48 protein-coding genes and 1 pseudogene (1 of these 49 running past the window's edge) are annotated in these 57,671 nt (G+C 68.4%); 31 read left to right on the forward strand and 18 right to left on the reverse strand.

Features of this window, described 5'->3' with window-relative positions; genetic code table 11:
- The 4 genes and pseudogenes from LZ199_RS33700 to LZ199_RS33715 all read left to right on the forward strand — a co-directional run.
- On the forward strand, positions 1-621 hold a 621-nt coding region (locus LZ199_RS33700; RefSeq protein ID WP_253997866.1), incomplete at its 5' end, for an ATP-binding protein.
- A 154-nt stretch (positions 622-775) separates the two neighbouring features.
- A pseudogene (locus LZ199_RS33705) lies at positions 776-1,036 on the forward strand (IS66 family transposase); the annotation flags it as partial.
- A gap of 70 nt (positions 1,037-1,106) precedes the next feature.
- On the forward strand, positions 1,107-1,754 hold the full coding sequence (locus tag LZ199_RS33710; protein WP_253997867.1) for a hypothetical protein: 648 nt from the start codon (positions 1,107-1,109) through the stop codon (positions 1,752-1,754).
- A gap of 79 nt (positions 1,755-1,833) precedes the next feature.
- Positions 1,834-4,845, forward strand: a complete 3,012-nt coding sequence (locus LZ199_RS33715; protein WP_253997868.1) for a hypothetical protein — start codon at positions 1,834-1,836, stop codon at positions 4,843-4,845.
- 758 nt (positions 4,846-5,603) lie between these two features.
- On the opposite strand, the gene LZ199_RS46280 is transcribed toward LZ199_RS33715, so the two are convergent.
- The 4 genes from LZ199_RS46280 to LZ199_RS33730 form a co-directional block, all read right to left on the reverse strand.
- Positions 5,604-5,738 (reverse strand): hypothetical protein, encoded by a 135-nt coding sequence (locus LZ199_RS46280; RefSeq protein ID WP_256569632.1) that lies wholly within the window; start codon positions 5,736-5,738, stop codon positions 5,604-5,606.
- An 86-nt stretch (positions 5,739-5,824) separates the two neighbouring features.
- Positions 5,825-7,336: an IS66 family transposase gene (tnpC, locus tag LZ199_RS33720; RefSeq protein WP_253997869.1), complete on the reverse strand. Its 1,512-nt coding sequence runs from the start codon at positions 7,334-7,336 to the stop codon at positions 5,825-5,827.
- A gap of 16 nt (positions 7,337-7,352) precedes the next feature.
- Positions 7,353-7,733: an IS66 family insertion sequence element accessory protein TnpB gene (gene tnpB, locus LZ199_RS33725; RefSeq protein ID WP_158627167.1), complete on the reverse strand. Its 381-nt coding sequence runs from the start codon at positions 7,731-7,733 to the stop codon at positions 7,353-7,355.
- Entirely contained in the window at positions 7,727-8,137 is a 411-nt protein-coding gene (locus tag LZ199_RS33730) for a hypothetical protein (protein WP_253997870.1), read from the reverse strand. The genes tnpB and LZ199_RS33730 overlap by 7 nt, the downstream gene beginning before the upstream one ends.
- 295 nt (positions 8,138-8,432) lie before the next feature.
- On the opposite strand from LZ199_RS33730, the gene LZ199_RS33735 reads away from it, so the two are divergent.
- The 9 genes from LZ199_RS33735 to LZ199_RS33775 all read left to right on the forward strand — a co-directional run bounded on the left by LZ199_RS33735 (position 8,433) and on the right by LZ199_RS33775 (position 18,900).
- Positions 8,433-9,200: an immunity 52 family protein gene (locus tag LZ199_RS33735; RefSeq protein ID WP_253997871.1), complete on the forward strand. Its 768-nt coding sequence runs from the start codon at positions 8,433-8,435 to the stop codon at positions 9,198-9,200.
- Positions 9,201-9,520: 320 nt separating this feature from the next.
- Complete coding sequence (gene hrpA / locus LZ199_RS33740; RefSeq protein WP_253997872.1) at positions 9,521-13,231, forward strand: ATP-dependent RNA helicase HrpA; 3,711 nt, start codon at positions 9,521-9,523, stop codon at positions 13,229-13,231.
- 251 nt (positions 13,232-13,482) lie between these two features.
- Positions 13,483-13,842 (forward strand): DUF1428 domain-containing protein, encoded by a 360-nt coding sequence (locus tag LZ199_RS33745; protein ID WP_253997873.1) that lies wholly within the window; start codon positions 13,483-13,485, stop codon positions 13,840-13,842.
- Positions 13,843-14,018: 176 nt separating this feature from the next.
- Positions 14,019-14,438 carry a cytochrome c oxidase assembly factor Coa1 family protein gene (locus LZ199_RS33750; RefSeq protein WP_253997874.1) on the forward strand — a complete coding sequence of 140 codons (420 nt, stop codon included), beginning with the start codon at positions 14,019-14,021 and terminating at the stop codon, positions 14,436-14,438.
- 39 nt (positions 14,439-14,477) lie between these two features.
- Positions 14,478-15,353, forward strand: coding sequence for a class I SAM-dependent methyltransferase (locus LZ199_RS33755; RefSeq protein ID WP_253997875.1), 876 nt, complete (start codon positions 14,478-14,480; stop codon positions 15,351-15,353).
- 154 nt (positions 15,354-15,507) lie between these two features.
- On the forward strand, positions 15,508-16,026 hold the full coding sequence (nrfH, locus tag LZ199_RS33760) for a cytochrome c nitrite reductase small subunit (RefSeq protein WP_253997876.1): 519 nt from the start codon (positions 15,508-15,510) through the stop codon (positions 16,024-16,026).
- A complete protein-coding gene (locus LZ199_RS33765; protein ID WP_253997877.1) occupies positions 16,023-17,489 on the forward strand; it encodes an ammonia-forming cytochrome c nitrite reductase subunit c552 in 1,467 nt (488 codons plus the stop codon). The genes nrfH and LZ199_RS33765 overlap by 4 nt, the downstream gene beginning before the upstream one ends.
- A gap of 86 nt (positions 17,490-17,575) precedes the next feature.
- Entirely contained in the window at positions 17,576-18,370 is a 795-nt protein-coding gene (locus LZ199_RS33770; protein WP_253997878.1) for a tetratricopeptide repeat protein, read from the forward strand.
- Positions 18,371-18,552: 182 nt separating this feature from the next.
- Positions 18,553-18,900 carry a hypothetical protein gene (locus LZ199_RS33775; protein ID WP_253997879.1) on the forward strand — a complete coding sequence of 116 codons (348 nt, stop codon included), beginning with the start codon at positions 18,553-18,555 and terminating at the stop codon, positions 18,898-18,900.
- 76 nt (positions 18,901-18,976) lie between these two features.
- On the opposite strand, the gene LZ199_RS33780 is transcribed toward LZ199_RS33775, so the two are convergent.
- The 4 genes from LZ199_RS33780 to LZ199_RS33795 all read right to left on the reverse strand — a co-directional run bounded on the left by LZ199_RS33780 (position 18,977) and on the right by LZ199_RS33795 (position 23,033).
- Positions 18,977-19,618 carry a M23 family metallopeptidase gene (locus tag LZ199_RS33780; RefSeq protein WP_253997880.1) on the reverse strand — a complete coding sequence of 214 codons (642 nt, stop codon included), beginning with the start codon at positions 19,616-19,618 and terminating at the stop codon, positions 18,977-18,979.
- Positions 19,619-19,626: 8 nt separating this feature from the next.
- A complete protein-coding gene (locus LZ199_RS33785; RefSeq protein ID WP_253997881.1) occupies positions 19,627-20,493 on the reverse strand; it encodes a TolB family protein in 867 nt (288 codons plus the stop codon).
- 153 nt (positions 20,494-20,646) lie between these two features.
- Complete coding sequence (locus LZ199_RS33790) at positions 20,647-21,876, reverse strand: glycosyltransferase family 4 protein (RefSeq protein WP_253997882.1); 1,230 nt, start codon at positions 21,874-21,876, stop codon at positions 20,647-20,649.
- A gap of 221 nt (positions 21,877-22,097) precedes the next feature.
- Entirely contained in the window at positions 22,098-23,033 is a 936-nt protein-coding gene (locus LZ199_RS33795; RefSeq protein WP_253997883.1) for a hypothetical protein, read from the reverse strand.
- A 258-nt stretch (positions 23,034-23,291) separates the two neighbouring features.
- On the opposite strand from LZ199_RS33795, the gene LZ199_RS33800 reads away from it, so the two are divergent.
- The 8 genes from LZ199_RS33800 (at position 23,292) to LZ199_RS33840 (ending at position 34,517) form a co-directional block, all read left to right on the forward strand.
- The gene (locus tag LZ199_RS33800; RefSeq protein WP_253997884.1) at positions 23,292-24,683 is read left to right on the forward strand and encodes a hypothetical protein; all 1,392 of its coding nucleotides are present in this window, start codon (positions 23,292-23,294) and stop codon (positions 24,681-24,683) included.
- A gap of 351 nt (positions 24,684-25,034) precedes the next feature.
- Complete coding sequence (locus tag LZ199_RS33805; protein WP_253997885.1) at positions 25,035-25,544, forward strand: hypothetical protein; 510 nt, start codon at positions 25,035-25,037, stop codon at positions 25,542-25,544.
- A gap of 1,585 nt (positions 25,545-27,129) precedes the next feature.
- On the forward strand, positions 27,130-27,636 hold the full coding sequence (locus LZ199_RS33815) for a hypothetical protein (protein WP_253998001.1): 507 nt from the start codon (positions 27,130-27,132) through the stop codon (positions 27,634-27,636).
- 308 nt (positions 27,637-27,944) lie between these two features.
- Entirely contained in the window at positions 27,945-29,591 is a 1,647-nt protein-coding gene (locus LZ199_RS33820; RefSeq protein ID WP_253997886.1) for a hypothetical protein, read from the forward strand.
- A 274-nt stretch (positions 29,592-29,865) separates the two neighbouring features.
- Entirely contained in the window at positions 29,866-30,402 is a 537-nt protein-coding gene (locus LZ199_RS33825) for a DUF4833 domain-containing protein (RefSeq protein ID WP_253997887.1), read from the forward strand.
- Positions 30,403-30,521: 119 nt separating this feature from the next.
- Entirely contained in the window at positions 30,522-31,766 is a 1,245-nt protein-coding gene (locus LZ199_RS33830; RefSeq protein WP_253997888.1) for an endonuclease, read from the forward strand.
- 316 nt (positions 31,767-32,082) lie between these two features.
- The gene (locus LZ199_RS33835) at positions 32,083-32,715 is read left to right on the forward strand and encodes a hypothetical protein (protein ID WP_253997889.1); all 633 of its coding nucleotides are present in this window, start codon (positions 32,083-32,085) and stop codon (positions 32,713-32,715) included.
- Between the two features lie 209 nt (positions 32,716-32,924).
- The gene (locus LZ199_RS33840) at positions 32,925-34,517 is read left to right on the forward strand and encodes a serine/threonine-protein kinase (protein ID WP_253997890.1); all 1,593 of its coding nucleotides are present in this window, start codon (positions 32,925-32,927) and stop codon (positions 34,515-34,517) included.
- A gap of 63 nt (positions 34,518-34,580) precedes the next feature.
- Here the strand turns inward: LZ199_RS33840 and LZ199_RS33845 are convergent, their stop codons facing one another.
- From LZ199_RS33845 to LZ199_RS33855, 3 genes are all read right to left on the reverse strand, one after another.
- Positions 34,581-35,105 carry a hypothetical protein gene (locus LZ199_RS33845; RefSeq protein ID WP_253997891.1) on the reverse strand — a complete coding sequence of 175 codons (525 nt, stop codon included), beginning with the start codon at positions 35,103-35,105 and terminating at the stop codon, positions 34,581-34,583.
- A gap of 13 nt (positions 35,106-35,118) precedes the next feature.
- A complete protein-coding gene (locus LZ199_RS33850) occupies positions 35,119-36,687 on the reverse strand; it encodes a DUF6923 family protein (RefSeq protein WP_253997892.1) in 1,569 nt (522 codons plus the stop codon).
- A 420-nt stretch (positions 36,688-37,107) separates the two neighbouring features.
- Positions 37,108-39,075: an APC family permease gene (locus LZ199_RS33855; RefSeq protein WP_253997893.1), complete on the reverse strand. Its 1,968-nt coding sequence runs from the start codon at positions 39,073-39,075 to the stop codon at positions 37,108-37,110.
- Between the two features lie 302 nt (positions 39,076-39,377).
- Here LZ199_RS33855 and LZ199_RS33860 point away from each other — a divergent pair, with 302 nt between their 5' ends.
- From LZ199_RS33860 to LZ199_RS33870, 3 genes are all read left to right on the forward strand, one after another.
- Complete coding sequence (locus LZ199_RS33860; protein ID WP_253997894.1) at positions 39,378-40,172, forward strand: hypothetical protein; 795 nt, start codon at positions 39,378-39,380, stop codon at positions 40,170-40,172.
- A gap of 279 nt (positions 40,173-40,451) precedes the next feature.
- On the forward strand, positions 40,452-42,635 hold the full coding sequence (locus tag LZ199_RS33865; protein WP_253997895.1) for a methyl-accepting chemotaxis protein: 2,184 nt from the start codon (positions 40,452-40,454) through the stop codon (positions 42,633-42,635).
- 28 nt (positions 42,636-42,663) lie between these two features.
- On the forward strand, positions 42,664-43,050 hold the full coding sequence (locus tag LZ199_RS33870; RefSeq protein ID WP_253997896.1) for a hypothetical protein: 387 nt from the start codon (positions 42,664-42,666) through the stop codon (positions 43,048-43,050).
- Here the strand turns inward: LZ199_RS33870 and LZ199_RS33875 are convergent.
- Positions 43,044-43,859: an SDR family NAD(P)-dependent oxidoreductase gene (locus LZ199_RS33875; protein WP_253997897.1), complete on the reverse strand. Its 816-nt coding sequence runs from the start codon at positions 43,857-43,859 to the stop codon at positions 43,044-43,046. The two genes, LZ199_RS33870 and LZ199_RS33875, sit on opposite strands and share 7 nt — an antisense overlap.
- Before the next feature lie 434 nt (positions 43,860-44,293).
- Here LZ199_RS33875 and LZ199_RS33880 point away from each other — a divergent pair, with 434 nt between their 5' ends.
- The 5 genes from LZ199_RS33880 to LZ199_RS33900 all read left to right on the forward strand — a co-directional run bounded on the left by LZ199_RS33880 (position 44,294) and on the right by LZ199_RS33900 (position 48,728).
- Positions 44,294-45,199, forward strand: coding sequence for a hypothetical protein (locus LZ199_RS33880; protein ID WP_253997898.1), 906 nt, complete (start codon positions 44,294-44,296; stop codon positions 45,197-45,199).
- Positions 45,200-45,275: 76 nt separating this feature from the next.
- Positions 45,276-46,067 carry an enoyl-CoA hydratase/isomerase family protein gene (locus tag LZ199_RS33885; RefSeq protein ID WP_253997899.1) on the forward strand — a complete coding sequence of 264 codons (792 nt, stop codon included), beginning with the start codon at positions 45,276-45,278 and terminating at the stop codon, positions 46,065-46,067.
- Positions 46,068-46,162: 95 nt separating this feature from the next.
- Complete coding sequence (locus LZ199_RS33890; protein WP_253997900.1) at positions 46,163-46,747, forward strand: immunity protein Imm33 domain-containing protein; 585 nt, start codon at positions 46,163-46,165, stop codon at positions 46,745-46,747.
- A 76-nt stretch (positions 46,748-46,823) separates the two neighbouring features.
- Positions 46,824-47,555, forward strand: coding sequence for a DUF7873 family protein (locus LZ199_RS33895; protein ID WP_253997901.1), 732 nt, complete (start codon positions 46,824-46,826; stop codon positions 47,553-47,555).
- Positions 47,556-48,074: 519 nt separating this feature from the next.
- On the forward strand, positions 48,075-48,728 hold the full coding sequence (locus tag LZ199_RS33900) for a tetratricopeptide repeat protein (protein ID WP_253997902.1): 654 nt from the start codon (positions 48,075-48,077) through the stop codon (positions 48,726-48,728).
- Positions 48,729-48,731: 3 nt separating this feature from the next.
- On the opposite strand, the gene LZ199_RS33905 is transcribed toward LZ199_RS33900, so the two are convergent.
- Positions 48,732-48,869, reverse strand: a complete 138-nt coding sequence (locus tag LZ199_RS33905) for a hypothetical protein (protein ID WP_253997903.1) — start codon at positions 48,867-48,869, stop codon at positions 48,732-48,734.
- Positions 48,870-49,013: 144 nt separating this feature from the next.
- On the opposite strand from LZ199_RS33905, the gene LZ199_RS33910 reads away from it, so the two are divergent.
- On the forward strand, positions 49,014-52,424 hold the full coding sequence (locus LZ199_RS33910; protein WP_253997904.1) for an Ig-like domain-containing protein: 3,411 nt from the start codon (positions 49,014-49,016) through the stop codon (positions 52,422-52,424).
- Between the two features lie 92 nt (positions 52,425-52,516).
- On the opposite strand, the gene LZ199_RS33915 is transcribed toward LZ199_RS33910, so the two are convergent.
- Both LZ199_RS33915 and LZ199_RS33920 read right to left on the reverse strand, forming a co-directional pair.
- Positions 52,517-53,113, reverse strand: coding sequence for a hypothetical protein (locus LZ199_RS33915; protein ID WP_253997905.1), 597 nt, complete (start codon positions 53,111-53,113; stop codon positions 52,517-52,519).
- Positions 53,114-53,221: 108 nt separating this feature from the next.
- The gene (locus LZ199_RS33920) at positions 53,222-54,298 is read right to left on the reverse strand and encodes an MBL fold metallo-hydrolase (protein WP_253997906.1); all 1,077 of its coding nucleotides are present in this window, start codon (positions 54,296-54,298) and stop codon (positions 53,222-53,224) included.
- Between the two features lie 78 nt (positions 54,299-54,376).
- On the opposite strand from LZ199_RS33920, the gene LZ199_RS33925 reads away from it, so the two are divergent.
- Positions 54,377-54,847 (forward strand): carbonic anhydrase, encoded by a 471-nt coding sequence (locus LZ199_RS33925; protein WP_253997907.1) that lies wholly within the window; start codon positions 54,377-54,379, stop codon positions 54,845-54,847.
- A gap of 12 nt (positions 54,848-54,859) precedes the next feature.
- On the opposite strand, the gene LZ199_RS33930 is transcribed toward LZ199_RS33925, so the two are convergent.
- The 3 genes from LZ199_RS33930 to LZ199_RS33940 form a co-directional block, all read right to left on the reverse strand.
- Entirely contained in the window at positions 54,860-56,335 is a 1,476-nt protein-coding gene (locus LZ199_RS33930; RefSeq protein WP_253997908.1) for an amino acid permease, read from the reverse strand.
- Between the two features lie 91 nt (positions 56,336-56,426).
- A complete protein-coding gene (locus LZ199_RS33935; RefSeq protein ID WP_253997909.1) occupies positions 56,427-57,086 on the reverse strand; it encodes a hypothetical protein in 660 nt (219 codons plus the stop codon).
- A 120-nt stretch (positions 57,087-57,206) separates the two neighbouring features.
- Positions 57,207-57,671, reverse strand: the final stretch of a protein-coding gene (locus LZ199_RS33940) for a right-handed parallel beta-helix repeat-containing protein (protein WP_253997910.1). 639 nt of this gene lie beyond the right edge of the window; 465 of the gene's 1,104 nt are visible here — the last part of the coding sequence; its start codon lies off the right edge, out of view; it ends in the stop codon at positions 57,207-57,209.

Raw genomic sequence — 57,671 nt, forward strand, 5'->3', positions numbered from 1 at the left:
GACCGGGCCCGGCGCGGCGTCGAGCGGCGCCTGTCTCGCAGCCGCCTGGGGACAATGCGGACGATGGCGGACTTCGACTGGGGCTGGCCCAAGCGCATCGACAGGACAGCCGTGGAGGGCGCCCTGGACCTGGACTTCATGGAGCGCCCCGCCAACGTCGTCCTCGTCGCCCCGCAGGGACTGGGCAAGACGATGATTGCCCAGAACATCGCCTACAACGCTGTCCAGGCGGGCCACTGCGTCCTCTTCACCACCGCCTCTCAAATGCTGCTGGATTTGGGAGCCCAGGAGTCGGCTCGCGCCCTGGACCGGCGACTGAAGCACTACTGCACCCAGGCCGCGCTGCTCGTCATCGACGAGATTGGCTACCTCTCCTACGACGCCAGGAACGCGGACCTCCTCTTCCAGGTGGTCTCTCGCAGGTATGAGAAGAAGCCGATTGTCTTGACCACCAATCTGCCCTTCTCGGAATGGACAAACATCTTCCCCAACGCGGCTTGCGCCATTGCGCTGATTGACCGCGTCATCCACCACGCGAGCATCATCAGCATCGAGGGCGACAGCTACCGCCGCCGCGTCGCCGAGGAGTCGCGCGCCGAGCGCAAGGCAAAGAAGGGCTGACCCTCTCCTCCCGCTCTCTCGGCCACCGGCCCCGCTCGCCGCTCTGTCTTCCAGGGCGGCAGTGGGGCCGTCCTGCGTCGATGACCCGATTTCCGCACCCAGTGATGACCACCTACGTGACCAGATTCCCGCGCTCCTCGATGACCGCCAACAGCCGGGCCTGGAGCCGACGAACAACTTCGGCGAGAGATGCCTGCGTCACGCCGTCATGTACCGCAAGACGTCCTTCGGCACGCAAGGCCCCGAGGGCAGTCGCTTCGTGGAGCGCATCCTCACGGCCGTCACGACCCTCAAGCTGCAACAGCGAGGCGCGCTGACCTTCCTGACCGAGACGCTGCACGCTCACCGACGCGGCCTTCCGACGCCCTCTCTGCTGCCTTCGCTGGAAGCGCTTCCGCTCGCGAACGCCGCCTGAGCCGGTGAACGGTTACTTGACCTTTAGCGAGCGTTGAGCCTCTTATCGGTGCAAGGAATGCTTCACCGACGTGAAGCCAGTTCGCTCGGGGGAGCGTATGACGACACAGGCAACAGTCTCGGGCTCGATCGTGATCGGCGACCCGAAAGGCTCCAACATCGCCATCCCGGTCTCGGCGACCTTGCCGTCGCCGAACGGCAACGCCTTGGTGTTCAGCTACGATCTTCCACCGAACACCGCCCCGGAGAACACGCTCGATGTGGGCGATTTCATCAAGTGGGTCGGTTCGGCGCTGGGGCTTCCGGGCATCGATCTGCCGGGCAGCCTCGAAAAGCTCAACATCGGTGTCTCCCACCTGTTGATCGACACCGACGGGGCTTTTCAGATCGGCGCGCTGTTCGGTTCGGGTAGCGGTTCGACCTGGAAGGCCAACTGGGCGCCGATCGACGGTCTTCCGCTGTCGTTCAGCAACCTCGAAATCGAAGTCAATTATCAATCCAAGCCCTTGCCCCTAACCACCACGGCAGCGGCCAAGTCCGGCGACACCACCCTGGTCTTCGCGTCCACCTTGGGCCTGGTGGACGGGATGACGGTGACCGGGACCGGGGTCGCGACGGGCGCGACGGTGATCAAGTTCGATGCGACGACCGTGACCTTGAGCGCCGCCCTGACCGCCGCCGTGGCGAGCGGCGCGACCATCACCTTCACGCTGCCCTGAGGCTCTCGGTGCCGTGGTCCCGGCGGGTCTTCAGTTGAAGGCCGTCGGCCCATGTCCATCGCGCTGAAGGCGCTTGATCATGGCGACCATTGCGCGCCTTTCCGCCGTCCTTGATGTCGGGGCGCAGATTTCGCTCTCGGCGGCCCTGGGCGGCGGGGCGACCCGTTTCGGCGGCGCGCTGGCCGCCGGCCAGACGCTCGACCTCACGGCGGTCTTCAACGCCATACTGGGTCTGACCGGTTGGTCGCTGCCGTCCGGCTTTCCGGCCCTGACCCTGGACACCGCGACGGTGAGCGTGACCCTGGCGCAGGGCGCGACGCCGGGGGCGATCAGCGTCACGGCCGGATCGGATCAGGTCTACAGCAACCTGCTGGGCCTGCAGGGGGTGACCATCACCCACTGGGGCCTCTCGCTGAACGCCGGCGGAGCCTCCAAGGACATTGGTTTCACGCTCGGCGCGTCTCTAGGCGGCCACGCCTTATCGGGCTTCGTCGCCTTCGACGGCGGCGACTTCACCGCCATTGGCGTGACCTCCACCGCGAGCTGGGCCGTCGGCGACCTCCTGGGCTGGATCGCGCCGGGCGTCGACTGGGGCGACCTGCTGCCGATCTCGTTTTCCCCCCAGTCGAGCACCGCGCCGATGCGGCTCTATCACGGCGGCAAGGCCGGGACGGATGGCTACCTGCCCGGCTTCAATCTCGACCAGACCCGGATCGACATCCTGGGCTTCGTGGCCGACGTCTCGGCCCAGGTCGACAAGGGCCTGACCGTGACGGGAGCCCTGCCGTCGCCGATCAAGATCGAGATCCTCGAGATCACCGGCAAGACAGACGCCGTCGGCCCTTCGGTGAGCGCCCAGACCGGCGGCGGCTTCACGCTCGAGGCCGGCTTCGTCTTCGCTGGCAGCAGGTTCGTGGATGGCGAGGTCACGGTGCAGAAAGGCACCGCCGGCGCCTACGAGTTCGCCGCGACGATCACCTATGACGGCGGCGGGCTGCCGTTCCCCGTGCCGCCGCTGGCCTTCACCTACACCCAGAGCGACGGCTTCCAGGTGGCGGGGTGGAACCTGCCGAACTTTCCGGGGCCCGAGGCCCTGGTGCAGGAAATCCAGAAGGCGATCCAGCAACATGGCCAGGCGGCCTGTGGCAGCCTGGTGGACCTGGTGTTCCAGGAAACGGTCACCACCAAATTCGATGTCAGCGTGGGGATGGCCCGTCAGAACGGCCAGTTCGGCGTCAGCTTGACCTGCAGCTACACTCTCACGGTCCTCGGACAGTCTCTGACGGTCGATGCGCCGAGCTTTGTCGTGCCCCTGACCCCGGCGCCGACCAGCTTCAGCGACCTGCTCGACTGGCTCATCGACCGCCTCGGCGACGCCGTGGTGAACCTGGCCGAGGCTCTGGCGAACGATCCGGTCAAGACCGTGGAATTCCTGGGCATGGTGGTCGCGCCGAAGGTCCTGAAGAAGCTCGCCACCACCCTAATCTGCAGGGGCTATCCCACCAACGGCGGCGGTGGGGGCGGGGGCGGAGGGGGCGGCTCCGGCGGCTCGGGCCTGCCGCCAGGGCCCGGCTGGCCCGCCGGGGGCGGTGGCGGCGGTGGCGGCGCGACGCCGTCGACCCCGACGATCACAAGCCTGAGCTATGTGGCCGGGGAGTTTGGCGAGCCCGGCGCGCTTTCGGTGGCCTGGACCCCCGCCACCAACGCCAGCGGCTACGTGGCCGGGTTCTGCCTGCTGCCCGACACCGCCAATCCCGTGGTCTCGGTCACGACCCAGGAAACCTCCGTGTCGATCGCCTTGCCATCGCCCCTGTCGCCAGCGCCGGCGCAATATGTGGTTCTGGTGTTCGCCAATGACGGTCCGACCCAGGGCGTGCTGTCGACGCCTTGGCCGATCAGCGCGCTGGACGCGCCCACCGGCCTGACCGCGGTCCGGGACGCGGGACAGGTCGACGTCTCCTGGAACCTAGTTGAAGGCGCCGACAGCTACGAGGCCCGGCTGACCGGGGCGAGTTATACGGGCCCGGTGGTTCTCGTCAGCTCGCCCCGGACAGGCCTGCCGCTGCCGCCGTCGGATCCACGGGCAGCCTATACGGCCAGTGTCGTGGCGCGCATGGCCGACGGTAGCGCCATTGCCAGCGCGCTGTCGACGATCGCGGTACCCGCGCTCCCGCCGCCACCTCCTCCGCCGCCTCCGCCCCCGGTTGGACCGGTCGCCTGGCTCGACTGGTCCGACGGCAGCGCCGACTCCCAGGGCATCGAGAACGTCCTCGCCAAAATCACTGGCGCGCTCAATGCCCAGGCCAGCTGGGCCACGATGTCCAAGCCGGTAGCCTGTGACGCCCGCCATACGCCGGCGCGAGGCTGGTTGTTCTACGATCCGGCGTGGGACGAGACCGCCATTCCCAAGACGATCTCCGGCTGGACCTATGCGGTCTGGCCGTCGACCCAGTCGCCGGACATCATCGCCGCCGTCATGAGTGGCGCGCCTCTACCGGCCGGCGGAACGCTCTCATCCGCGCAGGCGGTGCTGAGCCAACCGCTCATGGCCAACCGTGAAGACGACGGAAACGAAGCGCCGAACCAGGCACTCTTCTATCCGATTGTGAGCGATGGGCCGGAACAGGACCGTCCGCTCTTCTCGCCGACCGCTTGGCGATGCTCGACCTTTTCGTCGGGCGAAGGTGGCAACGACGGCATCCTGAATGTCTTCGAGCAAATCCAGGCGGGATTGGGCAAAAGCCCATCCTCCGCGCCCTTGGCGGTTAAGATCGTCGCCGACGACCGGCGGCACGGCGATGCATGCGGCTTCGTCTACTTCAACGACACGGCCAGCGCTGGCGACCTGACCTACGTCCGAAACCCCAAATCCTGGGCGTGCGCGACCTGGATCACGTCCGACGCTCTCGACGGGACGGCCAATCGGGTGCTGGAGGCTCTGAACGGCGCGCCCTTGCCGGACGGCACGGTGCTCAGCTGGGCTCAGGCCTGCACGGCCAAGGTGGTCTTCACCAATCGCCAGGACGGCTGGGGCGGCGGGGCCACGTTCTGCATCATCTACCCGTTGGGAAGGGAAGAGAAATCTCCCTGAAGAGGGGCGGGGCTATGCCCAGCAGCGGCCCCATCCAAGGTCAGAGAAGAGTCACCTGATCGCCTCGAAAAACACGTCGAAGACCGCAGGTGATCTTCCGGAGCGTGGTCCCCCCTACAACCGCACCGTCATGGCTCGTCCGCCATATGAGACCGTCCTCACCATCGGCAGCGTGAGCGCACTTGCCCTGGCGGCTCCCATCACCACGATCTTCAGCGCTCGCTGTTTGACCGTCCTTACAACTCTCAAAACGCACCCGCGCGAAGCCGTGCGCCAATACTCCGCACTCCAGGTACCGGGTGAAGTCCCGCTCCACATACCGGGGGAGGCCACGCCCCACTTCGCTCGCCTCCACCAGCAACGTGGCGAGATTGTCCCTCACCGCCTCATACAGCTGGAGATGAAGGGCTTGTGCGAAGACCCGGAGTGCGGCTCATGGGCTCCCCGTCAGCGTCCCTCACCTCCCGCTCTGCTCCCGTCCGCTACGCCCAATAGGGCTCTTGTCCTTCCTATGCTCCTACGCCCAATAGGGCTCTTGTCCTTCCTATGCTCCTTACTGCTCGGGCGGCCCCAGTCAGCGGCCCTCCACGACACCTCCGCTCCTGCCCTCACCCTCAACATGGCCTCTATCCTGCCTATACGCTCCGGTTTGGTCCTTTTTTGGTCGGCGGTTTCAGCCGGTCATCGCGTAAGAGCTCGCCGTGCCCCCTACCGGCGGGTAGCGCTGACCATGCCGACGCGCGCTGGACGGCCAACGGTCAGTCGTGGCTCTTCGGCAACGTGACGGTGCTGGGGTTGTCGATGGCGGCGAGGGCGGCGCGCAGCAGGTAGTCCCCCGGGTCTTCGCCGCGCAACTTCGCCGTCTCAATCAGCGAGTAGAAGAGGGCGGCCACCTGGGTGCCTCTCTCGGACGTAAGAGTTCGCCGTGCCCCGTCTGGGCACTGAGCTGACCTCACCGGGGGGGCGGCGGACGCGGTCGTCAGCCTTGGCTCTTCGGGAGGGTGACGGTGCCCGGGTTCTCAATGGCGGCCAGTGCAGCGCGCCGCAAGTAGTGCCCCGGGTCCTCACCGCGCAGGCGTGCCGTCTCGACGAGGGAGTAGAAGAGGGCCGCCACCTCGGTGCCCCGCTGGGACTTGCTGCCGTAGTGGTTCTTCCTGCCCAGCACCATGTCGCGCAACTGGCGTTCGACGTGGTTGTTGTCGAGCGGCACCTGCGGGTGGGTGAGGAAGAGGGTCAGTCCGCTCCACAGCCCCAGCATGTACTCGAGGGCCTTGCGAAACGCGCTGCCGGGCAGCGCTCGCTGCGCCAGGGCCCACTCCCGGATGCGCTCCACCACGGGGGCGGACTTCTGCTGGCGCACGGCGCACCGGTGCGCAAGCGCGGCCTGGCGCGTTTCCCCGCCCAGCGCGTACCAGCCCGGCAGGTCCGCCTCAATGGCATACAACTCGCCGATGAGAGTCAGCCCCTGCTTGCAGGCAGGGGCCACCTTCTGCGCCTCGAAGAATTTGCGGCGCACATGCGCCCAGCAGAAAGCCAGGGTTGCCGGCGCGGGCCCATCCGCGCCCGACTTCGTCGCCGTCTGGTACGCCGCATACCCATCCACCAGGACGACTCCCGCGTAGTCGCCCAGCACCGTGCGAGCCGTTGCCCCGGAGCGGCTGGGGAGGATGCGGTGGTAGACGGTGTCGGGCGAGGCGACCGTCCACGCGTACCACTTCGTGCCGGGCCCCTTCTCCAGCAGGTACCAGTGCGTCTCGTCCGCGTGCACCAGGGGCGAGGAGAAAACATGCGCGGGCAGCGCCTCGTAGCTGGGCTGGAGGTGGCCAGCCAGTGCGTCGAGCTGGTCCCACAGCGTCTGCGCCTCCACCACCAATCCCTCGCGCCCGTAGAGCCTTTCCTGTCGGGCCAGTGGCAGGTGGAAGCCGTACTTCATGAGGGCCACGTGGACGGCGAAGTCCACCGAGTAGCGGCCGCCTGGAATGAGGCGCGGCGGGGCGGGCGCCGTCACCGGAGCACAGCCGTGGCCGCAGCGGTACTTCTGCCGCTTCACGCGGCGCAGCAGGAAGCTTCTCTCGACGACGGTGATTTCCTCGCCGTCCTCCGTCTGGCCTTCCCACGCATGCAGGCCGCTACCGCACAGGCCGCACACCCGGTCCGCCTCGTCCAATGGCAGCACCACCTCCTGTACCTTCAATTCGGGCTGGGCCCGCGGGCCATGGCCGCGCCGCGGCTTGGCTCGCGGGGGCTTCGGAGGCTTGTCGCCGAGCCTCTCGCTGGAGGCGCCGAAGAGACGCTGCTGCAGGAGGGCCAATTGCTCCTTCAGCCCCATCAGCTCCAGCTGCAGCTTTTCCTGGGCGTCCTCGCCCTTGAGCCGGGCGTTCTCCGCGACGAGAGCTTCGAGACGCTGGTGCAGCCGGGCATTCTCCGCCTCCAGCAGGGTGGCCACCTGCTTCGCCGTCTCCAAGTCGCTCAGTTGCTCGACGCGCACCATGACTACCTGCTGGGTGCTACAAAGCAGGCGCTACTGCAAGCGTTTTCTCGTCCACCACCGGTGGCGACAGCCGCCACCGTCCGGCCAGCTCGCAGCCCTCCAGAAACAGAGACAACTCACTCACGGTCAGCTCCACCGCCTGCGCGCCCTCTTCGCACCAGGGCCTGGCGAAGCGTCCCCGGAAGAGTCTCTTGGTGAGAAGCACCAGGCCCGTGCCGTCGAAGTGGAGCACCTTGGCCCGCTTCCGGCACCGGCCGACGAAGAGGAAGACGTCGCCTTTGAGAAGCTGCCTTTCCAGTTGCTGCTCGACGAGGGCCCCCAGGCCATCGAAGCCCTTGCGCATGTCTACTGGGGCCGCGTACGCGAAGACGCGCACCGCCCGCGTCAGCGTCAGCACTCCAGTCTCCCCAGCAACTGCGCCGCGGCCTCCAGACTGAGTCCCTCGACTCGCCAGCCCCCTGGCGACACCAGCACCACCGGCTGCATCCCCGTCCGGACTGCGTCGGTGACCGCCTTGCGTGCGGTGACGCGCACCGGTACCAGCGCCGCACTCTGACGGTTGCCCTTCTCGCGCGGGTGCCCCGCGGGCCTGCCCTTGCGCCACGCGTAGAGCGTCGGCTCGGACACGCCCAGCTTCTGCGACGCCTCGGCCATCCCCCCGCCCGTCTTCACCGTGTGCTCGACGTAGCGCACCGCGAAGGCGCGCAGCGCCTCGGGGAACGGCAACGAGCCACTCCGCCGTCCAGCCTTCAACCGCTGCGCCTCCTGGCGGAACTGCTCCAACTCCTTTTCCAACTCCACGGACCACCTCCTGGCGTGTGGCGGCAGGAGGTCTCACGAGAGGCTGGAGCCCGTCACGACGGGGCACGGCGAACTCTTACGACAGGACGTCTCACGACTCGGTCGCGCTGGTCACGACGGGGGACGGCGAGCTCTTACAAGGCGGCAAACCACGAAGGTACGTGGCCTGGGCATCCTGATTGAATGGCATGTGGCTGAAGCCAAGGCAGCTTCCGCATTCCGAAGGCTCTTGGACGGCGCGGGTATCGAGGGGATAAATGTCCTTCACACTCCGGCGCTCTGAGGGAAGAACAACATGGTCACAACACCCGAGGACGCTCCGAATGCCGAGACCTACTATGCCGGCGCCTACTGGGGGCCTCGTAAGGAGTCCCCCGAAGATTGTGCCTTGCGCACGGCAAACTTTCTCAGCCTCCTGGCTGAGTGCGACCCGCTTCTTGCTCACTGGTACAAGCCCACCAAGTCACGCAAGGACGCGCAAAAGTACCCGCTGATGCCGCCAGACGTGCCGACTCTTGCCGAGCAGTTCCGGCGTGGCGTCAACCGTGAACGAGGTGGCCCGGTCATCGAGCAACTGGGCTTCAGCTTCTGGTTCGGCAACGGGGGAGCTGGTGCGGATGGTGCGGATCTGCGACTCACGTGTGGCTCCTACTCGGAGGCGGTTCCCAACTCGTGCGTAATGACGCTCCCAAAGCATGGAGCGAACGCGGAACGGATAATCGCGGCTCCCGTGCTGCCCCGTGTGGTGAGCTGCATGGCATCGGCTTGGGACGCGGACTGGGCGCTCGCCACTTCGTGGGATCATCGCGAGAAGCTCTCGGATGAGGCCAGGACAGGGACGTTCGTCGGCTGGGTCACATACTTGTCCCTGCGACGTGGGACGGTGCCACCGCTGCCGGCTCCCGTGCGCATTCAGCAGGTCGAAGGCAAAGGTACGTTGGTGGTCCTCACCCCCGAGCGCTTCACGGTGACCAACCCCGAGCACTTGGCGCTGGCGAAGCGAGTGCGTGAGTTGCTTTCAAGGGCAGGTCTCCTGCCGCCGGTGCTGGACGGCCCTGCCTGACAGCGAAAGAGCCGCCATGTGCCCCCAGTGTGCCCCTCCAGCGTGGATTGAGGGGGCACACCAGGGAACAGCGTGGGACGGGGCGGGATGATGAACCCGAAGGAAATCAAGGAGATAGGGGGTAACAGCGCGTCCTGCCTGGGTTTCCTATCGCCTTGGCCCACGGATTCGACTCCCGTCGGGGACACTGCACTCGGGCCGGGAGACGCTGGAAGCTCAGCGGCCTTCCGGCCCCCGTGCTTTCAGGCTGCCGCGGGCGCTCACGTGCCACACGATTCGTCAGGGGCGGAGCGCGCGCTTCAGTGCTACTCCATGCGGCCATGTCCGGCGACTCACCCGTCCCCGCCCCCGGCGGCGTGCCCACCCTGCACTTCCCCCCCGAGCTCCCCATCTCGAGCCGGGTGGAGGACATCACCGCGGCCATCTCCGCCCACCAGGTCGTCATCGTCGCGGGGGCCACCGGCTCGGGGAAGACGACACAGCTGCCGAAAGTCCTGCTCGCCATGGGGCGCGGCCGTCCGCGCCAGATTGGCGTCACCCAGCCCCGGCGTATCGCCGCGACGAGCGTGGCGGCGCGCGTGGCTCGCGAGCTCGGCACGGAGCTGGGCACGGACGTCGGCTACCAGATTCGCTTCGAGGACCGCTCGTCCCGGCAGACAGCCGTGAAGTTCATGACCGACGGCGTCCTGCTCGCGCAGATCCACAGCGACCCGCTCCTGCGCCGCTACGACACCATCGTTCTCGACGAGGCCCACGAGCGCAGCCTCACCATCGACTTCCTGCTGGGGTGGCTCAAGCGCCTCCTCCCCAGGCGCCCCGACCTCAAGGTCGTGGTGAGCTCGGCCACCATCGAGACCGAGCGCTTCTCGCAGTTCTTCGGAGGAGCTCCGGTCATCCAGGTGGAGGGCCGCACCTTTCCGGTGGACGTGCTCTACGAGCCGCCCCCCGAGGACGACGAGCTCACCGACTCCGTCGCCGATGCGGTGGCGAACGTGCTCTCGCTCGACCCGAATGGGGACGTCCTCGTGTTCCTCCCTGGGGAGCGCGAAATTCGTGAGACAGAGAACGCCCTGAACGCGCGCGATCTCCGCGGCACGGTGGTGCAGCCCCTGTATTCGCGCCTGTCGGCCGCCGAGCAGTCGCGCGTCTTCGCCACCATCCCCCAGCGCCGCGTCATCCTCGCCACCAACGTCGCGGAGACATCGGTCACCATCCCAGGCATCGTGTACGTCGTGGACACGGGGGTGGCGCGCCTGTCGCGCTACGACCCCCGCTCGGGCACCACGCGCCTGCACATCGAGCCGGTCTCCCAGGCCAGCGCCGACCAGCGCAAGGGGCGCTGCGGACGCGTGCGCGAGGGCATCTGCGTGCGCCTCTACGACGAGGTGAGCTTCACCACGCGGCCCGCCTTCACCGACCCCGAAATCAAGCGCACTGGACTCGCGGGGGTCATCCTGCGGATGAAGTCCCTTGGCCTCGGTGACGTCGAGGACTTCCCCTTCCTCGACCCGCCCCAGCCGAGGGCCATCGCCGAGGGCTGGCGGGTGCTCGAGGAGCTCGGGGCCATCGAGGGCAAGGAGCGCACCTTGACGCCGCTCGGGCACCAGCTCGCGCGCTTCCCGGTGGACCCGCGCATCGCGCGGATGATTCTCGCCGGCGCCGAGTACGGGTGCCTGGACGAGGTGCTCATCGTCGCCGCGGCGCTCAACCTGCAGGACCCGCGCGAGCGGCCACGGGAGCTCGCGCAGAAGGCGGACGAGCTGCACCGGCGCTTCCGTGACGAGCACTCGGACTTCACGGGGCTCCTCAAGTTGTGGGCATTCGTGCGCGAGGCCGACAGCCGGGGCACATCCCATCTGCGGCGCGTGTGCCGGGACAACTTCCTGTCCTTCCTGCGGGTGCGCGAGTGGCGGGACGTCCAGCGCCAGCTCGAGGAGACCGTCCGCGAGCTGCGCCTGCCTCGCAAGGGCCGGGGCGCCCCGGCGCGCGGGGACCTCCTGCACCAGGCGCTCCTCACCGGGCTCCTGTCCCGCATCGGCCAGTGGAATCCTGAGCAGCGCCAGTATACGGGCGCGAAGCAGACGCGCTTCATGGTCCACCCCTCGTCGGCGCTCGCGAAGAAGCCCCCTGCCTGGGTGATGGCGTTCGAGCTCGTGGAGACGTCCCAGTTGTTCGCGCGCACCGTGGCGAAGCTCGACCCGGAGTGGCTCGCGGCGGCGGCCCCCCACCTGCTCAAGCGCAGCTACTCCGACCCGCACTGGTCTGAGAAGTCCGCGCGCGCCGTCGTGAAGGAGAACGCGACCCTCTTCGGGCTCCAGGTCTTCAAGGAGCGCCCCGTGGCCCTGGCCAGCATGGACCCCGCCCGGGCACGGCTGATGTTCCTCGAACATGCCCTGGTGCGCGGCGAGTACCGCACCCGGGGGGCGTTCCAGGAGAAGAACCGCCAGGTGCTCGAGCGCGTGGCGCGCCTGCGGGACAAGGCCCGGCGCAGCGAGCTGCTCGACAGCGAGGCACTGCTGACGTTCTTCGACCAGCGCCTCCCGGAGGACGTGACGGACGGAGCGGGCTTCGAGGTCTGGCGCCGCAAGGCCGAGGCGGCCGACCCCGACGTGCTCGTGCTCTCGATGGAGGATGCCCTCTCGCACGACCCGGGCCTGTCCCCAGCGCACTACCCGGACACCATCACCCTGCACGGCGCGTCCGTGCCGGTGACGTACACCTTCGACCCCTCGGCCGAGGACGACGGCATCACCCTGAGCGTGCCGCTGCTGCTGCTCGCCCAGCTGGTCCCCGGTGAGCTCGACTGGACCATCCCCGGGTGGCAGCGGGAGAAACTCACCGCCCTGCTCGAGGAGGTCCCCCGCGCCCAGCGCAAGCAACTGGGCCCGGTGCCGGCCCTGGTCGACCGTCTCGAGAAGGAACTGGTGCCCTTCCGCGGACCGATGATTCCAGCGCTCGCGCGTGCGGTGTCCCGGCTGTGCGGCGTGGACATGCCCGAGGAGTCGTTCCGGGCGGATGCCGTGGCGCCGTACCTGCGCATCACGCTCCGGGTGCTCGACGAGCGGGGAACGGAGCTCGCGCGGAGCCGCGACGCCGATGCGCTGCTCGAGCAGTACGGGGGACGTGCACGAGCGGCGCTGCGCAGCGCGGCACCGACTTCGGACTGGGAGCGCAAGGGGCTGACGGCCTGGAGCTTCGGCGAGCTGCCCTCCGTGGTCACCCGGCGGGTCGGCGGGCTCGAGGTCCGCAGCTATCCCGCGCTCGTCGACCGGGGCGCCGCCGTGGACCTGGTGCTGCTCGAGACCTCCGCCGCAGCAGACGCGGCAACTCGCGCGGGGGTCCGCCGGCTCCTGATGCTCGCCGCGCGCGGACACGTGGCCGTCAGCGCCTCGCGCATGCCGCCACCCTTCCCGTCCCTGGACGGCGCGCCTCCCGCGCGGGGCCAGGCCGACGCCTTCCGGGCGAGCGTCCTCGCACGCGGCGTCGACGAGGCGTTCAAGCTCGCACCGGGTGCGCCGCTGCCTCGCACGAAGGTGGCCTTCGAGGCGCTGGTCCGTGACGGCTCACCGCGCATCGAGGGTGCGGCTCGGGACTGGGCGAACGCCGTCGTGGTCACCTCCTCGGAGCTCGCCACGACGCTCGCCGCACTCAAGACCGCATCAAAGGGGCCGAGCGGTTCGGCGGCCGTGCGGGACATCCGCGCGCAGCTCGGGCACCTGTTCCCCGCAAACCTCATCGAGTGGATTCCCTTCGCGCGCCTGATGCACTACCCGCGCTACCTCCGGGCGGCCCAGGCACGGCTGTCGCGTGCGGTGGCGAACCCAGGCAAGGACGCAGGGAAGGCCGAGCCCTTCACCCCGCTGTGGGAGACCTTCCTCGCCAGGTCCGCCACCGTGAGAGACCAGGAGGCGGCGCAGGCGCTGCGGTGGACCTTCGAGGAGCTCCGCGTGGCCATCTTCGCTCCGGAGGTGACGACGCCCGTGTCGGTGACGGTGGCGAAGGTCGGCGCGGCCCTCGCGGCGCTGCGCTAGCAGCGAGTGGCGGTGCGTCCGCGACGAGAGCCTCCTCAAGATGCTCCGCCGCCAGACGTCTCCGTCCTACACAAGCTCAGGTTCCCTCTGAGCGATAAGTCCGACATCTGTCCCCGGCATGGCGCGCGGAGGCGTCTTCGTCGCCAGATTCACGAGTCCGCGGAGCGATTCGTGTCGATCTCGGCACCGCCCAATCGTCGCGCTCTTGAAGGCGCCCTGCCGGCGTCCTCTCATTCCCAGAGGAGCACCCCATGTCCTACATCGATGGTTTCGTCATCGCTGTGCCGACCGCGAACAAGGAGAAGTTCATCGCACATGCCCGCAAGGCCGACCCCGCCTTCATCGGGTACGGGGCCCTCCGCGTGCTGGAGTGCTGGGGAGACGACGTGCCGAGCGGCAAGCTCACCGACTTCCGCAGGGCCGTGCAGGCCAAGGACGATGAGACGGTCGTCTTCTCTTGGATTGAATGGCCCGACAAGGCCACGCGCGACGCTGGCATGGAGAAGATGATGAAGGACCCAAGCATGAGCCCCGAGCAGAACCCGATGCCCTTCGACGGCGCGCGGATGATCTACGGCGGCTTCGCGCCGGTGGTGGTGCTGGACAAGTAACCCGGGCCGGCCTGCGGGGACTCAGGTCAGAATCCGTCCTCGCACGCCCTCGGCGCCCACGCCGAGCAGGAGAAAATACAAGCCACCCTCTCCATGCTCGCTGGCGCGAGGAGGACGGAGCCCGAAGCGCCAGGGCGTGGTTGCCGACTCCGGAAAGGGTGGAGGACACTGGCCTCATGCGCACGTCCCCCACCCGTCCAGCCAGCCTCTCGAAGCGCGCGCTCCAGGGCGTGCTGGGGCTGCTGGTCCTCGCGGTGGCCTTCCAGGCGTATGACAGGGTGAAGCTGAGAATGAGTGGCGCGCCCAGGGCAGCGCTGGAAAGGCTGGCCGCGTGCGCGGAGGCTCGCGACCTGCTGGGCGAGCCCATCGACGCGGCGTGGTGGGGCTGGTCCCACGGCTACCTGAAGGTCCCCCGGGTGAGTCAGGTGTGGTCCGCGACGTCTGGCCGCGTGGATTGGTGGATGCCAATAGCAGGCTCGACCGGACGCGGCGTGCTCCACTTCCAGGGAGAGAAGGTCAACGGCTTCTGGACGCTGGAGGGGGTCCTGGAGAGCAATGGCACCACGGTGCAGACGCGCGGGTGCTCGGCGAAGTAGGGCCGGCCGCTCCACGCTCAACCCCGCCCCATCCATCCCATGACAGCCATCGGCTCCCCGCAGCAGTCTCCCTGGTCCGAGCGCATCGCCATCGTCCGCCGGTACCATGAGATGGAGTCCCGCCTCACCGCGTCCGTCAGCGAGCGGATGCTCGACCTGGCGTGCCTCCAGCCCGGGATGCGGGTGCTCGACCTGGCTTCGGGCATGGGCGAGCCCTCCCTCCGGGCCGCGCTGCGAGTGGGCCCCACTGGCTTCGTGCTGGGCACGGACCTGGTCGACGGCATGCTGGACCCCGCGCGGGAGCAGGCGCGAGCCCAGGGCCTTTCGAACATCGAGTTTCGCGCCGTGGACGCGGAGGCGCTCGACCTGCCAGCGCAGTCGTTCGATGTGGCGACCGTGCGCTGGGGGCTGATGTACATGGCCCGGCCCGAGCGCGCGCTCGCACAGGTATGGCAGGCGCTGCGCCCCTCCGGACTCCTGGTATGCGCCTGTTGGGCGGACCTGGAGCAGGTGGAGTACGTGTCCCTGCCACGCAAGAGCATCGAACCCTTCGCCCAACCTCCCCCCATCGATACTTCGGCCCCTGGCGTGTTCCGCTTCTCCGACCCCGAGCGCTTGCGCACGCTGCTGGCGCACAGCGGGTTCACGTTGGAGCACGTCGAGGCGATGCATGTCCCCGTGATGGAAGCCACGGATGGAGCGGGAGTCGCGCACTGGATTCGAACATTCGGAGGGCCCGTCGCGAAGCTCGTTGCGGAGCTGCCGCCCGAGGCGCAGCGCGCCTGGGAAGAGGGCGTGGCCCGCGAATGCGAGCACCATCGACGGGACGGGATGGTCCAGCTCGGTGGAGTGACCTGGCTCGCCGTCGCCAGGAAGACGGAGCCCGAAGCGCCAGGGCGGCAGAGCGCCACGTGACAAGAGACGCGCGGCGCGCAAAAGCTGCGCGAGCCAAGAGACATACGCAAACATTGCGCGCATTCACAGGCATCTCGAACCGGCAAGCAGCTCCATCCATCTCTTGATGAAACAATCTCCTTCCCCGTAGCGCGAGCGTTGCTAGGTTGCCCGCGTGCCTTTCGCCTCCCGCACGCTCCTGGCCGTGGTCCTCGGGATTGCCATCGGTGTAGCGGTCGGACTCGGCGGCTTCACCTTCGTGTACGCGAAGGGCTCGTCCTACCTGCAAGACGACCCGGCCGCCTGCGCCAACTGCCACATCATGAACGAGCAGTACGACGGCTGGCGCAAGAGCAGCCACCACGCGGTGGCCACCTGCAACGACTGCCACACGCCCTCGGGCTTCCTGCCCAAGTACTACACGAAGGCCAGCAACGGCTTCTGGCACTCCTACTACTTCACCACCGGGACCTTCCCGGACCCCATCCGCCTGCGCCCCGGCAATCGCGTGGTGACGGAGAACGCCTGCCGCAAGTGCCACGCCTCCATCGTGGAGGCCATCGAGACGCCCCCCTCGGGCCATGAGCAGGTGGCCCCGAGCGAGCAACTGCAATGCCTCACCTGCCACAACTCCGTGGGCCATCCCGAAGGTTCGGGAAACCCCGAGCTCATCCGTAAGGAGAACGCACGATGACCGAGCCCGAGAAGGCTCCGGAGAAGCGCCGAAGCTTCAGCGGCACCAGACTCGTGGTCGCGGTCGCTGTCGCGGCGGCGCTGGCCGCGGCGGGCGTCACCGCGCTCCTGGTCAACATCATGGAGCGCAAGCAGGAGGCGCGGAATCCCTTCTACCGGGTGGTGGAGCTCGACGACACCATCACCGACCCCGCCGTGTGGGGGAAGAACTTCCCGCTGCAGTACGACGGCTACAAGCGCACCGTGGACCAGCAGCGCACCCGCTACGGCGGCAGCGAGGCGGTGGCGCGCACGCCCACCCAGGCGGACCCCCGCTCGGTGGTGGCGCAGAGCCGGCTCGAGGAGGACCCGCGCCTGGTCACCATGTGGAGCGGTTACGCCTTCGCCACCGACTTCCGCGAGGAGCGTGGCCACGCGCACATGCTCGATGACCAGGTCTTCACCGAGCGTCAGCACGTGACGCAGCAGCCGGGCACCTGCATCCACTGTCACGGCAGCGTGTACGTGCCCTACAAGAAGCTGGGCGAGGGGGACCTCATCAAGGGCTTCGAGAAGATGAACCAGATGCCCTTCGCCGAGGCTCGCAAGCTCGTGGAGCACCCGGTCTCCTGCATCGACTGCCACGACCCCGCCACGATGCAGCTCCGCGTCACGCGCCCCGGCTTCATCGAGGGCATCGCCGCGCTCAAGGCCAGCCAGGGCGTGCCCGACTTCCGCGTGAATGAGCACGCCACCCGCCAGGAGATGCGCACGTACGTGTGCGGGCAGTGCCACGTCGAGTACTACTTCAAGGGCAAGGAGAAGCGCCTCACCTACCCTTGGGCCAAGGGCATCAACATCGACCAGATCATGGCGTACTACGACGAGGACGGGCACACCGACTGGACGCACAAGCTCACCGGCGCGAAGGCCCTCAAGGCGCAGCATCCCGAGTTCGAGCTGTACAACCAAGGCATCCACGCGAAGAGCGGCGTGGCCTGCGCGGACTGCCACATGCCCTACCAGCGCGAAGGGGCGATGAAGATCAGCGACCACCACGTGCGCAGCCCGCTGCTCAACATCAACCGCGCCTGCCAGACGTGCCACAAGTGGAGCGAGGCGGAGTTGCTCAACCGCGCGGAGACCATCCAGACGCGCACCTTCGAGACGCGCAACATCGCCATGGATGCACTGGTGGACCTCATCCACGACCTCGAGAGCGCCCAGAAGGCAGGGCTGCCCGAGGACGCACTGGCCAAGGCGCGCGACTATCAAAAGCGCGCCCAGTTCTACCTGGACTTCGTGGAGGCGGAGAACTCCATGGGCTTCCACGCGGACCAGGAGGCGGTGCGCATCCTGAGCAACTCCATCAACTTCTCGCGCCTGGGCCAGAACGCGCTGCGGCCCGGTGGTGGAGCCTCCACCGCGCCGAACCAGCGGCCCGAGGGAGCGCCCACCGCCACCGAGAGCAGGGGCACGTGGTAGCCACGACTCCACGGTCGACGCAGCGAGCCGGGCACCTCCACCGATGACTTCGGGACGCACGGAGTGTGCTAGAGAACGTGGGCGTGATGGCTACCTTCCTGACCGCGCCCACCCGAGCATCGTTGTTCCTTCTCCTCAGTCTGGGATTCACGAGGCCCGTGCTGGCCAAGGCACCGGACGCCAACGCCCAGGGCTTCGCGGCGTACAACAAGGGGGACTACGCGAAAGCCCATGCCCTCTTCGAGAAGGCGCTGAAGCAGGACCCCTCCAACGCCTTCGCCCGTCTCAACCGGGCGCGGACGACCACCCTGCTCAACCAGGGCAAGGAGGACGCCGACGACTTCGACTACTGCGCCTTCGAGAGCAACTGGATGTATCTGGCGCTGGCCGACCTGTCGGTGGCCGTGGAGAAGGATGCCCAGGCCCTCCTGCCGAAGATTGACGAGGACTCGAAGGGGTTGAAGGCACTCAAGGCGAGTGACGAGTACAAGAAATGGCGCAAGGCCATCTCCGTCTTCGTGAAGGAGAAGGGCATCCAGGAGAAGGTGCTCGGCACCACGTCGGACTGGTGGTTCCTGCAGCCCGGGCAGATTCCCAAGAGCATCACCCTCGCGGCGGACAAGCGCGTCATGGAAACCCAGCAGGACATGTCCGAGCACTCGACCGGCAAGTGGCGCCCGCTGGGCAGTGGCGTGGAAATCACGCCGGACAAGAAGCCGGCGCGTCCGTGGAAGCTGCTGGCGGGGAAGTACTACTTCGACCAGGGCCAGCGCTTCTTCTTCGAGGTACGGCTCGAGCCAGACGGAGAACCGACTCCAGCAGACGACAGCTGGAAGATGGGCCCGCTGAGCCTCGGCCCGCTGAGCGGCGACTGCCTGTAGTTCATCCGCCGCGCTCCGCCGCTCCCTTCATGCGGCTTCAGGGACATTCACAGGTGGGCCTACACGCGTATCACCGGTAGGCGTCATACACGTACAGGTAACCCGGGTTTACCGGACCCCAGCGAGACTGGTAGACGCTCCGTACTCCCGCCGTTTTGGCGGGCCTGTCACGGAGTTCACAGATGAACAGCCTTGGACGTCTCGCAGTGGTGTGCGGCCTGTTTGCGCTGGTCGGTTGTGGTCCGGAAGTTCCCGTCACGGAGACTCCGGAGGAGACCGTCGCGGGCCAGGCGGTGGGCCCCGCGCCCTCCCCCATCTGCCCGCAGGTGATGCCTCCGCTGTGCGAGGACGGCGACCTCTACCCCATCTACTCGGGCAAGTGCCTGGTCGGCTTCAACTGCGTTCCGCATGTCGCCGCCAACGCCATCTGTCCCAACCCCGTCTACCCGGGCCCTGGCTTCTGTGAGGACGGCATCATCACCCCGGTGTACGTGGGCGGCTGCATCGTTCGCTATACCTGCACCCGGTAGTCCCTGCGCGCGCCCGCCCAGCGCATGTGCCTGGGCGGGCCGCCTTCACACCGGAACAACGCCTCTCACACCGCCGCTACTGGCAGGCGATGCCGGGCAGCCCTCGATAAGCGCCCTGCGAGGTCCACCGCGTATACGGCGTGCCGCAGGAGCCCGCGTACGGGTCATCCGTGCCGTACCCCGGCACCCAGTATTCGAAGTGCAGGTGCGGCCCCGTGGAGGCACCCGATGAGCCCACGCGCGCAATCCAATACGCGCAGTCGAGCGTCGTGCCCCGGGCGAACTGCTGCGTATAGGCCTTCAGGTGCCAGTACCAGGTCTGGGTGTTGTCCGGGTGCCGCATGATGATGTAGTTGGCCGTGTAGATTCCGCAGGCGGCGTAGGGATTGGACTGGTTCCAGTAGTTGCACCGGTCGTAATACCCATCCACGTTGGACTCGATGTAGCCCCGCGCGGCATTCATCGCCCAGACGCCGTAGTCCATCTTGCTGAACCCGCCGACCAGCGCGTAGTCCGTGCCCGTGTGGCCGCTGTAGCGCACGCCACCACAGGCGTAGTCCCGGCCGCCGTAATCCTTGTACGCGCTCACGGTGCAGCCGCCGTTGCCACACTGGTCCGCGAGCTGCGACGCGGGAAAGCGGAACATCGTCTGCGCGGAGGACAGGGCTGGAAGGGCCAGCAGCGAGCAGGCCAGCGCCACCGTGAGCTGCTTCAGCATCGCGCGCTTCACTTGTCACCCCCCAGGTCCGCGGAGGCTTCGCCCGTGCGCACGTTCAGCTTCCAGAACTCACCGCCGCCCGCGTTGTAGCGGAGCACATCGTCGCTCACCCACTCCATGTGGTGGCTGGAGACGGGCGGTGGCACGAAGCCCTTGGGCGGGCCGCCATACAGCATCGTGCTGTCCATCCCGATGTTGGTGAGCTGCTTCGGCGCCGTGCCGTCCACGTCCGTCACGTAGAACGACGCCACGGTGGTGCGGCCGGAGACGAAGACGACGGTCCTTCCGTCCGGAGAGATGCTGGGCGTCGCGTCCACGCCGGGGCCATCCGCCAGCACCTTCACCCGGCCCTTCATGTCGATGATTCCCACGGACGTCTCGTGCTTGGGGCCTCGAGACATCGCCAGCGTGGCCACCAGGGCGTCGCCCTTCGCCGTGGGAAACAGGTCTCCGCCCACGCCTTGGGCCAGCAGTCGCTCGCGGCCGTTGGCATCGCGCAGGCGCAGGTTGCCCTCGCCATCCAGCAGCGCCACCTCGGGGCCTACCGTTCGGGCCTCGCGGTACTTGAACTCACGGTCCACCACGCGCACCGCGCCCGTGGCCTCGTCGTACTGGACGATGGCCAGCAGTGGCAGCTCGTCCGTGCCCAGGGGCTCGGCGGGAATCTCCGCGACGACGCCCGCCAGCATTCCCTTGCCCTGTCCGAAGAGGTGGATGAACCGGGCCTTGGGTCCGAACTCCTTCGCCACGGCGGGAACAAGGTGCTCACGCGCCTTCGTCACACGGCGCAGGTCCGCGGGATTCATGCGGTCCGCCGCGGCGGCGCTGGTAACAGCCAGCGTCAACACGGCGAGTGCCAGGAATTGTCTTCTCATGTCGCTCCAGGGGTGAGGGGAAACCCATTCGGTGATGTGTGACGAATGGATTTTCTTACCGCTCAGGAACGAGTTGCTTGGAAAACAAGTATTACTTGAGCGCGTAAAGTTGAAGGCCGCCTGTATTCGCGGCCTGCTCGAGTCGCGGACGCCTCAGGCCGCCGCTTGATCAGGACGGGGGGAAGTCCCCTGCCATGCCGCCTGATGCAGCGGCGCGCGCGAGACCTGGATGGCCTCCAGCAAGCGACGACTGGTCTCGCGATAGTCGAAGGAGCGCACGGCACGTTCTCGTGCGGCACCCGCCATCCGCTCGCGCAGCGCGGCGTCCTGCCCGAGCCGGAGGAAGGCGTTCGCCAATCCCTCTTCATCCCCCTGGGCCACCAGCAGTCCATCCGTCCCGTCGGAAATCATGTCCGGCGTGCCCCCGATGATGGAGCAGACCGGCGGGACGCCACAGGCCATCGCCTCCATGACGGCGACGGGAGAGGCCTCGCCAAGACCAATGCTGGAGAGCACGAAGCCATCCGCCCGGTGCAGCAGGTCAATCACCGCGGCCTCTCCGAGCGGCCCCACCATGTCGACGTGCGACCGCAGCTCGAAGCGCGCAATGGACTGGCGGATCTCCTGCTCGTGTGGCCCCCTGCCCCCCAGCGTGAGGTGGACCTTCAGCCCCCGGTCCAAGGCCTTGCGCAGCGCCGCGAAGGTGTGGACGTGCCCCTTGCAGAGGTGCAGTCGCCCAATCGAGACGAGGTGGAGGCCCCGGGGAGACTCCGTGCGCTGGGCCGGAGGGCTGAAGCGGTCGGTGTCCACGCCCATCCACAGGGTATAGGTCCGCTCCGGCGGCAGGCCCACGTCCTTGATGAGCTCACGCTGCATGGGGCGCGCGGCGGCGGCCACGAACGTGGCATCCCAGGCCTTGGCGGCGTGGTCCGTTCCGTACACCGGAAGGTCGCCGTGAAGATGGAAGCTGTAGCGAGGACCGCCGAGGATTCTGCAGATCGCGAGCACGTGCGCGGCGTCAGCGGCGGAATGACCATGGATGTGGTCCAGCTTCCGCTCGCGCGCGTAGTGGAGGAAGTCCACAGCGCATGCCAGCATTCCCAGGGCTCGCGCCTTCTGCTTCAGGTCCACCGAGAGCTTGGAGACATACGTCAGCGCCTGGGCCATGCCAGGGAAATCCCTCGGCGAAAGCAGCGCCGACGTGAGTCGCGGCGGGAAGAGGTACGTCGTCTCCGCAGCCGCGCGCTCAGCCCATTCGTGAGGGCAACCCTCCACCGGGCGCCGCGTGGAGAAGATGTGCACTTCGACCCCAGCGGCACGCAGGGCGGTGATCTCCCGCCAGAAGAAGGCATGCGTTTGCGTGGGGAACTCTGGGATGAGCATACCCAGACGAAATGGGGCGACGGTCATACCCGGGGTTCTAGCCAAAAGCGTCCAGGCCTTGGAACCACCTGGGCGTTGCGCGCTGGGAGAGGTGAAGAAGTGAGCAGAGCAAGCCGCCAGTAGAGTGTCTATTCCGTGCCCGTAATAGTTGGCGGACCATTCACACACGAAGGAAGAGGCCTTCAGCGCACCGGGGGGGACACTCCAGGCGCACTGCAAAACTACGCACGCCTCGGATTGGGTTGAGGCGCGGGGCCGTCCTCCCGCGCGTTCCAGGAGAGCAAACGCCTACGGCTCAGCGCGGCCCCGCGCCACGAAGGCGCGCAGGTCCGCCTCCAGGGCAGCGGCCTCCACCAGGCTGGCCGGAACGAGTGTGCCATTGGGGGCCTGAGCCATCCCCTCATTTGAAGACTCCCCTCGGAGAACGCATGGGCAGCCGAGCGAGCAAGCTCAGAGGGAAAATCGAAAATGAGGGGATGCTTCAGATTGGGGGCCGCCTGCTGTTTCGCCAGCCTTTTCGGAGGCCCCCAGGCGCGGCCGTCATCGCGCGTGGCATAGGAGAACCACAGCGTGCGAGGCTTCTCGTCGGTGCGCTCCAGCGCCGCCGAGCCGATGAGCATTCCTCGACCCCGGGCGCTGATGTCGAGGTCGTGGACTTCGAGGTACTCACCGTTCCACGTGGGCTGGTTCAACTCCCGGGGGAAGCCCAGCGTCGCGCACGTCGCGGTGGCGAAGTCGTCGTCGGAGCGGATGACGGTGAACGACTGTCCCGGGTCTCCAATCTGTCGCTGGGTGACGACGATGACCTTGCGGCTCGAAGGTGTCACAAAGAGGCCGACCTCCTCCTCTTCATGTCGCGGAACCACCGCGCGCCAGCCCTTCGGGCCCTTGATGAAGAGCACCATGCCGCTCGCGGCTTCGGCGGCTTCCCGAGGCTCGCGCAGGTAGCTCAGCTTGCCGACGAGCAGGTCACCACGTGTCGCGACGCCCTTGAGCCCACCTTGCGCCGCGTCGTTGACGAGCTGCTCGGTGAGCTCGGCCGTCCCGGCACAGGCGACTTCGGGCTCCGGCGCGGGCTTCGTGTCACGCGCCAGGCCCGTGGTCGCCAGGAGGACGGCCGTGGACGCGACAGCGATGAAGGGACCCTGCTTCCTCATGTGTTCCACCTCGACGGGCATCAGAGTGGATTCAGCGAGGCGTGTCGAGGCGCTGGAGCCCCCTGGCTCCTCGAGGGCTCCGCCAGACGAGTCGTCCCAGTGTCCACTCCCGAATGGACGCTCATCTCGACGCCGGATTGGCAAACGGGGCAGCACATCCCACCCTCTGTCGGTTCTGGGCCGGAGAGGAAACGGAATATGCAAGCAAGGCATTGGTGTGTCCTGCTGGGATTGGGACTCGCGGGACAGGCAGTCGCCATGACGCCCCGCACGGCCGAAGGCACTCGCGAGGCGCCACTCCATGCGTGTCCTGGACCCGCGTCTCGCCTGAAAATCGTCATCCCTCCGGGGTCGGGGACGTCCATCACTGGCCCCTACCCCGAGTGGTTCGTCGACGTGCGGGGGACGCTCTACTTCGCCACCAACCTGTCCGACGGGAGCGCGACCCTGTGGCGAAGCAACGGCACGGAGGCCGGCACCGTCCCGGTCAAGGCATTCCCAGCAGCGCAAGTCGCGTCCCCCCCGCTGCGAAACCTGTTCCCCGTGGGCAACCAGGTCTTCTTCCAGTTCGACGAGCCTGGGACAGGCAGGGAGCTGTGGGTCAGCAACGGAACCGAGGCGGGAACCCACCTCGTCAAGGACCTCACTCCCGGCCCCGAAGACACCTACCTGGCGGCCGTCGCCGAGCAGCGCGGAAAGCTCACCTTCCTGCGCCAGTGGGGCTTCGCCCCCGGCAATCCCCAGGTGGAGCTGTGGCGCTCGGATGGCACGGACGCGGGCACGGTGCGGTTCGCGAACTTCGGCACCGCCTCGATGCTCGGCAATGTGACGCTGCGGGTGGGCGACAACCTGCTCTTCTTCCTCATCTCACCGGAGCAAGGCACCGCGCTCTGGCGGACCGACGGGACGGCGAGCGGAACCGTGCTCGTCAAGAAGGTCGACGCCCAGGTCGTCTACTTCTACAGCACCACGGGACAGGCCGGAGCCGTAGGGCTGTTCCTGTTCAACGACGGCGCGAACACGGAGGTGTGGAAGACGGACGGCACGGCCTCGGGCACCGTCCGGCTGGACGCCTTCGGCAAACCCGTCTTCCTGCTGGGGGCGCTGGACGACACCGTCTACGTGGCCTCCGTGGACAGCGAGACGGCGCTGATGCGCATCCAGAGTCTCTCCCTGGCAGGCGGTGGCAAGGCCTCCGTCACCACCCTCCCCAACCCCTATGCGGGACAGGAGGCCGCGTACCCCTATCTGCAACAGATGGCCGTCTCGGGAGACCGGCTCTACTTCTCCGTGGCCATCGCCACCCTCGGCCCCGCGCCTCGCCTGGTGACCCTCTGGGTCTCTGATGGAACCGCGGCGGGAACCCGCGCCCTCTCCAACGGGCTGAGCCTGGGCGATGAGTACTACTCGCCCTTGTTTCCAACGGGCGCCGGTGACGCGCTGTTCGTCGCCGCGACGAGCGGCTCGGACCATGAGCCCTGGTTCACGCGAGGCACCGTCGCGACGACCCGGCCCCTCGTGGACATCAGGCCCGGCCCGGCGTCGTCCCGCGCGGATGGCTTCACGCGCGTGGGCGACCGCATCTACTTCCGCGCCGCGGACGACACGGACTCCTATCAGCCGTGGTTCATCCCCTGCCCGGACCGCTGACGCGAACCGAAGCGCCGTCGCGGAGCACCTGTTCTGTAGCGTGGGGTCGCCCTCTACGTCCTGCTCCACCCCCCTCCCCGAGCAGTGGGTGGACGACAGGTGAATGGAAGGCTCAGCCTCCACCCGTGACCGACTCGATTCTGCTTGTGTGAAAAAGAGTTCCCCGGGAGAGAGCCTCGCGCAAGCGCCCCCCGGAGTATCGCGCGACCCAGCAAATCCGCCATCCCCACGGGGTGAATGTCTGTCCATGGCGGACACGTCGCTGCGTCCACGGGGTGGGCCTTCCTCTGGCATATGCGGTGCTACGCCCCGACCAGCCAGCGGATTGGCCGCCTGGCTGGGAGGGACGTCATGAAGAAGAGTATTGGGCTTGCACTCGCTTTGACCATCGTCGCCTGCGGTAACGCAAAGGTCGACGAAACAACGTCGAGCGACCCACCGGGGGAAGACACATCGCGGTCCGTCTCGGTGCGGCTGCTGGGCGTCAGGGGGGCCGGTCCCGTGCGCGTGCAGGTCTCAACGATTGAGTTGTCGGTCGACGGGACGCCGTTTCCGGTACAGCGGGGCGGCAGTGAGATTGATCTCGGTAATGACCAGAGCGCGTGGGCGGTGTCCACCTTCGACCTTCCGCCCGACGCGCGCAAGGTCTCATTCAAGGTGAAGTTCCATCCAGCGGGCGTGATCGAGCGCGACGGCAAGTCCCAACTGCTCGACCTGAACGGGCCACCGATCTCGGTGCTCGCGGATGCCGAACAACTCCGGCTGCGCAAGAAGGTGGTCGTCGAGATCGACCTCGCACGCTCGTTGGTCGAATTTGGAGAGCAGGTCTTCCTGTTCCCGGAGTTCATCGTCCGCTACTGACGAGACTTCGTGGACCTCGAACACAAACCATATCACAAATTGAAGACAGTTGAATCACTTCTAGAATCAGGGGCGGGATGTCATGCGTTGGGGATGGTTGGCGACAGCAGCAGCGGTAATGACGAGCAACGTCGCGCTTGCGCACGAGCTGGCGTGCGACAAACGAGTGAACGGCGAGCTCATCTACGAGATCCAGTCGTATCCGGCGAAGCTCGATTGGACGATGACGGTGCGCAACGTGCACCCGACGGGCTCGTCGGATGTGAAGTCGGTGGAAGATCGACTGCTCACCGACAAGTTTGGTTGGGCTCCCTCACGAACGGCGCCTTACACGCTGGCTGTAGGCGAGTCACACACCGAGAGCTTCTCGGTTACCGTGAATTCGTTCGAGGAATGCCAGCAACTCGCGCGGTCGGACGGCGCGAACGATGAGCTCATCGACAACGTGTTCTCGGCGGCCTGGGATGATGGCGAGACCCAATGCCGGGCGCGCGTCGTTTGCCTGCCACTCTGCCCGCCCCAGACCTGCGTCGGCGACGAGGGCCCCCCGGGTCCCCAGGGGCCGGAGGGTCCGGTAGGGCCGCAGGGTCCCACGGGCGAGACCGGCGCACCGGGGCCGCAAGGGCCCCAGGGAGATATCGGGCCGCAGGGCTTGCCCGGTGCCACCGGAGCGCCTGGACCCGCTGGGCCCGTGGGGCCCGTGGGGCCGGCGGGTGCGGATGGGGCGGTGGGTCCGGCGGGTCCTGTTGGGCCGGCGGGTCCTGTGGGTCCGGCGGGTGCGGATGGGGCGGTGGGTCCTGCGGGTCCGGTCGGTCCTGTGGGTCCGGCGGGTGCTGACGGGGCGGTGGGTCCGGCGGGTCCGGTCGGCCCTGCGGGTGCTGACGGGGCCGTGGGTCCGGCGGGTCCGGCGGGTCCGGTTGGTCCGGCGGGTCCGGCGGGTCCGGCCGGTGCGGATGGCGCCGTGGGTCCGATCGGTCCTGTCGGTCCGGCCGGTGCGGATGGTGCCGTGGGTCCGATCGGTCCTGTCGGTCCGGCGGGTGCGGATGGCGCCGTGGGTCCAATCGGTCCTGTCGGTCCGGCGGGTGCGGATGGCGCCGTGGGTCCGATCGGTCCTGTCGGTCCGGCGGGTGCGGATGGCGCCGTGGGTCCGGCGGGTCCGGCCGGTCCGGAGGGTCCTGCGGGTCCGGCGGGTCCGGCGGGTCCGGCGGGTCCGGCCGGTGCGGATGGCGCCGTGGGTCCGGCGGGTCCGGCCGGTCCGGCCGGTGCGGATGGCGCCGTGGGTCCGGCGGGTCCGGCCGGTCCGGCCGGTGCGGATGGCGCCGTGGGTCCGATCGGTCCTGTCGGTCCAGCCGGTGCTGATGGTGCCGTGGGTCCGATCGGACCTGTCGGTCCGGCGGGTGCGGATGGTGCCGTGGGTCCGGCGGGTCCGGCCGGTCCGGAGGGTCCTGCGGGTCCTGCGGGTCCGGCGGGTGCGGATGGCGCAGTGGGTCCGGCGGGTGCGGATGGGGCCGCGGGTCCGGCGGGTCCGGCCGGTCCGGCCGGTGCGGATGGGACCTCCGTCGTCGGTGCGTCCGAGCCTCCCGGTGTGAACTGCCTCTTCGGAGGCGTCGCGCTCACCACCGCCTCGGGCGTCGTCTACGTCTGCAACGGAGAGCCCGCTGCGCCCCTGGCCTTCGGGTACTTCTATGCGCTGATGCCGCCCGATAACGCCGCGACGGTCGCGGCAGGGGGCGCGGTGGATTTCCCGCAGGACGGGTCGGTGAGTGGCATCACCCGGGCCAGCTCCGAGGAGTTCATCCTGCCGGCCATCGGCGTCTATGAAATCTCCTGGCAGGTCAGTGTCACCGAAACCGGGCAGCTCATCGTCGGGCTCGACAGCGGCGCGGGAGTCGTGGAGCAGGTCAGCACCGTCGCGGGTCGGGCAACCGGGGCGAGCCAGATCACCAACCACGTGTTGATCACGACCACCGTGGTGAACTCCGTCGTGTCCATCCGTAACCCGGTTGGGAACACGCCGGCGCTGACGATCACTCCGCTGGCGGGCGGCGCGCGGCCTGTCTCGGCGACGCTGCTCATCAAGCAGATCCAGTAAGCAAGCCACGGGACACCAGGCCGGAGCTGCTGAGAGGCACTCCTCCCAGCAGCTCCGAGCCCGGCCATCGAGGCCAACACCACTCCGGCGCAACCGGACGCCCCGAGCGGGATTCGCACAAGACTTGCGAATCCCGCTCGGGGTTCGCCGTTTCGGACGTCGGCCTGAAAAGGCATCACACCCATCCCGCCTGGATTGCGCAAGACCCAGGCAGATGCTTGCTCCGTGATGGCCTGTCAGCCCATCACATGGGCACCGTCAGGACCGCCGGGTACGGTATCCAAGCCTTACTCTTCCCGGAGGTCTTCATGAAATTGCTGCGATTCACCGTCGTCCTGGGCTCGGCCTGCGCCGCGTGGCTGGTGGGGTGTGGGGATGCGCCGACCGACTCGACGGAGCTGACGGATGGGCTCTCCAACATCGACCCCCAGAACGGGCCCGCGGGCGATGGCACGTGGATGGGCGAGTCCACGGGCGCCGGTTGCGAGCCCGACGCCGGCACCCCGCCCACGGATGGCGGACCGTCGCCCGACGCCGTGCTGGTGACGAGCACCACGCGCTTCTTCACGTCGGTGGGCATGTCCGAGCGGGTCGAGGACCTGTCCGCGAATCCCCCCGAAATCCTCGTGCCGCAGGGCGCGACCTTCTCCCTGATTCTGGGCTCCGCGGTCCCTGGCGGCTGGGAGTTCAGGGGCGTACCCCAGGGGCCGTACTACCTGCGCTCGGGGAGCTCCCACGTCATCACCTCCGCGCGCCACGTGGACATCGGCCGGAACCGGCTGGGTCGGCAGGACGCCGTCTATTCGGACATCAACTGGACGCCCCTCCAGTTCAACCTCCTGAACATGGCGCCGTGGACGAACTGGGCGGGCACCCTGCAGCCCGGCTCCAGCCTCCAGCTCACCTCCGCGCAGGTGGACATCTTCGGCTGGGCCAACCTCTTCGAGCTGATTCCGGATGGCCAGACATCCCTCCTCACCAACCAGGCGGACCTGGGGCTCGGCAGCGGCTACAACCTCCCCATCTTCGAAGCGGCCCGCGGCGACCGGATGTATGTGAGCCAGCTCAGCCAGTTCAGCGCGGGGACGCTGCCGGATGGAACGCCCCTGGGCTACTCCGCCGTGGAGCGCGCGGTGGAGATGGGCGCGTTCGACTTCACCCCGGATGGAGTCACTCCGCTGCCGGCCACCGGCGTGCTCCAGCCCGCGAGGATGCGCGAGTTCCCCATGGAGTGGCGCCTGCCCGCGTACACGCGCTTCGCCTCGGACGTGCACCCGCTGGCAGCGGCCAATCAGCCCACGTTCCAGGTCCTTCCCTCCGCCCATGGCGTGTCCGAAGGCTGGATTGGTTACTCCGGTGAGCTGCTCACCCTCTATCTGCCCCGCGCGGCTTCTTTCGACTTCACGACCCGCCTGAAGTTCGGCAATCCCTTTCCCCTGAACTGGGGCGTCATCGGCTATGCCGGCTACTCCTTCCGGCACCCCGCCGCCGTGCCGGATGGCTCGGGGCGGTCCATCAACATCTCGGGAAGCCTCTCCTCGTTCGACACGCTCGACAACGTCATCGCGGGCCCGGTCCAGCCCCGGGTGTCGCCGCCCCGCTCCCTGACCATCGACGGCGTGCCCGCGAGCGTGCCGCGCGAGGTGGGCTCCGTCAGCCCCGTCATCGCCTGGGTGCCGCCCACGCTCGGCACGCCCAACGCCTATCGGATCTCCTTCTACCGGTATGACCCCGACCTCAACGTCGCGCGCCTGGCGTCCAGCCTCTATGCGCCAGGCACGGCCACGCAGGTGCGGCTGCCCCCCGACATGCTCCAGCCGGACAGCATCTACTACCTGCGCGTGTCCGCCATCGACGCTTCGAACTTCGACCTGGAACGCCACCCCTTCACGTCCCACGAGAAGCTGCCCTACAGCAGCGCCGACGCCGTCAGCTCCTTCATCACCACGCCCTGACGCTCGCCACGGGAGGCCGAGGGGGTGACCTGACCTCTCGGCCCCCCAGGTCCAGGCTCGAACGGGCAGTCCCCTCCGCCCCTCCGAGCCTGGGCCGTACTGTCAGGCGTTGAAGCCTTCCTCGTACCAATTTGCGGACCTGCCCCGTCTTCCATGCTAGGCAGCGCCCCGCTGAAGCTCCTCGGACGAGTGACAGCCTGGGAGACCTGGGGTGTTCAACCTCCCAGCGTCGCAGCCCCAGGCCCAGACACTCCGCCGAGACAGGGGGACCCGCATGTTTCCGAAGACCTGGTTCAAGAGAGGCGCCGCCACCGTGTTGCTGGCGTCCTCCATGGCCGTCGCCGCCGAGCCCGCGGCAATCCAGGCGCCGTCCGCCTTCTTCCTCTCCCGGAGCGAGAACCGCAATCAGGTCCACTACGCCGTGAGCCTGGATGAGAGCTGCCGCCCCGTCGGCGCGCGCCCCGTGCACGTGTACTGGCGGATGCTGGAGCGCGGCGAGGCGGAGGTCGAGGAGCTCCTGGGCATCGAGCAGCCCGCCTATGGCCTCGAGGACGGCCAGCAGGTGGAGGCCACCGCCGACGGCTGGCGGGTGCACCTCCGGCTGAAGTCCTTCCCCGGGCGGCCCGTCGACATCACCACCTCCCAGGTGCGTGGCCGGTGCGTGGTGCAGGCGTGGACGAAGTTCGGCGCCAACCAGGCCCAGCTCGAGCACATCTTCGTGAAGACCTCCTGGCCCTTCTCCGTGGACTTCGTGCGACTGGATGGCGTGGGTCCGGAGGGACAGCCCGTCTCCGAGCTGATCCGCCGATAAGGAAGGGCCCCCGCCCTGAGACAGGTGCGACACCGCTGGAATTTCCCGCAATTCCGGCTGCGTCAAAAAATCCACGCGGAAGTAACAACCTTCGAGGGTGCGGGGCCGATAATACCCGCATGACCAGTGTCGTCGGCCCCCGCCGCTCGCCCCTCTCCGCTCGCCCGACTGAAACTGAAACCGCGCGTGAAACAACTTCACCCCGGGCCCCTGCCCAGGCGCGCAACGAGTTCGAGCCCTCGCGACAGGGGCTCACTCCTTCCCTGCTGACGAAGCTGGGCGCCGTCTTCGTTCCGGTGGCCCCCACCGTCGCGGGCGCCGCGGCTACGAACCTGAAGGCCGCGGCTGGCGCGGTGGCGACGCCGCTGACGCCCAGCACCAGCCCCAACGCGGCCATCAAGGACAGCGCCACCGTCACCAGCGCCCTGGAAGTCGCCGAGGACGCCAAGGTGGAGTCGCTCAAGCTGGACCTGGACATCGCGCACACCTACCGGGGCGACCTGACGGTGACGCTGACGTCCCCGTCGGGCAAGACCGCGGTGGTGTCCAACCGCGCGGGCGGCTCGGAGGACGACCTCAAGGGCTCGTTCGACCTGAAGGAGTTCGCGGGCGAGTCCACCAAGGGCACCTGGAAGCTGGAGGTGCGGGACAGCGCCAAGGGCGACGTCGGCACCCTGAAGCAGTGGGGCATGAACATCGTCCCCGAGACGAAGGCGCCCGAGCCGGACCCGGAGCCGTCGGATGACCCGTTCGATGGCCTGCGCGACGACGCGCTGCTGAAGGCCGTGAGGGAGTCGTCCTCCGGCAAGAAGGTGGTCAGCTACAACGAGGCGCGCAACATCATCTTCTCCAGCCTGGACGTGAACGCGGCCGGCAACGTGGAGTGCGTCTACACGGGCGTGGAGACCAAGGGCGGGAAGATTCCCAACAACGCGGTGATGAACGTGGAGCACACCTGGCCGCAGTCGAAGGGCGCCACGGGCGCGGCCAAGAGCGATTTGCACCACCTGTTCCCCACCGACAGCAAGGCCAACTCGCGGCGCAGCAGCTTCCCGTTCGGCGAAGTGGTGAACGTGAAGTGGAGCCACAACGGCGCCAAGCTGGGCACGGACGCGAAGGGCAACACCGTGTTCGAGCCGCCCGACTCCCACAAGGGCAACGTGGCGCGCGCGATGTTCTACTTCTCGTCCACGTACAACAAGCCCATCCCCGCCGACGAGGAAGCCGCGCTCAAGGCGTGGAACAAGCTGGACGGCGTCGACACCGCTGAAATCGAGCGCAACCGCCGCGTCGCCAACATCCAGGGCAACACCAACGCGTTCATCGACAACGCGGAGCTCGCGGACCGCGTCAAGGACTTCTAGCCGCTCGTCACCGAGCCGCCGGGCAGCAAGCAGGGGTTGGATGGCGCGAGCCGTCCAACCCCTTTCACGTGGCGGAACCCAGGCTTCGCGGCGGTCCCTCAGGACTCCCCACCACGACATCGCCGCCAGGAATCCGGGCGTATCGGGAATGACAGCCATGTCGCGCTGGAAGGCCCGTCCCCGCGCACGGCCCTGGGCGGCGCGATGAGGCATGGGTGTTGCTTGGAGACAATCGCCACTCAGCCACAGGAGCGACTGTCTGATCCGCCCAGCCCTCGTCGCACTGCTCCTTCTCGCACCCGCGGTCCATGCCGAGGTGGATGCGCCCAACTCCCCCGCGGTGCTGCCCGCGGACGTCCCGAAGACGTCCATCTGGCTGTCACCTGTGTCTCACGCCTCGCTGTTCCTGTGGTCCGGCCTGACGCAGGAGGAGCTCCACGTCGCGGTTCCCATCGGCGTGGGGCGCAACCTGTCGGACTCGACCATGGCGGTGCTCGAAGTGACGCCCATGTTCACGCGCACCACCTGCTCTCGCGAGTCCATGCGCTGCGCGTCACTGCGCCAGCTCAAGGTCTCTCTGGGTGTGGCGTGGAAGCCCTGGCCCAAGGCGCGGGGACAAGGCTTCTTCATCCAACCCCGGCTGACCGGCATGTGGAGCCTCGACACCCAGCGCTTCCGCCCGTCGGGCAGGGCCGCCGCGCTGACCTATGAAGAAGAGCACGGCTTCCAGGCCACGCTCGGGCTGGACGTGGGCTACCGCGTAGTAACTCGGCGCTCCGGCTTCTTCTTCGAGCCCGTCTTCGGACTCGGCATGGGCTACGGGGTGAACCAGCGACGCCAGCCGTTCGACCTGGGCTACACGTACGGCTTCTCCATCGCGGACAAACGCTCGGACGGCGCCGTCACGGACCTGAACCTGGACCTGCTTCGCCTGGGCATCACCTTCTGAATCCAGTATCGCGGAACGCGGGCTGTATCAGGTCTCGCATCGTGAGAACCGTTCACTCACGAGCCGAGACATCTCCGGGTGACGACCCGGGTGATTCGGCCATGCCCTTCGGACTCGTCTGGGCTTTCCCGGTATCAACGACTGGAATCATACGTCATCGGGCGGATACCCCCTCGCTATGTGAGCGTCTTGGGTATACCCGTAACGACATGAGCCGCTCGTCAGCTTCGGTCGGGACATTGCTGGGTCAGAAGTATCAACTGCGTCAGCGGATTGGCGTGGGGGCCATGGGCATCGTCTACGAGGCGGACGGTGTCGACGAGGATGGCGCGGTGGCCATCAAGGTGCTCCAGCAGCACCTGGTCGACGATGAGGCGGTCATCGCGCGCTTCCGGCGCGAGGCACACGCCATCGCGGGCCTCCAGCACCCGCACCTGGTGGAGGTGAAGGACTTCCAGTGCAATCCGGACGAGCCTCCGTTCATGGTGATGGAGCTGCTCCACGGCCAGACGCTCAGGCTCCTGCTGAAGCAGCAGGGTACCCTGCCCCTCGGGCGCGCGGTGGCCATCGCGATTCAGACGCTGTCCGCGCTGGAGACCGCTCATCGGGCGGGCGTCATCCACCGCGACATCAAGCCGGACAACCTCTTCATCGTGTCGGATGAGGCAGGTGATAAGGTGAAGGTGCTGGACTTCGGCGTGGCGCGCCTGCTCCACGAGGACGATGCCTCGGCGGTGGGCGCGGAGGCGGGTGCGTGGGTGGGCACACCTTCCTTCATGGCGCCCGAGCAGGTCCGCTGCCAGCCGGTCGATGCGCGCGCGGACCTCTACTCGCTGGGGGCGTGCCTGTTTCAGATGGTGACAGGGAGGCAGCCCATCGACGTCGCCGACACGGTGGCCCTCTTCTCCGCCATCGTGGAGAGGGTGCCGCCGCTGGCCTCCACGCTTCGGCCCGAGGTGCCCGAGGAGTTCTCGCGAGTGCTCGCGCGTGCCCTGCACAAGAGCCCCGCGGAGCGCTTCGCGGACGCACGGGAGATGGCGAACGCGCTGAGGCCATGGGCGGCCTCGGCGCACGCGGAGATGGAGCTGGACGACGAGGTGACCCAGCCGCTCGCACAGCGGGTCGAGACCGCGCCGGAGCGAAAGAGGCCGTCGGCGACCCGGGCTGCCTCTTCGCCCGCGCTCCAGCTCGACACAGAGTCCGCGACGCAGTTCGACACCACGCCTGCGCCCCAGCTCGACACAGAGTCCGCGACGCAGTTCGACGCCACGCTCGCGCCCCAGCTCGGCGCCGAGCCCGCAACGCGGCTCATCACCACGCTCGCGCCCCAGCTCGACACAGAGTCCGCAACGCAGTTTGACGCAACGGTCGCGCCCCAGCTCGACACAGAGTCCGCGACGCAGTTCGACACCACGCCTGCGCCCCGACTCGACACAGAGCCCGCGACGCGGCTCATCACCCCGCTCGCGCCCCAACTCGACGCCGAACCCGCGAGGCGGCTCATCACCACGCTCGCGCCTCAACTCGACGCAGAGCCCGCGACGCAGTTCGACGCCACGCTCGCGCCCCAGCTCGACGCCGAGCCCGCGACGCGGCTCATCACCCCGCTCGCGCCCCAACGCAACGCCAGGCCCGCGACCCGGCTCGACGCCGCCCTCCCGGCGGACCTCGCGACCGTGGACGACGACGCGCCTCTGCAGTCCGCGCTCCCCCGTCGTCGCACCGCCCTGAAGGAGAACCTCCTCCTCGTCGGCGCAACCCTGCTCGGTGTATTCGTCGGCGCGGCGCTCGCGATGTCGTGAGGGCGCCGCGACACCCTCCGCCCCGAGAGCGGGAGCGCCGAAGCGCCCCCGCCCGTCCTACCCTCAGTGAACGATGAACGTCGAGGGGAGCAGGACCTTGGAGCCGCGGCCCTGGAAGAGGCTGTCCTTCAGGTGCAACTGGATGACGACGTGCTTGCGCTTCTCCAGCTCCGCGCGCCTGGTCGTGAAGAGGATGGAGCCCGAGCGCGCGTTGATGAGCCCCGGCGCACCAGCCTCCCGGAAGGCGCCCACGTCATCGAAGTGCACGCGGACATCCGCCGTGTCGGCCTCCGCCGGCAGGTAGAAATACCCCAGCAGATAGGCCTGGTCCGTCTTTGACAGGTCCATCGACCGCGCGGACGGAGCGAGCTGGAACGGCAACGACTTGCCCTGCGCCATGACTTCGATGCGCCCCACGCCCAGCAGCACCTTCTCGTACAGCTCCGTGTCCTGACCGAGCAGCCGCAGCTCGAACCGGTCTCCCTCGGGCACGTCGACAGGGTCGGTCCCGCTGTTGGCGTCACACGCGCTCAGCGTCAGCGCCAGGAACATCCCTGACAAGGCCATCCATCTTGAGTTCGTCTTCATGTCATCCCCCCTTTCAGAACCGCGGTTCCACGGCCCGCTCCTGCCCCAGCAGCGGATCCAACTTCCAGATCTTCTTGCTCAGCGGCACCGCCCTGCGCTGCCCGGCGCGGTTGTGCTTCTCCAGCAACCGAAGCGCCGGCTCCAGCATCATCCGGCTGGGAGTCACCCACGCCTCCATGCCGGTCAGCGTGGGCGCCTTCGTGCCAAAGAACCGCTCGTTGCACGTCGCCGTCAACAGCTCACGGGCGACCCGCACCTTGAGGGACTCGAAGTCAGAGCGGACTTCCCCATTCTGGGAGATGCCCGGGTTGGCCCAGAGGATGCCCAGCGCGTTCTCCATCGTGGTGACATTGCCCAGGTTGCCCAGCGAGATGGGGCCTTGCGCCAGACACTGGCTCAGGGCCTCCTCACTGGAGCCGAAGAAGCCATGATCCCGCGTCAGCATCGGCGTGCCGTTCCCACCCACGGGCGGAGGCGGCGGGAAGGCGCAGGCCGCACCGTCCGCGAACTGCGTGGTGGGGCCGGTGGAGACCGTGGTCAGCGCCCCCGTCACCAGGTTCACCGAATAGAACGTGTTGGCCAGGTTCACGTTCGCGTTGGTGGAGCCGTAGAAGAACAGCTCCCCTGAGGAGGTGAAGACCGCGGAGACCATCGAGTTGCCCACCGACAGCGTGCCATTGATGCGAGTGGGCAGGATGAAGTCCGTGTGCGTGCCCAGCAACGGATTGATGATGGTGACGCGCTGGGTGGCGCTGTTGAAGCCATACAGCAGGCCGTTGATGGGATTGACGGCGAAGTCGGCGACCCGGAACGTCGCGGGGGTGCCCACGACGACGTCAGACAAGGTCGCGCCCGTGGTGGTGTTGACGCGGACCAGGTGGTTGCTCGTGATTTCGAACCCCAGGTAGGAGCCGTCGCCCAGGATGGCGCCCGCCCCCCAGAGGGCCGTGCTCCCGGCGCCGGTGATGAGCGGCGCGATGATGTTCGCCGAGCCGTTGGCGTCCACCCGGATGAGGTTGGGCGCATTCACCCCGTCGGAGTTGACGGCATACAGGAAGCCATCGACGTGGTTGAACGCGAGCCCGTTGTACGGCAGCGACGTCGAACCCTGGGGCGCCAGCGTCGACGTGGCGGGGTCGAACACGTAGAGGCGCGAGGGCCCCACGGGCAGGCCGGAGGTGGAGGAGGACGCGGTCGAGATATAGACGGTGTCATCACACGACAGGATGCGCTCCTGGGCACAGAGCACGTTGACGGTGTCCTGGGCGGAGCCACTGTCCCAGCCGATGTTGAAGACGTTGGTGAACGACACGTTGTCATCGGGCGTGGAGGGGTTGGAGTCCAACCTGCCCAGGGCCTCACAGGCCTCGAAGTTGGGCACCGGGAACGTGCACTGATAGGTGACGTTGCCACCCACCGCCACCGTCAGCGGCGGCGCGGGAGTGAGGCTGCACGCCGACAGGAGCGGGTCCTGCGCCAACAGGAGGATCGACTCCAACGTCGGATGGATGTTCGTCGCGCTGAACGTGAAGGTGAGCGTGTTGGGGTAGGTGTTGATGGTGGCGAGCTTCACGCCGTTCACCAGCTTCTCCGCTCGGAAATCGTGGGCCCATACACCTGGGGCCCATAACGCTCCACCGAGCAGGACTCCAAACCATCTGCGATTCATCTTTGCGCCTCCGCGCCCTTGGGGGTTTGCTGACAGGGACGCCGGACGCCCTGCACGGAGGGTGCCCGCTTTGGCTTGGTTCCCAAACTATTCCGACTGAGGTCTGGGAATGCCCGCCAGTCTTGAGCATCTGCTGGCCAGGTATCATGAACAGACAGACCTTCTCGGATGCCGGGAGCCCGAGAGGCGATATCTGATGAATGAATGGCGTGGCTTCCATCCCCGAGGGCAATGGCTCCTGCGGGCCAGAACGCGCGGCAAACAACCTACACGGAAAGTTTGACGAAAGAGCCCTGCAACAATTCCAGTCGAGCCGCGATGAAGCGGCGCGCCTCAGGCGGGCGCCACGGGCTCGGACTCCCCGGCGGGCCCCAGGGCGGAGCCGGGCTGGGCCTGGTCCCCGGTGCGCAGGTACCAGGGCACACTGATGATGACCAGACGCCGGGCACCGGACAGCAGCAGCGTGCTGCGCAGCAGCTCGGAGCGACGTCCGTACATGACGGCGCGGTACCACTGGCGCTCCAGCAGCTCCGGCAGGACGACGGCCACCGTGCGGTGCGGGTCCTCCGCGAGCAACCCGTCCACGTAGTCCAGCAAGGGCTGCACGAGCCCCCGGTAGGGAGAAGCCACCTCCTCCAGCCTCGGCACCTGGACACGGGCCCGCATGGCGGGCTCCTGGACGAGGGTGGCCCACTGCTCGGCGAGGGCGCCCGGTGCGTCCTCCTCCTCGTCGGTGCGCACGTGCACCGCGCGGACGTCGAGGCAGAGCCCCAGCGCGAAGCGAAGGGCCGTCTCCGAAGCATGGGACCAGCGACTCATGGGCACCACCGCCACCATGCTCCCGCCCGGCTCCAGCGTCATGGGGCGACTGAGGCCCGTCGTCTCGCGAACCCGCAGATAGGCCCGGTGGACGCGGCTGAAGAGCAGCACGCCCAGCGGGATGATGACGACGGCGGCCCAGCCGCCATGCGTGAACTTGGCGACGATGACAATGGACAACGCCAGCCCCGTCAGCAGCGCGCCCACGCCATTGAGGACGCGGCGCCACCGCCACCCCGCCTCGCGGCGGCGCGTCCAGTACACCACCATGCCCGTCTGAGAGAGGGTGAACGCCAGGAGCGCGCCAATGGCGAACAAGGGGATGAGGCGGTCGGTGATGGCGTTCGAGGCGAGGATGAGCAGCCCCGCCAGCACGGAGAGCAACAGGATGCCTCGCGAATACGCCAGTCGCCGTCCCCGGTGCACGAAGGCCACCGGCAGGTAGCGGTCCAGCGCCAGCAGCCAGCACACGCGAGGGAAGCCGGCGAAGCTGGTGTTGGCCGACAGCGCGAGGACGCCGAGGATGGACGTCATCGCCACGTAATAGAAGACACCCCGACCCGTCACCGCGGCCAGCAGCTGGGAGAGGACGCTCTGGTAGCCCTGGCCATCGGGCACGGTGGCCCCCACGCCATAGACGCGGCACAGCGCGGCCACACCCAGCAGCAACAGCACGAGGACCAGGATGATGAGCGACAGCGTGAGCCTGGCGCGCTTCACGGACGGCGCCCGGAAGATGGGCACCGCGTTGCTGACCGCCTCCACGCCCGTCATCGCGGTGCAGCCGCTGGCGAAGGCCCGCAGCACCAGCCACAGCCCCACGCTCGCCGAGGGCGGAGGCAGCGCGGGCGGAGGGATGTCGCTTGCTGGCACCCCGCCCTGCGTGAAGGCCCGGAAGGCGCCGACGGCGAGCAGGATGAACAGCGAGCCGATGAACATCCCGGTGGGCAGCAGGAAGAGCGCCCCGGCCTCACGCGCGCCTCGCAGGTTCACCAGCGTGAGCAGGCCCAGCAACCCCAGTGCGATTCCCAGGGTGTGCGGCCCCAGCGAGGGGAAGGCGGAGACGATGGCGCCCACTCCGGCGGAGATGCCCACCGCCACGTTGAGCAGGTAGTCCAGGAGCAGGGCGGAGGCCGCGAGCAACCCCACCCGCCGGCCCAGGTTCTCACGCGCCACCGTATAGGACCCACCTCCGCGCGGATACGCGGCGATGGTCTGCCGATAGGAGGCGGCCACCACCCCCAGCAACCCGACGATGCACGCGGTGATGGGAAACAGCAGCTTCACCCCCGAGGGCCCCAGCGGGCGCAGCACGGTGAGCGCGGCCTCCGGCCCATACGCGGCGGACGACAGCGCATCCAGCCCGAGCAGCGCCACGCCGGCGAGCACTCCGACCTGCTCGTGCGACGCCTGCGCGGTGGTGAGCGGCTTTCCGAGCAGCAGGTCCATCCCGCTCCAGCGGCCCTCCCTGGCCTGTTCCATGCCGCCCCCCTTTCATCCGGCCAACGGCGCCAGGGATTCCCCACGAGCAACCTGGGGACGCCCTGCTCCAGGTGGAGCGGGCGGCGCTCCAGGCGCGTGACTCCTTGTTGGAGGCGGCCGACCTGGGACGTCGTCTCATGACCTCACGTGGACACCTGCTCCCTTCCGGGGTGATGGGCGGCCAACACCCCGGGGGAGGTTGTGTCCTCCCCGGACGCTCGGCCCTTCAGTCCGCTTCACTGCGGCCACCCTCATTGGTCACTTCTCGTCCCACCCCGCAAAACGCATTGGAGGCAGCTCGTATGGCCATGAGGCACTGCTGGACGCTATCTGTCATCGCCACCCTGGGTATCTCCGGGACGGCGATGGCGCAGGAATCAGAAACCCGCGAGTCGAGCGCGGTGGAGATGGATGTCCGCGCGGCGCACGGGATGTCAGGCTTCCAGCTCGCGCTGGGCGTCAACCTGGGCCTGGGCGCGGGGCACGTCTACAAGGACGGCACGTCGCGCACGGGGACACGCGAGGACTTGAAGATCACCGACGCCGCCAACGCGTCCCTGCCGATACTCCTGGAGGTGGGCTACCGCATCAACCCCCGCATCTACGCGGGAGTCTGGGGCAGCTGGGAGAAGGTCTTCACCAAGACGAACGACATCTCCTGTCCGGAGGGCTTCGACTGCGACAACTCACAGTGGCGCGTCGGCCCCGAGGCGCGGCTCCACTTCAAGCCGGAGTCGAAATTCGACCCGTGGGTGGGGCTGGCCGTGGGCCTGGAGTTCCTCAAGAGCCACGTGAAGGGCGACACCCAAGTGCCGCTGCCGGGTGGAGGCACCGTGCCCGCGCGCATCGACACCAAGGTGACGGACCGGGGCCCCACCTTCGTCCGCCTCAGCGCCGGAGGCGACGTGCGCGTCTCGCGCTTCCTGGCCTTCGGCCCCATCGTCACCGCGTCGCTGGGCAGCTACACCGTGCGCACCGGCGACCAGACGGTGAGCATCACCGGCCTGCCCCCGCAGACGTCCGCCGTCACCGCCGTGGATGACGGCTTCCACGCGCTCTTCACCCTCGGCGTGCGCGGCATCTTCCGCTCCTTCTGAGGCGGGAGCCCTCCATGCGGAAGTCCGGGCGAGCCGCTCAAGCCGGCCGCCCGGGCCCGAGACGGGACTCCCCGCTAAAGCCTTCCCTCGCGTCCAGTCCTGACACGATGTCCCGAGACACCTGCATCTGGGTCACAATCGCCCCTCCTGAATGTTGGCGTGGCGCGTCGGGAAAGTTTCACTCTCACTTCCCTACAGGCCTTTCGGAACCCTTTCCTACATGTCAGGGATGCAGGCCTATTTACAGCCATGCGCTGGCAGTCGAGCATTGGCCTCCTCATGGCTGCCCACCGCCCCTCCCCGACACCCTTCGACAGCCTTGCCTCGCGCGACTCCATCGTGAGGCTTCACGCATCGTCGCGCCGCTCCTCGCGTCTGGTGCTGCTGGGCTGCGCGCTGCTCATCGCGCTCGTCCATGCCCCCACGGCTCGCGCGGAGGAGGAGCCGAGCTCCGCCGTTCCGTTGCTGGAGGGCTGGCGTTACCGCTGGGGTGACTCGCCCCAGGGCGCGGATGGAATCCCGCTGTGGGCACAGACCGCGAACGTCGCGGACGAGTGGCGCACGATGGAAGCGCTCAAGCCCCCACCGGGACGCGGCAACAACATCTTCCTGTGGATCAGCATCCCGCTGCCGCAAGGCCCCTGGGCGGAGCCCGCGGTGATGCTGGGTGAGGTCACCAATGCCGTGGAGGCCTACGCCAACGGTCAGCGCGTCTATGTGAGCGGACGGCTGAACACCTCCGGCGCGGAGCTGTCCGACAACATGGCCTGGCACGTGGTGCCGGTGCCGCGCGCCGCGCTCGGTGGACATCTGCTGCTGCGCGTGCAGTCGAGCAACCCGAACATCGGCGTGGCGCAGGGCGCGTTGATCGGCTCCCGGCATCAGCTGCTCGCCAAGGTGACGCGCGAGGGCCAGGCGCCGTTCGTCATGGGCATGCTGCTGCTGGCGGTGGCCGTGGGCTCCGGTGGAGCGTTCCTGCTGCACTGGCGTCGGCGGATGCTCGCGGGCCTGGCGGTGTTCTCCGCCAGCGGCGGCTTCGTGCTGCTGGGCCTGAGCGGCATGCCCAACGCGCTGTGGGACGCGCCCATCACCGCCACGCGCTTCACGGTGCTCGGCATCTTCCTGCTCGTGTCGGGCCTCATCGAGTTCGTGTCGGACGCGCTCCTCAACAACCAGCGGCGCTGGTTCCGCATCGGCGCCATGGGCTACACGGCGCTCTGCGTGGTGGCGGCCCTGTCCGCCCTGCTGGACCTGGGCACCGCGCAGCGCATCCTGGTGCCCTTCCTGCCCTTCTCGTTCACCATCCTCCTCATCTGTTTCAGCGTGGCGGCGATGGAGGCGTGGCGCGGCAACCCCGACGCCCGCATCTTCGTGGCGGGCCTGGGTGGGCTCGTCCTCTTCCTCGCGCTCACGGTGCTGCCCGTCATCGGCGTGCTGCCCTTCTCGCTGGGCAACGTGTCGCACTGGGGCTACCTGGCGCTGACCCTGTCGCTGCTGGGCATCGTCGCGCGGCGCTCCATGGAGGTGGTGCGCTCGCTGGAGGCCCACACCCGGCAGTTGGAGGAGCGACAGCTGGAGGTGCGCAACCTGGCCGAGCGCATGGGCACCGGCGCCGGAGAGCTGGCCACGGTGGTGCAGCAGCTGCGCTCCACCAGCGACCAGCAGACCGAGGGCGTCAGCCGTCAGGCCGCGGCGCTGCAGGAGGCCGAGCAGACGGTGAAGGAGATTCGCCGCTCGTCGCAGATGACGGCGGAGAAGGCCAGCTCGCTGGCCGCGTCGGCCGAAGGCGCAGAGCAGGTGGGCCGCGAGGGCAGCGCCGCGCTGGAGCGCACGCTGGCGGACCTGGCGGCGATCCGCTCCGAGGTGTCGGAGATGGCCCGTCGCATCCTCGCGCTCGACGAGCGCACGCGCGAGGTGTCCGGCATCGTCGACTCGGTGAAGGACCTGGCGGACCAGTCCAACATGCTGGCCATCAACGCGGCGATTGAAGCGGCGCGCAGCGGAGAGAGCGGCCGCGGCTTCGGCGTGGTGGCAAGAGAGATGCGCGGACTGGCGGACCAGTCCATCCGCGCCACGCACCGCATCCGCGAGGTGCTCAACGGCGTGAGCGCCAGCATGCGGGAGGCGGCCCAGTTCAGCGAGAAGGGCGACGAGCGCGTCCGGCAGAGCCTGGATGCCGTGCGCACGTCCAGCGCCCAGTTCCAGGAGCTGGCCATCCTCATCGGCGACTCCAGCGCGAGCATGCGGCAGATCACCGCCGCCGTCAGCGCGCAGGACTCGGGCACCCAGCAGATGGCCATGGCCATCCAGGAGCTGTCCGGACAGATGCAGCGCACCCTGAAGACGGTGCAGGAGACGCAGGAGGCCACCCGCTCCGTCCAGGGGCTGGCGGAGAGCATGTCCGGCCTCGCCACCCAGTCGCTCCGGGCGGAAGGCTCCACCCAGGTCGCGCCGCACCGGTAGTCCTTCCCTTCCTCGGAAGCGAGGTCCCATGCGTCCCCAGTCCGCCCTCCCCGCCCTGCTGCTCGTGCTCACCGCCGTGGCTTCAGCGTGTGGAGGGGCGCACGGGGCGGCGGCGGACCCCAACCGGCCTCCGCCGCCGAAGACCACGGTGGCGGTGGAGAGCCGGAAGCTCGTGGACGTCAACCTCTACGCGCTGACGGGGACGCGGCGGGTGCGGCTGGGGACGGTGCCGGGGATGACCACGCGCAACTTCGTCTTGCCCCCCGACATGGTGGGCAACACGGACCGCATCCGCTTCGGCATCGAAATCATCGGCACCCTGGGCCACAAGAGCCTGGGCAGCGACAGGACCTTCGAGAGCGAGCAGGAGATGTCCGTCCGCCCCGGCGATGAGCTGTCGCTGACCATCTACTGACGAAGCCCTGTCAGCAGCCCTGGATGAGCCCCCAGCCCCAGGGAGGCATCCAGGACCGCGCCATGAAGGACGCGGGCCTGGGGCTCACAGAGCCAGCGCACCAGCTCCGCTATCTCCGACGCCTCAATCAAGCGCTGCTTCGGCAGCCGGGCGATGAGCGCGCGCCGGGCCTGGTCGCTCAGGGGCTCCAGGGTGCTGGCCCGGAACATCGGTGTGTCGGTGGCCCCGGGCGCCACGCACACCACCGTCACGGGCTCATGAGCCAGCTCCGCCGCCAGTTGCCGGGTCAGGAAGGCGATGGCCGCCTTGCTCATTCCATCCGCGGCACGGAAGCCGGGGAAGGCCGCGAAGGCGCCATCCACGCTGGACAGCATCACCACCGTGCCACCTCCCTGCTCCAGCATCTTCGGCACCAGCATGCGGGTCAGCCAGAGCGGGCCCAGGCAGTTGACCCGGAAGAACAGCTCATCCTCCATCAACGCCGACCCTCCGCCCTCGGCCTTGACGGTCTCCGTCCCCAGCGCGGCGTTGTTGATGAGGATATCGACCGGGCCGGGCAGGCCGCTGACCAACGCCTGCACCTGGCCCGCGTTCGACTGGTCCAGTGGCAGGGCCAGATGCCCCCGGTCCTCGTCCCCGCTGAGTTCCCGCAGCAGCGCCAGCGCGCGCTCCCTGCCGCGATGATAGGTCAGCCAGACCCGGTCCCCCTGGCCCGCCATGGCCCGCACCACCTCCGCGCCGATGCCGCTGGACCCACCGGTGACCAACACCGTCCGACGTGGCCGCACCGCTTCGCGCGATGACTTCATCGGGCCGCACCCAAAGACTGCTCGAACATGACCATTTCCTCCCCGGTTGGATTCATCTCGTGAAAAAGCTCGGAAGCCCATGAATGGGCCGCTGGAGAGCCGTGCGCCGTGATGACAAGTCTGGACATCACACAGCGAGACGGGCCACCACCCGACAGCCAATGACAAGGCGGCCGCCCGGGGGCACATATCATCCGGACAAGAAATCCGTTGCATCAGCGCCCGCGAGCGGAAGCGAAACGCTTGCAAGGATTCAACGGGGTGAAGCATCGCCCGTGACGAAACCGCTTCTTGAATTTCGATGAAGCAGAAACTCCAGAGAGTCACGCGCCGACAACGTGTGGACCCCTGGGGTCGAATCGCGGTGAGACACAGACGCTCGCCGCGCGCGGCCCGAGGACTGCTCGCGGGGACAACCCGCCTGGAGAAGAAAGATGCAGACGAAACGGATGTCTTCGTTCCTCGCCCTGCTGTTCGTGGGGCTCTCCGCATGTGGCGAGGGCGAGGCGGTGACGGACGCGCCCGAGGTGCTCGACACGAGCACGGCCGAGCTGAACACCGCCATCTACAACCGGGCACGCGCCTACGCGTCGGCCCATCCCACGCGAGACGGCGGCACGTGGGACCAGTGGTGTGCGTCGCTGATGTGGCGCTTCGGCGGATTCCCCGAGTCCTCCGCGCGGCCGTCGGCCATCGAGGCCTACCACGCGTCGACGCGGCAGCCGTACTCCGCCTCCCAGGCTCCCGCGGGCGCGTTCCACTGGTGGGACATCGGCTCGTTCGGACACGTGGGCCTGGACCTCAACGGCGGCGGCACCACTGTCTTCATGGCGACGCGGAAGCTGTCGCAGAGCTGGGGCAATGCCATCGGCATCAACAGCGTGTCCGGGTATTCGGCGGCTTCGGGCGCGCGGTATCTCGGCTGGTCGCTGGACTACGCGGGCAGCGTCATCCCGGACCACGGCCCGCTGCCCGGTGGTGGTGGCGGCGGCCTTCCCCGGACGTCCACGGAGGACGACGGAGTCCCCGGACCCATCTACTTCAAGCGCATCCAGACGGTGGGACAGCGGGACTTCGGCTACACGGGTCCCATCGACGGTGTCACCGGGCCCGTCACGGAGAAGATTCGCGTGAGAATCACGGCGCGCGAGCTCAACCGCCGGGGCGGCCCGCGCACCTCCGCGCAGGATGATGGAATCCCGGGCGCCATCTACTGGCAGCGCGTCCAGACGGTAGGCCGGGAGTTCGGCTACACGGGGCCCATCGACGGGATTCCCGGTGCGAATACGTACAAGGCCGAGCACCGCATCTGTGGCTATGCCGTGAACCGGGCGTTCTAGCCGACACGGCCCCTGCCCTCGCGCTCACCGTGCCTTTGGCGCCGAGCGCGAGGGCGGATGCGGTTACAGTCCGCTCATGACTGTCCAGGCCACGGGCGTGCTGCTCGACATTGAAGGGGGCGTCGCGACGCTCACGCTGAACGACGCCGCGCGCCGCAACGCGATGACTCCCGAATTGGGAGACGCGCTGCGTGCGCGGGTGGAGGAACTGCGTCGGAGGGACGACGTGCGCGCCGTCGTCTTCGCCGGAGCGGGCGGCACCTTCTCCGCGGGTGGCGACCTCCAGATGCTGGAGCGACTGCGCCAGGTCCCCTTCGACGAGGCCCGGGGCTTCATGCTCGACTTCTACTCGCGCTATCTCAGCATCCTCGACCTGCCCGTGCCCACGGTGGCGGCGGTGGAGGGCGCGGCCATTGGCGCGGGGCTGTGCGTCGCGCTCGCATGCGACGTGTGCATCGTCTCCGAGGACGCGAAGCTGGCCCTCAACTTCGTGCAGCTCGGCCTGCATCCCGGCATGGGCGCCACGTATCTGGTGCCGCTGCGAGCGGGCCCCCAGCGCGCCGCGGAGCTGCTGCTCACGGGCCGTCGTTTCGATGGCCGAGAGGCGGTGCGGCTGGGGCTGGCGCTGGAGGCCACCGCCGCGACGCAGACCCGCACCCGCGCGAGCGCGCTCGCGACGAGCATCGCGGCGAACGCACCGCTGGCGACGCGTGGACTCAAGCAGCGCCTTGGCCTGGACCGCGCGGGACTCCAACGCGCGCTGAAGGAAGAGGCCCGACTCCAGGCGGAGAGCTACGGCAGCGCGGACCTGGGCGAAGGGCTCGCGGCGGCGGCGGCACGCAGGCCCCCAGTGTTCCAGGGACGGTAATCCGCCCATCGACGTGCTTCCTCGACGCGAGGGTTCGCGACATGCTGCCCGGCGGCACTCGCGGTGGACGCGGGGCAGCGGCGGGAGGGATGGAGATGGGACAGCTTCGACTGGAGCGGCACCTGCACGGGGCGCACGTGGTGCTCATGTGCGCGGATGACGCGGAGGAACAGGCCGAGTGGGTGCTGAGCGTGCTCACGCGCCTGCCGCCCGGCGGCCTCATCCCCGGGCGCACGCTGCGCTTCGGCTGGTCCAGTCTGCGCCTGGACCCGCGCGGGGACTCGCTGGTCGTGACGGAGCCCGACTTCGACGGCGATCCGCTGAACGACTGGCGCGACGACATCACCGTGACGCTGCGCATCCAGGGGCGGATGCTGGAGACGACGCAGACGGTAGGCACCGAGCCCTTGTTTCCTCGCTACGGAGACAAGGTCGCGGCCGTGCCCGGGTGGGACCGGAGTCACCGCGTCGCCATGGCGCGCGCCCGGGCCCCCGAGGGCACCGACTCCGGCTGGCTCATCGTCCCCCCCGGCCCTCCGGGCGATGAGACCTTCGAGACATTCCCCGTGTATTCCCTGCTGCGTCGGCGTCCCGCGTTGATGAGCGCGCTCGCCCTGCCGGGAGGCTGGGTGGCGGAGTTCGAGGACGACGCGCTCGTGGGCTACGGAAAGCCCGACTGAGAATCGGCGTCCGCGTCAGGTACGCTCCGGGCGCACCGTCCTGGCCCCAACTCAAAAACGCGAAGACCCGAACCTCATGACCAAGCTCAATCAGATCATCGCCGTCGAGAAGGGCGTCAAGAACCGCTCCCAGCAGGAGCTGACGCAGGCCCACCACGACCTCCAGAAGCCGCAGCTGCTCAACGGCATCTCCCGCACCTATCAGCCCCGTGACGAAGAGGGTGAGCGCTTCCCTCCTGAGTCCACGCGCGTGCAGGTGCGCACCGACGACGTGCTGAAGAAGACGAAGGAAATTCTCACCCGGCTCTTCGACGTCACCGCCACCAAGGACCTCACCAACTGTCACGCCAAGGCGGACGTGCGTGTCGATGGCAAGGTGCTCCTCAAGGGCGCCCCCGCCACGTACCTCCTCTTCCTGGAGAAGCAGCTCGTCGACCTGCAGACCTTCGTGAAGAAGCTGCCCACGCTGGACCCGTCGGAGTCCTGGGTTCCGGACCCGGCGCAGGGCCTGTGGGCCACCGAGTCCGTGCAGACGGCGAAGACGAAGAAGGTCCCCCGCAACCACGTGAAGGCCGAGGCCACCGAGAAGCACCCCGCCCAGGTGGAGGTCTATTACGAGGACATCGTCGTCGGTTACTGGAAGACGGTGAAGTACTCGGGCGCCCTCCCCGCCGTCCGGGTCAACGAGCTGGTGGAGCGCGTGGAGAAGCTCCAGCAGGCGGTCAAGTTCGCGCGCGAGGAAGCCAACGCCGTGGAGGTGGAAGAGATGAAGTCGGGTGAGGTTCTCCTCGGCTATCTCTTCGGCTAGACTCAGCCGCGCAGTCCTTTCGGAGTACAAGCTCAAACTCAGCAGCAAGTTGACGCCGAGCGTTCCCGGGTCGCCTTCAGTGCAGGTTCAAGCCCTGCCCCCGCCATCTCCTACGGCGGGGTAGCCCAACTGGTAGAGGCAAGCGACATCAAGGGCCCGCGAAGCACCCCACGCTCAAATTCTCACTCCAGACTCAGCATTCGCTGTCGCAGGTCCGATCTACCGACTCCGCCCTTCTCCCCGAGATGCTGGTGCAATTCCAGCCCGCCGCTTCACTCGCTTGCGCGGCGGTCGTTCAATCGCAGGACACGGGGCATCACACTGAGGCGAAGTCTTAAACGTGCGGGCCTCACAAATGGCAGCACCCCGAGCCCGGTCAGGAGGACACCCTGATCGGGCTCACCTATTTGTCTCGTCGAAACTTCCAGCGCGGCTGTTTCACCTGGCGAACACGTCCCACCGTGGCGGCTCACATGGGGTTGCTCCCGGCGCGCGGTGCGACTTCAATGCGGAGTCGCGATGCTGTTCGGAAGCAAGACGCCGCCGTCCCGTTCGGAGCTCGTCACCGAGGCGGACCTGGCGCGCTCGAAGGGCCGGCTGAACAAGGCCATCTCCGGTTACAGGAAGGCGCTGGAGCTGGAGCCTAAGGATGCGGTGGTGCTGGGAAAGCTCGCGCCGCTGCTGGCCCGGGTGAAACAGCCGGAGGCCGCGCTGGAGAGCTTCCGCGCCGCGGCCCAGGTGCACCTGGACAAGGGCTTCGCGGACAAGGCGCTCGCCGTGTATGCGCAGGCGGCGGAGCTGTTCCCCCGGGAGCTGGACCTCTGGCGCCAGGTGTCTAAGCTCCACGTCGTGAAGGGACACCGCGCGGAGGCGGTGAAGACGCTGCTGCGGGGCCGGCTCCACTTCCATCGAGGCTCCGAGCGGCCCGGCGCCATCCTTCTCTTGCGAGAGACGCTGGCGCTGGACGCGACGCTGTTCGAGGTGAAGCTGGACCTGGCGCTGCTGCTGGCGCGACAGAAGCAACGGGACGAGGCGCTCGCGGTGCTGGAGCCCCTGGCTTCGGAGGCGAAGAGCCGCCGTCACGTGCGCAAGTTGAGGTGGACGCAAGCGCAGGTGACGCCGGGCGTGGGCACGTTCGCGGCGTGGCTGTTCGCGGCGCTGCTGGGCCGCTGAGCGTCAGTCCTTGAAGGCGATGGTGGCCGCGCCCGACTGGAGGTAGAGGAACAGGGGCACCCCACCAGTCCCAGCAGCGACGCGAGTCCCATCGAGATACCTGGAGCGCCAGCCCACCGGACGCGCCGCGCCTGGGGTCAAACGCTCGTCCCGCGCGGAGGACGACTCGTCACCGGCGTCGGCGCTTCCGTCACATCCCAGCCCTCGCTGTCGACACGTCCCGCTACGACACGGTCCTCCAGTGCCTCCGGCGTTCTCCGGCGGCCCGTTGCGAGGAGCGTGTCCATGCATCGCCCGATATCCATCCGAAGCCTCTTCCTGGCGAGCGCCCTCACCCTGGCCTTCGTGCCCGGGTGTCAGGACGCCCCGCCGCCCGATGACCTCCCTCCCGAGCCGCTGGGTGCCATCACCCAGGGCCTCACCTGCGGCGACAGCCTCATCCCCGCGATGACGTCCGGCGATGCCCCGAGCGGGCTCGCCATCGCCTCCAGCCAGCTCAGCGCCTCCAACCCCGGGTGGATGGCGCTGGACGGCAGCGACACCACCATGTGGCTCTCCGCGAGCGGCCAGTCCACCGCGTGGCTCACCTACGAGTTCTTCAACGGGCCCAAGACCGTCACGCACTACGCCATCCGGTTCTCCAACGGCGCGGTCAACGCAAGAGCCCCCCGGGACTGGACGCTGCAGGGCTGGTCCGGCTCCGCGTGGAACACGATTGACTCGCGCACGATCCAGACGAACTGGGGTGGCAGCGAGCAGCGCGAGTTCGCCGTCGCGGCTCCGACGGCCTACGCCAAGTACCGCCTGGTGGTGACGGAGGACAATGCGACTGGCACAGGCGTGGATGTCCTCTCCATCGGCAAGCTGAGCTTCTACAACTGCGCCTGCGCCGCCAACGTCAACCAGGTGCCGGACATGACGAGCGCGACCGCGCCCTCCGGCATCGTCACGGCCTCCGGCGTCATCGAGGCGGACCCGGAATATGCCGCCTGGAAGGCGTTCGACAGCGTGGCCACCGGCGCGTCCATGTGGATCTCCGCAATCGCCCAGACTCCAGCGTGGGTGGCTTATGAGTGGCCGGACGGGCCTCGCATCATCAGCCGGTACGCCATCAAGTACGCCAACGGAGACGTCACCACGCGCGCGCCCAAGAACTGGACCTTCCAAGGCTGGAACGGCAGCGCGTGGGTGACGGTCGACACGCGCGTCGACGAGATGAACTGGTTGGGCTCGGAGCGGCGCGAGTACACGCTCAGCACCCCGAGGAACTTCAGCAAGTTCCGGCTGAACGTGACGGACGACAATGATTCTCGCACCGGGGTCGAGGTCATCTCCCTGGCACGGCTGGAGCTGCTCGGCTGCGTGCGCGACACGGTGGCGCCCATCGTCCCGGTCTTCACCGGCCTCACGCCCGCCTCTCCCAGCACGCAGACCAGCACGACGCTCGCCGGAACCACGGAGGCGGGCGCCACCGTGCGACTCTTCTCCGGGAGCAGCTGCGCTGGCAGCCCCCTCGCGAGCGTGACGGCCAACGCCTCGGGCATCTTCACCCGGGCCTTCACCATGACGGCCAACACCACGAGCACCTTCTCCGCGAAGGCCGAGGACTCGGTGGGCAACCTCTCCGCGTGCTCCGCCGCCATCAGCTACGTGCATGACACCCTCGCCCCCGCCACGCCCTTCCAGCTCGCCTTCGTCCCCAATGGGGCGGGAACCCAGGTGAATCCCCTGCTCGAAGGGCGCACCGAGGCGGGCGCGCTCGTCCGCGTCTTCCAGAACCCCAGCTGCGGAGGCACGCCGCTGACCACCCTCACGGCGAATGCCACCACCGGCAACTTCAGCCTCAACCTGTCCGTGGGGACCAACTCCGTGACGACGTTCACGTTGCGCGCCGTGGATGCCGCCGGAAACACCTCGGGCTGCTCGCCGACGGTGGCGTATACGAATGACACCCTCGCGCCGCTGCCGCCCACCCTCCTCCCGGGACTGGTGGCCTTCCCCCAGGCGCCCTTCGTCAGCGCGGTGCGCGCGACGGCCGAGCCGCGGACCCGAATCATCCTCTTCTCGAACGCGGGCTGCACCCTCCCCATGGGCACGGAGGTGCCGCTGGACAATGCGGGAGTCGCGCTGGTGCCGCTGCTCGCCAACCAGGTGGGCGTCACCGTCTTCATGCGGGTCCGGGATGCCGCGGGCAATCAGTCCGCCTGCACGTCCTTCACGGAGACCTGCGGCCTGGGCTTCCTGGACTGCGATGGCAATCCGGGCAACGGGTGTGAGACCTCGATGATGGACGACGCGGCGAACTGCGGCGCGTGCGGCACCGTGTGCGGCGGCGCGGCCTCCGCCAGCGGCGTCTGCGGCGCGGGGACGTGTGGCCTTGGCTGCGCGGTGGGGACATTCGATTGCGACGGCAACGCGGTCAACGGCTGCGAGTCCTCCACGGCCTGCGCTCCTGGCGTGTGTCAGGTGACGCCGAACCGGGAGCTGCTCATCACCGACCTGTCCGTGGTGGAGGACCCGGTGCGGACCACCGGCAACGGCGTCTGGACGTTCGGCACGCTGATGCGCCGCATGAACGGTGGACAGAACCCCTCCGAGCTGGTGCGAAACTGGCTGAAGACGTGGGAGCAGGACCAGTTCATCGAGGCTTCGTTCGTCGCCGCGCGCCCCCGCATCCGTCCCGACGTGCTCGGTCCCTGGGAGTCCCGCAGCGGAGGCCCCAACGCGCCGCTCGACTTCAACACGGCGCCGTTCCGGCTGCTCGCCATCGTCAACCGCATCGACCTGCGCAGCGAGGGCACGCACTCGGGCGAGGGCCGCTTCGTCTTCGGCGTCACCACGCCCTCCGGCCAGCCGATGCCGTTCACCGTCATCCTGGAGTACATGCTGCCCGGCGATGGGCCGGAGGACATCCAGCGCTGGGCTCGTGACTGGCACGATCTGGGCACGCTGAGCCTCGGGACGACCGCCTACAACACGAAGCTCCAGGCACTCACGGACCGCTTCACCCAGTCCTTCGTGGCACCGGGACACTTCATGGGCAGCGCCATCCATCAGGTGCGCACCAATGAGAACGTGTTGGACCCGCTGTGGGAGCTGCGCGAGTTCCACTTCGGGCCCACTGGCCTGGCGCCTGCGCCCGTGGCCCTCACGCCGGAGCTCTTCCACGCCGGCACGCCCCTGGTGACGAACTACGTGCAGCAGAACCTGGCGCCCCTGATGAGCGGCACGCATGTGGTGCCGGCCTTCTTCGAGGGACAGCCCTTCCTCGCGGGCTCCGCGCTCACGCCGTTCTTCTTCTTCTGGAACGCGCCAGGCGCGGACCCCGAGGCCCGCCATCGATTCTCCCTGAACACGTGCAACGGCTGCCACGCGGGGGAGACGCAGACCACCTTCCTCCACATCTTCCCGCGTTCGGCGGGGAACGCCTCGGGCCCCTCTCCCTTCATGCTCAGCCAGGGAGGGACTCCGGACCCTGTGTCCCCCTCCATCGTCCGCGTCTTCAACGACCTGGGCCGCCGAGACGACGACCTGGAGAACCTGGTGTGCGGAGCGCCGCAGAGCCTCCAGGCGATGACCGGCTCCGTGGGTGAGTCCCTGCTCGCGCCGCGCTCACTGAGCAGCACGAAGAACCTGGATGCGGCCGTGCCGGGCTTCCCCCCCCGCTCGAACCTGCCTCCGGGCCGCGTCCACTGACGCACGCCGGACACGCGAAGTGAACGGGCCGGGCTCCACGAAACCAGGTGGAGTCCGGCCCGAGTCATGTCCGAAGCACTCCGCGCGCTGACTCAGAAGCTCCCGAGCATCCACGCGCTGCCCACGAGGATGGAGACCGTGGACGCCACGCGGGGCACGTGCGTCGCGAGCTTGGAGGAGACCTGACGGATGCGAGAGAAGGCGGCGATACCGGCGGTCAGCGCGGACATGGCCAGCGTGCTGCCGATGGAGAACCCGCCCAGGTAGAGGGCCTGCTCTGGCCCCGTACCGGATACAGCGATGGGCAGCAGCAACAGCAGCGCGGACGCTCCGGTGAGCCCATGCACCAGGCCCACGGCGAGCACTCCTCGAGAGGCCTGACTGTCGTCACCGGCGACCAGCTTCCGCCGCAGCCCCCAGACGCCCATGCCCAGCAGCGCGAGGCCCGCGAGGCGCTCCGCCCAGCGGTCGACGGATTCGAGATGCACGGCGGACAGGAGCACCAGCAAGACGCCCGCGGCGAGCAGGGTGCCGAGCCCATGGCCCAGCCCCCACAACAACCCCACCCGCCATGCGCCCTGTCGACGCCCCACGGACAGCGGGGCGAGGCTCAGCAGATGGTCCGGTCCCGCCAGTGCGTGCAGCGCACCTGAACCGACAGCCGCGAGCGCGATGAGGGGCAAGGTCATGGTTGCATCCACCTGCTGGAGGAGAGATGCCCATCCCCCTGCCCGCGTTCCAAGACATCGACTCAGGGGCCCCGTGGAGTCCCGTCGCGCGGTCGATGGAACGCCTGCCTACCCGCCCAGGACGGGCCTCGGCGCCAACACGCCCGCCGAGACTTCGCGCCACCAGGGCGTGGCCTGCTCCAGGCGCAGGGGCTCGCTCGCGGCCCCCAGGCGGGGCGTGAAGAGCTGGACCTGCTGCTCGGTGGCCAGGCGGAGCAGCGTCTCCGCGGGCTCGTCCCACGCGTGCAGCGCCAGGTTGAAGGTGCCCCAGTGCACGGGCATCAACCGGCCGCCCCCCAACATCTCATGGGCCTTGAGGGCGTTCTCCGGGCCCAGGTGGATGGTGCCCCAGCTCGGGTGGAAGGCGCCGACCTCCACCATCACCAGGTCGAACGGACCGTGGCGCCGCCCCACCTCGCGAAGCTCCTCCGTCAGCCCGGTGTCGCCGCTGAAGAAGAGGCGGTGCTTGTCGCTCTCCAGCACCCAGGACGCCCACAGGGTCCGGTTCCGGTCGCCCAGGCCGCGCCCGGAGAAGTGCTGCGACGGGGTGGCGGTGAGCGCCACCGGCCCCACCGTGGCCCGCTCCCACCAGTCCAGCTCGGTGATGAGCTCCGGCGCCACGCCGAAGGCCTCCAGGTGGGCCCCCACGCCCAGGGCCGTGACGAACGGAACACGCCGCTTCGCCAGCGCCTGGATGGTCGGCCGGCACAAGTGGTCATAGTGGTCATGCGACACGAGCACCGCGTCCAGCTCCGGCAGCGCCTCCAGGGACACCGGCACCTCGTGGAAGCGACGAGGCCCGGCGAAGGACATGGGCGAGGCGCGCTCGCCGAACACGGGGTCCGTCAGGATGCGCGCGCCGTCCAGCTCCAGCAGCATCGTGCTGTGCCCCAGCCACGTCACCCGCAGACCGGTGTCGGGCTTGCGTGCCCAGGCCTCCAACGGGCTCTCCATGGGCAACGGCCCCGGCGGCGTGCGCTGCTCGCCTCCACAGAAGTACTCGCCCAGCAACGGCAAGGGGTTGCCCTGGATGCCAGGAGCCACGGGCGCGGTGTTGCGAAACCGGCCCTCCGCGAACTGACGGGAGGCGCGCACCCGCTCGAGTCGCAGCCCTGAGATGCGCCCACCACGACGGGAAGGAGACATGCCCCCGTGTCTAACGCCTTGGCCCGATTCTGGCCACCCGCTCGACCCCCATGAGGGGAAACCCGCTAGGGTGCGCACATGATCGACGACGAGAAGCCGTTCGTCTCCCGCCACCGCTACAAGCACCGCCATCCGACGGTGCTCGCCATCTATTGCTCGGATGGCCGCTTCACGGACGCCGTGGAAGACCTGGCCACCCACCTGGGCCACGAGCGCATCGACACCCTGACCATTCCGGGCGGCCCCGCGCTGCTCAACCGCTGGACGGCCGACTACCTGGAGAGCGACACCATCACCCGCGCGGCCCGCTTCCTCATCATCGGCCACCACATCGAGGAGGTGCTCCTGCTCGCGCACGCCAACTGCGGCTACTACCAGACCCGCCACGGGACGATGGGCCCCGAGTTCATCGCGGAGCAACAGGTCAACGACCTGCGCCACGCCGCCGAGGAACTCCAGAAGGAGCACACCGGCATCCGCGTGCGGCCGTTCTATGTCCACCCCGAGGCCGAGCGCATCCACTTCAAGCCCGTGGCCCTCCACGACTGAGGGCACGGAACCTCAGCGCGGCTCCGTCCCCGCGGCCGCCTCCTCGCGCCCGACGCGGGAGTGCTTGCGGCCATAGCCGAAGTAGATGACGAGCCCCAGCGCGAGCCAGAGGATGAGCCGTATCCAGGTCTCCGTGCCAAGGCCCAGCATCAGGGCCGTGCAGACGAGAATGCCCAGGATGGGGACCACCGGCACGAAGGGCGTCCGAAAGGGCCGGGGCAGCTCCGGCCGCTTGTAGCGCAACACCAGGATGCCGGCGCAGACGACCACGAACGCGAACAGCGTCCCGATGGAGACCAGGTGCCCGAGCAACCCGATGGGGAACAGCCCCGCCACCACCATGGCCACGCCTCCGGTGATGAGCGTGGACACATAGGGCGTCCGGTAGCGCGGGTGGATGCGTCCGAAGAATGGCGGCAGCAGCCCGTCGCGTGACATGGCGAAGAAGATGCGGGGCTGCCCCATCAGCATGACGAGCACCACCGAGGCGAGCCCCGCGATGGCCCCCACGCCGACGATGGGCCGCAGCCACTGCAAGGCGGGGCCTCCCTCGGAGATGGCCACGTACACGGGCTCGGCCACATCCAGCGTTTGGTACGGCGCCAGCCCCGTCATCACCGCCGCCATCAGCACATAGAGCACCGTGCACACGATGAGCGAGCCGAGGATGCCCGTGGGCAGGTCCTTCGACGGGTTGCGCGTCTCCTGCGCCGCCGTGGAGACGGCGTCGAAGCCGATGTACGCGAAGAAGATGACCCCGGCCCCCGCCAGCACCCCGCTCCAGCCGAACTCGCCGAAGCGCCCCGTGTTGGGCGGGATGAAGGGCGTCCAGTGCTCGCGCTCGACATGGAAGGCGCCGAAGACGATGACCAGCAGGACGATGGCGACCTTCACGAAGACGATGAGGTTGTTGACGCGCGCGGACTCATGGATGCCGACGACGAGCAGCGCCGTGAGCACGCCCACCAGCAGCACCGCCGGAAGGTTGATGAGCGCTCCGGTGGCGTGAGGCACGAGCGAGCCCGGCGTGGTGCCGAGCGGTGCATTCGCCAGGGCCGCGGGCAGCTCCCAGCCCGCGTAGTCGCGCAGGAAGGCGGTCAGGTAGCCGGACCACCCCACCGCCACGGCCGAGGACGCGAAGAGATACTCCAGCATCAAATCCCAGCCGATGATCCACGCCACCAGCTCGCCCAGGGTGGCGTAGCCGTACGTGTACGCGCTGCCGGCCACGGGAATCATCGAGGCGAACTCCGCGTAGCACAGCCCCGCGAAGAGGCAGCCCATCCCAGCCAGGATGAACGACAGGACGATGGCGGGCCCCGCGTGCTGCGCCGCCGCCGTCCCCGTCACGACGAAGATGCCCGCGCCGATGATGGCTCCAATTCCCAGCAGCGTGAGCTGGAGCCCATTGAGGGTGCGATGCAGCTCGTGCCCCTCGCCATCCTCGTTCTGGAGCCTCGTGAGGCTCTTCTTCGACCAGATTCCCACGGCCGGCAGTCAATGCCGGCCTGCGTCCCTTTCGAAAGCCCGGACGCCACGGATGGGCGGCAAGTGTCACCCGGCGAGCGAATCGCCGGACTCAGCCCCGGCGGTGCTCACGGCGGTCCTCGCGCCGCTCGCGATGGTCCTCGCGCAGCTCCTGCTTGCCCTCGCGGACCTCGCGCTCCGCCAGCCGGATGAGCTCCTGGATGAGGTCCCGCTTGCGGTGCAGCGCGCCTCCAGCCCTGCGGCCCTCCAGCTCCGCGAGCTCCCGGGCGATGACCTGCCGCGAGCGCAGCGTGCTGGCCTCCGCCTTCACATCGCGACGGTCGTCCCGGGCATCCCGCCGGTCATCGCGGAGGTCCCGCTTGTCGCTGACGTACGCGGCCCGGCGCCCCCAGGCCGCATCGTCCCGGACCTCCCACTGCTCCGCGCGCACCTCACGCTGGCTGCGCTGGGCCTCCCGCTGCGAGGACGACAGCTCGTTGCGGCTCTCCATCATCTCCGCGTGGAGAAGCTGGCGGAGCCGCGCTTCCACGGCATCCATCTCGCGGTGGTCACGACGCGCCCAGGCCTTGTCGAAGCGGGCCAGGACGGTCTTCAGCTCCTGCACGTCCATCCGGTCGTCCCGAAGCTCGCGACGGTCCTCATGCGCCTCGTAGCGGTTCTGCGCGCGCTCCCACTGGTTGTTTCGGGACTGGGCCTGCGCGCTTCCCGCGAAGAGAAGTCCCGCGAGCACGGCGGAAGAAAAAGCGTTCATGGTGGGGGGTCCTCGTGAGCGCGAAGCTCGCTGGTGTGTACAAAGCCTCCTGACGCGCCCGGAGCCACTTTATTCGAGGCCCCGGGCCCCCCGATGGCGACAAGGTAGGACTCGCGCCGACTACTGGGCGGCGACCGTGCAGTCGCCCGTCACGTTCGGAGCGGGAGCGCCGTTCACTTCGTTCCCCTGGAAGACGTTGTCGCTCGCGACCACCAGCTCCACCCCGCCGCTGCCCCGGTTGCAGACGACGACGCCTCCCGCCCCTGCCTGGTTGCCCACGAAGCGGTTGTGTCGAACGGTGACGGCGCGGGTCCCCACGTCCTCCAGGTAGATGGCCGCCGCCGGGCCCTTCGTCACGAAGTTGTCCTCGAAGAGGTTGTCTTCGATGAGGTCATTGTTCGGCTGGAAGTAGTGCAGCGCCGCGCCGCCGCCCAGGTCGTAGATGTTCTGCGAGTTGGGCCAGGCAAGCAGGGGCCTCACCGCCAGGCCACTCCACACGCTGCCGCGGAAGGCCTCCAGCCCGTTGTTCCGGAAGGTGTTGCCGCGCACCACGGAGTCCCGGCCGTGCGTCACGCACATCGCTCC

The sequence above is a fragment of the Myxococcus qinghaiensis genome (assembly GCF_024198215.1).
Lineage (GTDB): Bacteria > Myxococcota > Myxococcia > Myxococcales > Myxococcaceae > Myxococcus > Myxococcus qinghaiensis.

Bases quoted from the DNA above. Each gene is read 5' to 3' on its own strand.
- LZ199_RS33715 (WP_253997868.1), top strand. From the start codon at position 1,834: ATGGCGACCATTGCGCGCCTTTCCGCCGTCCTTGATGTCGGGGCGCAG.
- tnpC (WP_253997869.1), bottom strand. From the start codon at position 7,336: ATGGTGCGCGTCGAGCAACTGAGCGACTTGGAGACGGCGAAGCAGGTG.
- LZ199_RS33735 (WP_253997871.1), top strand. From the start codon at position 8,433: ATGGTCACAACACCCGAGGACGCTCCGAATGCCGAGACCTACTATGCC.
- hrpA (WP_253997872.1), top strand. From the start codon at position 9,521: ATGTCCGGCGACTCACCCGTCCCCGCCCCCGGCGGCGTGCCCACCCTG.
- LZ199_RS33745 (WP_253997873.1), top strand. From the start codon at position 13,483: ATGTCCTACATCGATGGTTTCGTCATCGCTGTGCCGACCGCGAACAAG.
- LZ199_RS33750 (WP_253997874.1), top strand. From the start codon at position 14,019: ATGCGCACGTCCCCCACCCGTCCAGCCAGCCTCTCGAAGCGCGCGCTC.
- LZ199_RS33755 (WP_253997875.1), top strand. From the start codon at position 14,478: ATGACAGCCATCGGCTCCCCGCAGCAGTCTCCCTGGTCCGAGCGCATC.
- LZ199_RS33765 (WP_253997877.1), top strand. From the start codon at position 16,023: ATGACCGAGCCCGAGAAGGCTCCGGAGAAGCGCCGAAGCTTCAGCGGC.
- LZ199_RS33770 (WP_253997878.1), top strand. From the start codon at position 17,576: ATGGCTACCTTCCTGACCGCGCCCACCCGAGCATCGTTGTTCCTTCTC.
- LZ199_RS33775 (WP_253997879.1), top strand. From the start codon at position 18,553: ATGAACAGCCTTGGACGTCTCGCAGTGGTGTGCGGCCTGTTTGCGCTG.
- LZ199_RS33780 (WP_253997880.1), bottom strand. From the start codon at position 19,618: ATGCTGAAGCAGCTCACGGTGGCGCTGGCCTGCTCGCTGCTGGCCCTT.
- LZ199_RS33785 (WP_253997881.1), bottom strand. From the start codon at position 20,493: ATGAGAAGACAATTCCTGGCACTCGCCGTGTTGACGCTGGCTGTTACC.
- LZ199_RS33790 (WP_253997882.1), bottom strand. From the start codon at position 21,876: ATGCTCATCCCAGAGTTCCCCACGCAAACGCATGCCTTCTTCTGGCGG.
- LZ199_RS33795 (WP_253997883.1), bottom strand. From the start codon at position 23,033: ATGAGGAAGCAGGGTCCCTTCATCGCTGTCGCGTCCACGGCCGTCCTC.
- LZ199_RS33800 (WP_253997884.1), top strand. From the start codon at position 23,292: ATGACGCCCCGCACGGCCGAAGGCACTCGCGAGGCGCCACTCCATGCG.
- LZ199_RS33805 (WP_253997885.1), top strand. From the start codon at position 25,035: ATGAAGAAGAGTATTGGGCTTGCACTCGCTTTGACCATCGTCGCCTGC.
- LZ199_RS33820 (WP_253997886.1), top strand. From the start codon at position 27,945: ATGAAATTGCTGCGATTCACCGTCGTCCTGGGCTCGGCCTGCGCCGCG.
- LZ199_RS33825 (WP_253997887.1), top strand. From the start codon at position 29,866: ATGTTTCCGAAGACCTGGTTCAAGAGAGGCGCCGCCACCGTGTTGCTG.
- LZ199_RS33830 (WP_253997888.1), top strand. From the start codon at position 30,522: ATGACCAGTGTCGTCGGCCCCCGCCGCTCGCCCCTCTCCGCTCGCCCG.
- LZ199_RS33840 (WP_253997890.1), top strand. From the start codon at position 32,925: ATGAGCCGCTCGTCAGCTTCGGTCGGGACATTGCTGGGTCAGAAGTAT.
- LZ199_RS33845 (WP_253997891.1), bottom strand. From the start codon at position 35,105: ATGAAGACGAACTCAAGATGGATGGCCTTGTCAGGGATGTTCCTGGCG.
- LZ199_RS33855 (WP_253997893.1), bottom strand. From the start codon at position 39,075: ATGGAACAGGCCAGGGAGGGCCGCTGGAGCGGGATGGACCTGCTGCTC.
- LZ199_RS33860 (WP_253997894.1), top strand. From the start codon at position 39,378: ATGGCCATGAGGCACTGCTGGACGCTATCTGTCATCGCCACCCTGGGT.
- LZ199_RS33865 (WP_253997895.1), top strand. From the start codon at position 40,452: ATGGCTGCCCACCGCCCCTCCCCGACACCCTTCGACAGCCTTGCCTCG.
- LZ199_RS33870 (WP_253997896.1), top strand. From the start codon at position 42,664: ATGCGTCCCCAGTCCGCCCTCCCCGCCCTGCTGCTCGTGCTCACCGCC.
- LZ199_RS33875 (WP_253997897.1), bottom strand. From the start codon at position 43,859: ATGAAGTCATCGCGCGAAGCGGTGCGGCCACGTCGGACGGTGTTGGTC.
- LZ199_RS33880 (WP_253997898.1), top strand. From the start codon at position 44,294: ATGCAGACGAAACGGATGTCTTCGTTCCTCGCCCTGCTGTTCGTGGGG.
- LZ199_RS33885 (WP_253997899.1), top strand. From the start codon at position 45,276: ATGACTGTCCAGGCCACGGGCGTGCTGCTCGACATTGAAGGGGGCGTC.
- LZ199_RS33890 (WP_253997900.1), top strand. From the start codon at position 46,163: ATGGGACAGCTTCGACTGGAGCGGCACCTGCACGGGGCGCACGTGGTG.
- LZ199_RS33895 (WP_253997901.1), top strand. From the start codon at position 46,824: ATGACCAAGCTCAATCAGATCATCGCCGTCGAGAAGGGCGTCAAGAAC.
- LZ199_RS33900 (WP_253997902.1), top strand. From the start codon at position 48,075: ATGCTGTTCGGAAGCAAGACGCCGCCGTCCCGTTCGGAGCTCGTCACC.
- LZ199_RS33910 (WP_253997904.1), top strand. From the start codon at position 49,014: ATGCATCGCCCGATATCCATCCGAAGCCTCTTCCTGGCGAGCGCCCTC.
- LZ199_RS33915 (WP_253997905.1), bottom strand. From the start codon at position 53,113: ATGACCTTGCCCCTCATCGCGCTCGCGGCTGTCGGTTCAGGTGCGCTG.
- LZ199_RS33920 (WP_253997906.1), bottom strand. From the start codon at position 54,298: ATGTCTCCTTCCCGTCGTGGTGGGCGCATCTCAGGGCTGCGACTCGAG.
- LZ199_RS33925 (WP_253997907.1), top strand. From the start codon at position 54,377: ATGATCGACGACGAGAAGCCGTTCGTCTCCCGCCACCGCTACAAGCAC.
- LZ199_RS33935 (WP_253997909.1), bottom strand. From the start codon at position 57,086: ATGAACGCTTTTTCTTCCGCCGTGCTCGCGGGACTTCTCTTCGCGGGA.